Annotated in this window: 57 protein-coding genes, 1 tRNA gene, 3 pseudogenes and 1 riboswitch (1 of these 62 cut by a window edge); of the genes and pseudogenes, 33 read left to right on the top strand and 28 right to left on the bottom strand. The window is 62.0% G+C overall.

Features of this window, described 5'->3' with window-relative positions; genetic code table 11:
- Positions 1–2,040: the 5' portion of an Rne/Rng family ribonuclease gene (locus tag AC0L14_RS28510; RefSeq protein WP_473751481.1), read on the bottom strand. Its footprint begins 906 nt before the window's first position; only the first 2,040 of its 2,946 coding nucleotides appear in the window; its start codon is at positions 2,038–2,040; the stop codon falls past the left edge of the window.
- Positions 2,041–2,712: 672 nt separating this feature from the next.
- On the opposite strand from AC0L14_RS28510, the gene AC0L14_RS28505 reads away from it, so the two are divergent.
- From AC0L14_RS28505 to AC0L14_RS28480, 6 genes are all read left to right on the top strand, one after another.
- Entirely contained in the window at positions 2,713–3,993 is a 1,281-nt protein-coding gene (locus AC0L14_RS28505; protein WP_473751480.1) for an N-acetylmuramoyl-L-alanine amidase, read from the top strand.
- 209 nt (positions 3,994–4,202) lie between these two features.
- Entirely contained in the window at positions 4,203–6,659 is a 2,457-nt protein-coding gene (locus AC0L14_RS28500) for a penicillin-binding protein 1A (protein WP_473751479.1), read from the top strand.
- A gap of 142 nt (positions 6,660–6,801) precedes the next feature.
- Positions 6,802–7,933 (top strand): peptide chain release factor 2 gene (gene prfB / locus AC0L14_RS28495; protein ID WP_143744589.1). Its coding sequence is split into 2 segments (ribosomal slippage): positions 6,802–6,867 and positions 6,869–7,933, totalling 1,131 coding nucleotides; the frame shifts between segments, so codons are not numbered across the junction.
- 443 nt (positions 7,934–8,376) lie between these two features.
- Positions 8,377–8,760, top strand: a complete 384-nt coding sequence (locus AC0L14_RS28490; protein WP_473751478.1) for a hypothetical protein — start codon at positions 8,377–8,379, stop codon at positions 8,758–8,760.
- Positions 8,761–8,970: 210 nt separating this feature from the next.
- Positions 8,971–9,339 carry a GFA family protein gene (locus tag AC0L14_RS28485; RefSeq protein WP_473751477.1) on the top strand — a complete coding sequence of 123 codons (369 nt, stop codon included), beginning with the start codon at positions 8,971–8,973 and terminating at the stop codon, positions 9,337–9,339.
- 279 nt (positions 9,340–9,618) lie between these two features.
- Positions 9,619–10,269: a YiaD family glycine zipper/OmpA-like lipoprotein gene (locus AC0L14_RS28480; protein ID WP_095492037.1), complete on the top strand. Its 651-nt coding sequence runs from the start codon at positions 9,619–9,621 to the stop codon at positions 10,267–10,269.
- Positions 10,270–10,389: 120 nt separating this feature from the next.
- On the opposite strand, the gene AC0L14_RS28475 is transcribed toward AC0L14_RS28480, so the two are convergent.
- On the bottom strand, positions 10,390–10,662 hold the full coding sequence (locus tag AC0L14_RS28475; protein WP_123151027.1) for a DUF2798 domain-containing protein: 273 nt from the start codon (positions 10,660–10,662) through the stop codon (positions 10,390–10,392).
- Positions 10,663–10,707: 45 nt separating this feature from the next.
- Entirely contained in the window at positions 10,708–11,589 is an 882-nt protein-coding gene (locus AC0L14_RS28470; RefSeq protein WP_473751476.1) for an NmrA/HSCARG family protein, read from the bottom strand.
- Positions 11,590–11,717: 128 nt separating this feature from the next.
- Between AC0L14_RS28470 and AC0L14_RS28465 the strand changes: the two genes are divergently transcribed.
- Positions 11,718–12,611, top strand: a complete 894-nt coding sequence (locus tag AC0L14_RS28465; RefSeq protein ID WP_473751475.1) for a LysR family transcriptional regulator — start codon at positions 11,718–11,720, stop codon at positions 12,609–12,611.
- Between the two features lie 220 nt (positions 12,612–12,831).
- Here the strand turns inward: AC0L14_RS28465 and AC0L14_RS28460 are convergent.
- The 5 genes and pseudogenes from AC0L14_RS28460 to AC0L14_RS28440 all read right to left on the bottom strand — a co-directional run.
- A pseudogene (locus tag AC0L14_RS28460) lies at positions 12,832–13,209 on the bottom strand (DEAD/DEAH box helicase); the annotation flags it as partial.
- Positions 13,210–13,234: 25 nt separating this feature from the next.
- Positions 13,235–14,683: pseudogene (locus AC0L14_RS28455) on the bottom strand (cobaltochelatase subunit CobN); the annotation flags it as partial.
- An 18-nt stretch (positions 14,684–14,701) separates the two neighbouring features.
- On the bottom strand, positions 14,702–15,739 hold the full coding sequence (cobW, locus tag AC0L14_RS28450) for a cobalamin biosynthesis protein CobW (RefSeq protein ID WP_473751474.1): 1,038 nt from the start codon (positions 15,737–15,739) through the stop codon (positions 14,702–14,704).
- Positions 15,736–16,170, bottom strand: coding sequence for a DUF1636 family protein (locus AC0L14_RS28445; RefSeq protein WP_473751473.1), 435 nt, complete (start codon positions 16,168–16,170; stop codon positions 15,736–15,738). Before AC0L14_RS28445 ends, cobW begins: the two co-directional genes overlap by 4 nt.
- A gap of 38 nt (positions 16,171–16,208) precedes the next feature.
- Positions 16,209–16,412: riboswitch (cobalamin riboswitch) on the bottom strand.
- 71 nt (positions 16,413–16,483) lie between these two features.
- The gene (locus AC0L14_RS28440) at positions 16,484–17,683 is read right to left on the bottom strand and encodes a winged helix-turn-helix domain-containing protein (RefSeq protein ID WP_473751472.1); all 1,200 of its coding nucleotides are present in this window, start codon (positions 17,681–17,683) and stop codon (positions 16,484–16,486) included.
- Between the two features lie 335 nt (positions 17,684–18,018).
- Here AC0L14_RS28440 and AC0L14_RS28435 point away from each other — a divergent pair, with 335 nt between their 5' ends.
- The 24 genes from AC0L14_RS28435 to AC0L14_RS28320 all read left to right on the top strand — a co-directional run bounded on the left by AC0L14_RS28435 (position 18,019) and on the right by AC0L14_RS28320 (position 42,364).
- Entirely contained in the window at positions 18,019–18,384 is a 366-nt protein-coding gene (locus tag AC0L14_RS28435) for an NADH-quinone oxidoreductase subunit A (protein WP_023798850.1), read from the top strand.
- Complete coding sequence (locus tag AC0L14_RS28430; RefSeq protein WP_023798851.1) at positions 18,375–18,956, top strand: NuoB/complex I 20 kDa subunit family protein; 582 nt, start codon at positions 18,375–18,377, stop codon at positions 18,954–18,956. The genes AC0L14_RS28435 and AC0L14_RS28430 overlap by 10 nt, the downstream gene beginning before the upstream one ends.
- 5 nt (positions 18,957–18,961) lie before the next feature.
- Positions 18,962–19,561, top strand: a complete 600-nt coding sequence (locus AC0L14_RS28425) for an NADH-quinone oxidoreductase subunit C (RefSeq protein ID WP_473751471.1) — start codon at positions 18,962–18,964, stop codon at positions 19,559–19,561.
- A 32-nt stretch (positions 19,562–19,593) separates the two neighbouring features.
- On the top strand, positions 19,594–19,971 hold the full coding sequence (locus tag AC0L14_RS28420; protein ID WP_473751470.1) for a four helix bundle protein: 378 nt from the start codon (positions 19,594–19,596) through the stop codon (positions 19,969–19,971).
- Between the two features lie 65 nt (positions 19,972–20,036).
- The gene (locus tag AC0L14_RS28415) at positions 20,037–21,227 is read left to right on the top strand and encodes an NADH-quinone oxidoreductase subunit D (RefSeq protein WP_473485346.1); all 1,191 of its coding nucleotides are present in this window, start codon (positions 20,037–20,039) and stop codon (positions 21,225–21,227) included.
- A 439-nt stretch (positions 21,228–21,666) separates the two neighbouring features.
- Positions 21,667–22,992 (top strand): NADH-quinone oxidoreductase subunit E, encoded by a 1,326-nt coding sequence (locus AC0L14_RS28410; protein WP_473485347.1) that lies wholly within the window; start codon positions 21,667–21,669, stop codon positions 22,990–22,992.
- Positions 22,993–23,002: 10 nt separating this feature from the next.
- Positions 23,003–24,307: an NADH-quinone oxidoreductase subunit NuoF gene (nuoF, locus tag AC0L14_RS28405; protein WP_473485348.1), complete on the top strand. Its 1,305-nt coding sequence runs from the start codon at positions 23,003–23,005 to the stop codon at positions 24,305–24,307.
- A gap of 106 nt (positions 24,308–24,413) precedes the next feature.
- Positions 24,414–25,109: an NADH-ubiquinone dehydrogenase gene (locus AC0L14_RS28400; RefSeq protein ID WP_473485349.1), complete on the top strand. Its 696-nt coding sequence runs from the start codon at positions 24,414–24,416 to the stop codon at positions 25,107–25,109.
- Positions 25,110–25,183: 74 nt separating this feature from the next.
- Positions 25,184–27,265: an NADH-quinone oxidoreductase subunit NuoG gene (gene nuoG / locus AC0L14_RS28395; protein ID WP_473485350.1), complete on the top strand. Its 2,082-nt coding sequence runs from the start codon at positions 25,184–25,186 to the stop codon at positions 27,263–27,265.
- 2 nt (positions 27,266–27,267) lie between these two features.
- The gene (gene nuoH, locus AC0L14_RS28390) at positions 27,268–28,311 is read left to right on the top strand and encodes an NADH-quinone oxidoreductase subunit NuoH (protein WP_473485351.1); all 1,044 of its coding nucleotides are present in this window, start codon (positions 27,268–27,270) and stop codon (positions 28,309–28,311) included.
- Entirely contained in the window at positions 28,311–28,802 is a 492-nt protein-coding gene (gene nuoI, locus AC0L14_RS28385) for an NADH-quinone oxidoreductase subunit NuoI (RefSeq protein ID WP_023798861.1), read from the top strand. The genes nuoH and nuoI overlap by 1 nt, the downstream gene beginning before the upstream one ends.
- Positions 28,803–29,035: 233 nt before the next feature.
- The gene (locus tag AC0L14_RS28380) at positions 29,036–29,656 is read left to right on the top strand and encodes an NADH-quinone oxidoreductase subunit J (protein WP_473485353.1); all 621 of its coding nucleotides are present in this window, start codon (positions 29,036–29,038) and stop codon (positions 29,654–29,656) included.
- 2 nt (positions 29,657–29,658) lie between these two features.
- On the top strand, positions 29,659–29,919 hold the full coding sequence (locus AC0L14_RS28375; protein ID WP_123151865.1) for a hypothetical protein: 261 nt from the start codon (positions 29,659–29,661) through the stop codon (positions 29,917–29,919).
- A 7-nt stretch (positions 29,920–29,926) separates the two neighbouring features.
- Positions 29,927–30,235: an NADH-quinone oxidoreductase subunit NuoK gene (nuoK, locus tag AC0L14_RS28370; RefSeq protein WP_123151864.1), complete on the top strand. Its 309-nt coding sequence runs from the start codon at positions 29,927–29,929 to the stop codon at positions 30,233–30,235.
- An 11-nt stretch (positions 30,236–30,246) separates the two neighbouring features.
- Entirely contained in the window at positions 30,247–32,220 is a 1,974-nt protein-coding gene (gene nuoL, locus AC0L14_RS28365; RefSeq protein ID WP_473751469.1) for an NADH-quinone oxidoreductase subunit L, read from the top strand.
- Positions 32,220–33,716 carry an NADH-quinone oxidoreductase subunit M gene (locus AC0L14_RS28360; RefSeq protein ID WP_473485355.1) on the top strand — a complete coding sequence of 499 codons (1,497 nt, stop codon included), beginning with the start codon at positions 32,220–32,222 and terminating at the stop codon, positions 33,714–33,716. The genes nuoL and AC0L14_RS28360 overlap by 1 nt, the downstream gene beginning before the upstream one ends.
- Before the next feature lie 19 nt (positions 33,717–33,735).
- Complete coding sequence (gene nuoN / locus AC0L14_RS28355) at positions 33,736–35,172, top strand: NADH-quinone oxidoreductase subunit NuoN (protein WP_095494639.1); 1,437 nt, start codon at positions 33,736–33,738, stop codon at positions 35,170–35,172.
- A 4-nt stretch (positions 35,173–35,176) separates the two neighbouring features.
- Positions 35,177–35,998, top strand: a complete 822-nt coding sequence (locus AC0L14_RS28350) for a biotin--[acetyl-CoA-carboxylase] ligase (protein WP_473751468.1) — start codon at positions 35,177–35,179, stop codon at positions 35,996–35,998.
- A 79-nt stretch (positions 35,999–36,077) separates the two neighbouring features.
- A complete protein-coding gene (locus AC0L14_RS28345; RefSeq protein WP_473751467.1) occupies positions 36,078–37,748 on the top strand; it encodes a ribonuclease J in 1,671 nt (556 codons plus the stop codon).
- A gap of 97 nt (positions 37,749–37,845) precedes the next feature.
- A complete protein-coding gene (gene mce, locus AC0L14_RS28340) occupies positions 37,846–38,250 on the top strand; it encodes a methylmalonyl-CoA epimerase (RefSeq protein ID WP_095494636.1) in 405 nt (134 codons plus the stop codon).
- Positions 38,247–38,531: a DUF1467 family protein gene (locus AC0L14_RS28335; RefSeq protein ID WP_473751466.1), complete on the top strand. Its 285-nt coding sequence runs from the start codon at positions 38,247–38,249 to the stop codon at positions 38,529–38,531. Before mce ends, AC0L14_RS28335 begins: the two co-directional genes overlap by 4 nt.
- A 544-nt stretch (positions 38,532–39,075) precedes the next feature.
- The gene (gene proS, locus AC0L14_RS28330; RefSeq protein WP_123152087.1) at positions 39,076–40,404 is read left to right on the top strand and encodes a proline--tRNA ligase; all 1,329 of its coding nucleotides are present in this window, start codon (positions 39,076–39,078) and stop codon (positions 40,402–40,404) included.
- Positions 40,401–41,684 carry a lipoprotein-releasing ABC transporter permease subunit gene (locus AC0L14_RS28325; RefSeq protein ID WP_473751464.1) on the top strand — a complete coding sequence of 428 codons (1,284 nt, stop codon included), beginning with the start codon at positions 40,401–40,403 and terminating at the stop codon, positions 41,682–41,684. Before proS ends, AC0L14_RS28325 begins: the two co-directional genes overlap by 4 nt.
- On the top strand, positions 41,681–42,364 hold the full coding sequence (locus AC0L14_RS28320; RefSeq protein WP_174654574.1) for an ABC transporter ATP-binding protein: 684 nt from the start codon (positions 41,681–41,683) through the stop codon (positions 42,362–42,364). Before AC0L14_RS28325 ends, AC0L14_RS28320 begins: the two co-directional genes overlap by 4 nt.
- A 510-nt stretch (positions 42,365–42,874) precedes the next feature.
- Here AC0L14_RS28320 and lipB read toward each other — a convergent pair.
- Positions 42,875–43,618 carry a lipoyl(octanoyl) transferase LipB gene (gene lipB / locus AC0L14_RS28315; protein ID WP_473485358.1) on the bottom strand — a complete coding sequence of 248 codons (744 nt, stop codon included), beginning with the start codon at positions 43,616–43,618 and terminating at the stop codon, positions 42,875–42,877.
- A 179-nt stretch (positions 43,619–43,797) separates the two neighbouring features.
- On the opposite strand from lipB, the gene AC0L14_RS28310 reads away from it, so the two are divergent.
- Together AC0L14_RS28310 and AC0L14_RS28305 are read left to right on the top strand one after the other, a co-directional pair.
- A tRNA-Leu gene (locus tag AC0L14_RS28310) sits at positions 43,798–43,882 on the top strand.
- Positions 43,883–44,028: 146 nt separating this feature from the next.
- Positions 44,029–45,390: a DUF6538 domain-containing protein gene (locus AC0L14_RS28305; protein ID WP_473751463.1), complete on the top strand. Its 1,362-nt coding sequence runs from the start codon at positions 44,029–44,031 to the stop codon at positions 45,388–45,390.
- Here the strand turns inward: AC0L14_RS28305 and AC0L14_RS28300 are convergent.
- The 19 genes and pseudogenes from AC0L14_RS28300 to AC0L14_RS28210 form a co-directional block, all read right to left on the bottom strand.
- Positions 45,350–45,586: a hypothetical protein gene (locus AC0L14_RS28300; RefSeq protein WP_287158985.1), complete on the bottom strand. Its 237-nt coding sequence runs from the start codon at positions 45,584–45,586 to the stop codon at positions 45,350–45,352. The two genes, AC0L14_RS28305 and AC0L14_RS28300, sit on opposite strands and share 41 nt — an antisense overlap.
- Positions 45,587–45,863: 277 nt before the next feature.
- Positions 45,864–46,787: a DUF7666 domain-containing protein gene (locus AC0L14_RS28295; protein WP_473751461.1), complete on the bottom strand. Its 924-nt coding sequence runs from the start codon at positions 46,785–46,787 to the stop codon at positions 45,864–45,866.
- Positions 46,784–47,191, bottom strand: coding sequence for a DUF4326 domain-containing protein (locus AC0L14_RS28290; RefSeq protein ID WP_473751460.1), 408 nt, complete (start codon positions 47,189–47,191; stop codon positions 46,784–46,786). Before AC0L14_RS28290 ends, AC0L14_RS28295 begins: the two co-directional genes overlap by 4 nt.
- Positions 47,188–47,643, bottom strand: coding sequence for an ASCH domain-containing protein (locus AC0L14_RS28285; protein ID WP_473751459.1), 456 nt, complete (start codon positions 47,641–47,643; stop codon positions 47,188–47,190). The genes AC0L14_RS28290 and AC0L14_RS28285 overlap by 4 nt, the downstream gene beginning before the upstream one ends.
- Entirely contained in the window at positions 47,640–47,846 is a 207-nt protein-coding gene (locus AC0L14_RS28280) for a hypothetical protein (protein ID WP_473751458.1), read from the bottom strand. The genes AC0L14_RS28285 and AC0L14_RS28280 overlap by 4 nt, the downstream gene beginning before the upstream one ends.
- A complete protein-coding gene (locus AC0L14_RS28275) occupies positions 47,846–48,559 on the bottom strand; it encodes a hypothetical protein (protein ID WP_473751457.1) in 714 nt (237 codons plus the stop codon). Before AC0L14_RS28275 ends, AC0L14_RS28280 begins: the two co-directional genes overlap by 1 nt.
- 37 nt (positions 48,560–48,596) lie before the next feature.
- Positions 48,597–48,959: a hypothetical protein gene (locus tag AC0L14_RS28270; RefSeq protein WP_473751456.1), complete on the bottom strand. Its 363-nt coding sequence runs from the start codon at positions 48,957–48,959 to the stop codon at positions 48,597–48,599.
- Complete coding sequence (locus tag AC0L14_RS28265; RefSeq protein ID WP_473751455.1) at positions 48,959–49,939, bottom strand: phage Gp37/Gp68 family protein; 981 nt, start codon at positions 49,937–49,939, stop codon at positions 48,959–48,961. Before AC0L14_RS28265 ends, AC0L14_RS28270 begins: the two co-directional genes overlap by 1 nt.
- A complete protein-coding gene (locus AC0L14_RS28260; RefSeq protein ID WP_473751454.1) occupies positions 49,932–50,735 on the bottom strand; it encodes a hypothetical protein in 804 nt (267 codons plus the stop codon). The genes AC0L14_RS28265 and AC0L14_RS28260 overlap by 8 nt, the downstream gene beginning before the upstream one ends.
- Complete coding sequence (locus AC0L14_RS28255) at positions 50,732–51,265, bottom strand: hypothetical protein (protein ID WP_473751453.1); 534 nt, start codon at positions 51,263–51,265, stop codon at positions 50,732–50,734. Before AC0L14_RS28255 ends, AC0L14_RS28260 begins: the two co-directional genes overlap by 4 nt.
- A gap of 44 nt (positions 51,266–51,309) precedes the next feature.
- Positions 51,310–51,828: a hypothetical protein gene (locus AC0L14_RS28250; RefSeq protein ID WP_473751452.1), complete on the bottom strand. Its 519-nt coding sequence runs from the start codon at positions 51,826–51,828 to the stop codon at positions 51,310–51,312.
- Complete coding sequence (locus AC0L14_RS28245) at positions 51,825–52,076, bottom strand: hypothetical protein (protein ID WP_473751450.1); 252 nt, start codon at positions 52,074–52,076, stop codon at positions 51,825–51,827. Before AC0L14_RS28245 ends, AC0L14_RS28250 begins: the two co-directional genes overlap by 4 nt.
- Before the next feature lie 2 nt (positions 52,077–52,078).
- Positions 52,079–52,330, bottom strand: coding sequence for a hypothetical protein (locus tag AC0L14_RS28240; protein ID WP_473751449.1), 252 nt, complete (start codon positions 52,328–52,330; stop codon positions 52,079–52,081).
- Complete coding sequence (locus tag AC0L14_RS28235; RefSeq protein ID WP_473751448.1) at positions 52,327–52,635, bottom strand: hypothetical protein; 309 nt, start codon at positions 52,633–52,635, stop codon at positions 52,327–52,329. The genes AC0L14_RS28240 and AC0L14_RS28235 overlap by 4 nt, the downstream gene beginning before the upstream one ends.
- Positions 52,636–52,831: 196 nt before the next feature.
- Entirely contained in the window at positions 52,832–52,984 is a 153-nt protein-coding gene (locus AC0L14_RS28230; RefSeq protein WP_473751447.1) for a hypothetical protein, read from the bottom strand.
- Positions 52,981–53,226, bottom strand: coding sequence for a hypothetical protein (locus AC0L14_RS28225; protein ID WP_473751446.1), 246 nt, complete (start codon positions 53,224–53,226; stop codon positions 52,981–52,983). The genes AC0L14_RS28230 and AC0L14_RS28225 overlap by 4 nt, the downstream gene beginning before the upstream one ends.
- Positions 53,223–53,822, bottom strand: coding sequence for a hypothetical protein (locus AC0L14_RS28220; RefSeq protein WP_473751445.1), 600 nt, complete (start codon positions 53,820–53,822; stop codon positions 53,223–53,225). Before AC0L14_RS28220 ends, AC0L14_RS28225 begins: the two co-directional genes overlap by 4 nt.
- Positions 53,823–53,911: 89 nt before the next feature.
- Complete coding sequence (locus tag AC0L14_RS28215) at positions 53,912–54,184, bottom strand: hypothetical protein (RefSeq protein WP_473751444.1); 273 nt, start codon at positions 54,182–54,184, stop codon at positions 53,912–53,914.
- 365 nt (positions 54,185–54,549) lie between these two features.
- Positions 54,550–55,183 (bottom strand): annotated as a pseudogene (locus AC0L14_RS28210) (hypothetical protein); the annotation flags it as partial.

Genomic DNA, 55,183 nt, shown 5'->3' with positions numbered 1-55,183 from the left:
GCGGAAGATCGCATAGTGCTGGGCGCCGACCGTGTCGTCGGCTTCGACGGTGATGGTCAGGCCGAAGCGGCTTTCGAGCTCCACCAGCGTGCCGCGCTTGTGGTTGAGCACATAGAGTGCGGTCGCCGCCGGCGTCCGTACCGTGATGTGGCTGCGCGAATCCTTGAGCAGGAATTCCTCGATCGCCCGCACCACCATCAGCGCGACAGACGAATCGGACCGCACATGGCCGGTGCCGCCGCAATGCGGGCAAGGCTTCATCGTCGATTCCAGCACGCTGGCACGGATGCGCTGGCGCGACATCTCCATCAGGCCGAAATGCGAGATGCGGCCGACCTGGATGCGGGCGCGATCGTTCTTGAGGTGATCCTTCAGCCGCTTTTCGACGGAGCGGTTGTTGCGGTTCTCCTCCATGTCGATGAAGTCGATGACGATCAGGCCGGCAAGATCGCGCAGCCTCAACTGCCGTGCGACTTCCTCGGCCGCTTCCAGATTGGTGTGAAGCGCCGTGTCCTCGATCGAGTGCTCCTTGGTGGAGCGGCCCGAATTGACGTCGATGGCGACCAGAGCTTCGGTCTGGTTGATGATGATGTAGCCGCCGCTCTTTAGGGTCACCTGCGGCTGCAGCATGCGGTCGAGCTGCGCCTCGATGCCATTGCGTACGAATATCGGCGTCGTGTCGCGGAACGGCTGCACGACCTTGGCGTGGCTCGGCATCAGCATGCGCATGAAGTCCTTGGCCTCGCGATAGCCCTCTTCGCCGGAAACCAGGATCTCGTCGATGTCCTTGTTGTACAGATCGCGTACCGAGCGCTTGATCAGGCTGCCTTCCTCGTAGACCAGGGCAGGGGCCGTGGACTGCAGCGTCAGATTGCGGACGTTTTCCCAAAGCCGCATCAGATATTCGTAGTCGCGCTTGATCTCGGCCTTGGTGCGGCTTTCGCCGGCTGTGCGCAGGATGACGCCCATGCCCTGCGGCACTTCGAGATCGGCGACGACCTCCTTCAGCCGCTTGCGGTCCTGCGCGTTGGTGATCTTGCGCGAGATGCCGCCGCCACGCGCCGTGTTCGGCATCAGCACCGAATAGCGGCCGGCAAGCGACAGGTAGGTGGTGAGCGCTGCGCCCTTGTTGCCGCGCTCTTCCTTCACGACCTGCACCAGAAGGATCTGCCGGCGCTTGATCACTTCCTGGATCTTGTACTGGCGGCGCACCGGCTTGCGGCGGTTGCGCGCTTCTTCCAGCGCATCCTCGGCGCCGACCGATTCGACCTCATGGTCATCCAGATGCGATGACTGCACCTCTTCCAGCATGCCGCGATCATTGTCGGTGGACGTGGCTTCGCCGGCCGCCTCAGCCTGCGGCACGGCTTCGGAAATCACATCCGATTCGATGCTGGCGGCGATGGAATTGGGACCGCCTTCGGAAGGCTCAGTCTCGTCATGGCTCGTCTCATTATGACTCGCCTCGCTATGACTGGCGACATCCTCGCGATGTTCCGAAGTATCGGACGGCGTGTCGACATTTTCGGAAACGGCATCGACGTTCTCCGCGACCGCATCCTCGCCGTGTTCGCCGCCCTCATTGGAACGGCTGTCGTTGGACTCGACAGAATCGTCCGAATCGGCCGCACCTGCATCACGCTTGTGCTCGCCTCGGTCGCGGCTCTTGCCGCCGCGCCTGCGTCCGCGCCGGCCGCGATCACGGTTCTGGCGATCGTCGCCTTCGCCGTCCTCATCGTCCTCGTCTTCAGCCTCCTGCGCTTCCGCGCGCAGCAGCGCCTGACGGTCGGCGACCGGAATCTGGTAGTAGTCGGGATGAATTTCACTGAAGGCAAGGAAACCGTGACGGTTGCCGCCATATTCGACAAAGGCTGCCTGAAGGGAGGGTTCGACGCGGGTTACGCGGGCGAGGTAGATGTTTCCTTTGAGCTGCTTCTTGTCCTGGGATTCAAAGTCGAATTCTTCAATACGGTTACCGCGAACGACGACAACACGTGTTTCCTCCGGGTGGGAGGCGTCTATCAGCATTTTGTTGGGCATTATTTCGTTTCCCCCCGGCAGCCGTCAGCCGCAGCTTGCGGGGCAAGGCCCGCCGCTGTGAGTGTGGATGAACATGGGTGCCGGGCAATTGAATGTCCGCCGGCCGCTGCCTGAGCGCCATGGCGGTGCCGCCCGCAGCCATAATGGCGCGGTTTGCTGCGGACCTTTCCATGATTGCGCTTGAAGCCATCGTAACCAGCAGAACCTTTTTGAACCAAAGCCCGGGAAAACCGGACCAGCTTGTTTGCTCATACAGAGCCGGCACGGGACAATCCCGGCCGTTTTCCTCACGCAGGCATTTCCCCCGCCACGGGCTCACACCTGCGAAATTCGTCGCGATCACTTGATGCCTTTTTCGCCTGAAACGAAAGGAGCCGTCGTTCATCTCACCTGTAGCAGGAAGCTGCGGAGAAGGACGGTTCCAGGATTGCAGTGATCCACCATCGCTTTTATGATTTGGCGGGTTGGATGGCAACCCCGATTTCCGATGCCGGCAAAAAGCAGTTCCGCAACGGAAGCACGGCTTTAAGCGTTGCGTGAAAAGGCTTGGTTAACCTTCTCTGGATACCAATTGTTAATAGAGTTCGCGGCTAACCGGCACTTCGACAGACGCCGGCACTCCGACAAACAAGATTGGGCGCCTGGCGCCAAACCGGAGCGACTGGAATAAAGATGGCACTGGCAGTCTTCACGGACAGGGATAGTCGTGCCGGAGGCACTTTCTTCAACGCCGCCTACTTCCGCGCTGCTTGCCTGCTGTTGCTGGTTGCCGCTTGCCTGGCTTTTATTTCGCCGGTTTCCCTTGCTGCCGAGGCGCCGCTCGCCGTGACGAGCTACAAAATGGCCGGTGACGCCACCAAGATGCGCATCGTCATGAATTTCAACCGCGAGCCCGACGTCAAATGGTTCCTGCTGCGCGGCCCCCATCGTCTGGTCGTCGATCTGCCAAGCACGAAATTCGCCATCAATGCCAAGGATGTGAAGGCGCGCGGCCTGGTCAAGGGCGTGCGCTATGGCGATCTCGGCGAAGGGGTATCGCGGCTGATCCTCACCGGCAAGGGCCCGTTCGCCGTCGACAGGGTCGACGTGCTCAGGAATGATGACGGCAACGGCTACCGCATCGCCATCGACATGTCGGCGGCGTCCGCGCGGGAGTTCGACGCCGCTCTTGCCAATCAGGCGCTGACCACCGGCTCGACGGTGTCCGCCGACAAGGGCGGCAGGGTCGGCACCGGGCCGGTCTCCAATCCAGGCCATCGCTTCACCGTCGTCATCGATCCAGGCCATGGCGGCATCGACGGCGGCGCCGAGGGCTTGAACGGCACGGTCGAGAAGAACGTCACGCTCGCCTTCGCCACCGAATTGCGCGACAGACTTGCCGCGGTCGGCAAATATGACGTTTTCCTGACGCGCGAGACGGACCAATTCCTGCGGCTGGACGACCGCGTGCGCATTGCCCGCCAGCATGAGGCCGATCTGCTCATTTCGATCCACGCCGACACGATCAGGGTCAAGGGCCTTCGCGGCGCAACCGTCTACACCGTTTCCGACAAGGCTTCCGATCCCGAAGCGCAGGCGCTCGCCGACCGTGAGAACCTTTCCGACCAATTCGCCGGCATGGAAATCAAGGACGACAACAAGGAAGTGACCGACATTCTGATCGACCTGATTCGCCGCGAGACGCACGGTTTCTCGATGCGTTTTGCCCAAACTTTGGTCGGCCAGCTTTCCACCAGCGTCGGCCTCATCAACAATCCGCAGCGTTCGGCCAGCTTCAAGGTGTTGAAGGCGCCGGATGTCCCCTCCGTGCTGGTCGAACTCGGCTATCTGTCAAACGCCAAGGACGAGGCGCAACTGCTCAGCGCCGATTGGCGCGGCAAGGCGGCCCAGAGCATAACCAATGCCATCGCCCTGTTCGCCTCAGCCCGGGCCGGAGCCGGAACCGGAGGCTGAGACCCCCGCCGTGGTACAACCAGAGGCAGCGTTGCACGACGACAACACCCTGCACTTATTTCCGCCATTCGAAGCCGAAATTGCGTGCTGCCGCATTTTGCCCACATGGTGGCGACATGGGTTTTCGATTACCGGTCGGGATCGTCTCGAAAGCTTGCGCGAAAGGCGGCTTCGTTTAGGGGATTCCCGAACCAAGGACTGGAGCGGGCATGATTCGTCTCATTGGCTATTTTTTCGGCATCGGCACGGCGCTGGCCCTTTTGGTCGCGGCGGGCGTGGCGATCTATATCAGCCACTTGTCGAAGGATCTGCCCGACTACGAGGTCCTGGCCAAGTATGAACCGCCGGTGACGACCCGCATCCATGCGTCTGACGGTGCGCTGATGGCCGAATATGCGCGCGAGCGGCGCCTGTATTTGCCGATCCAGGCGGTGCCGGATCGTGTCAAGGCGGCCTTCCTGTCTGCCGAGGACAAGAATTTCTATAATCATCCCGGCATCGATATGACCGGCCTTGGCCGCGCTGTGATGGTCAATCTGCAGAATTTCGGCTCTGGCAAGCGCCAGGTCGGCGCCTCGACGATCACACAGCAGGTGGCGAAAAACTTCCTGTTGTCCTCGGACCAGACCTACGAGCGCAAGATCAAGGAGATGATCCTCGCCTTCCGCATCGAGCAGGCCTATTCGAAGGACCGCATTCTCGAGCTCTACCTTAACGAGATTTTCTTCGGGCTCGGCGCTTATGGCGTCGCCGGCGCAGCGCTCACTTATTTCGACAAGGCGGTGAATGAACTCACCGTGGCGGAGGCGGCCTATCTGGCGGCTTTGCCGAAGGGCCCCTCCAACTATCACCCCTTCAAATATGCCGACCGCGCCATCGAGCGCCGCAACTGGGTGATCGACCAGATGGTCGGCAACGGCTACGTCACGCAAGAGGAAGGCGCCAAGGCCAAGGCCGAGCCGCTCGGCGTCAAGCCACGCCGCTCCGGCACCTATCTGTTCGCCGGCGAATACTTCACCGAGGAAGTGCGTCGCCAGATCAGCGCGCGCTACGGCGAGAATGCGCTCTACGAGGGCGGCCTGTCCGTCCGTACGACGCTCGATCCCAAGATGCAGCTCATCGCCCGCAAAGCAATGCAGAACGGCCTGATGAAGTTCGATACGCTGCGCGGCTATCGCGGGCCGGTGAAGACCATCAGCCTATCCGGCGACTGGGGCGTGCCTTTGAGCGAAGTCAAGGGACTTGACGACGTGCCCGAATGGTCGCTCGCCGTCGTGCTCGACAGTTCGGAGAGCGGCCTGTCCATCGGCCTTCGGCCGACCCGGCAGATCTCGGGCGAACTCGTCAAGGATCGCATCGAAGGCACCGTCAGCCGCGAGGACATGAGCTTTGCCATGCGTCATGTGGTCGGCGGCAAGACCGTCAAGGCCAAGTCGCCTGCGGATGTGCTGAAGCCTGGCGACGTCATCTTCGTGCAGAAGAAAGAGGGAACGGATGGGGCCTATATCCTGCGCCAGGCCCCCGAAGTGGAAGGCGGCATGATCGCCATGGATCCGCATACCGGCCGCGTTCTGGCCATGGTCGGCGGGTTCTCCTACTCGCAATCCGAATTCAACCGTGCCACGCAGGCCATGCGGCAGCCGGGTTCGTCGTTCAAGCCGATCGTCTATTCGGCCGCCCTCGACAATGGCTATACGCCGGCTTCGGTGATCATGGACGGCCCGATCACCATCAAGAGCGGCAACACGACCTGGACGCCGAAGAACTACGACGGAAGGACAGCTGGGCCGGCGACCTTGCGGTCCGGCATCGAGAGGTCGCGCAATCTGATGACTGTGCGCCTGGCCAACGACATGGGCATGAAGCTGGTCGCGGAATATGCCGAGCGCTTCGGCGTCTATGACCGCCTGGCGCCGTATCTGCCGATGGCGCTGGGTTCGGGCGAGACCACCGTGATGCGCATGGTGTCGGCTTATTCGATCATGGCCAACGGCGGCAAGTCGATCAAGCCGACGCTGATCGACCGCATCCAGGATCGCTACGGCAAGACGGTGTACAGGCAGGACGAACGCGGCTGCGAAAATTGCAACGCCGCCGAATGGCAGAACCAGCCTGAGCCGGAACTGGTCGACAATTCCGAGCAGGTGCTCGATCCAATGACCGCCTATCAGATCACCTCGATGATGGAGGGCGTCGTCGAGCGCGGTACCGGCGCCACCGTCGCCGAACTCGGCCGCCACATCGCCGGCAAGACCGGTACGACAAACGACGAGAAGGATACCTGGTTCATCGGCTACACGCCCAATCTCGTTGTCGGCCTTTATATGGGCTACGATCAGCCGAAAGGTCTTGGCAAGGGCGCGACCGGCGGCGGTCTTGCAGCGCCGATCTTCAAGGACTTCATGCGCGTGGCGCTGGACGGCACGCCCAATGTCGATTTCCAGGTTCCCGAAGGCATGAAGCTGATCGCCATCAATCGCAAGACCGGCATGGCTGCCAACCCAGACGACGCTGGCGCCTTTATCGAAGCCTTCAAGCCGGGCACCGGTCCCGCCGACAGCTATTGGGTAATCGGCATGGGTGCTGACGGCTCCAACGCCTCCGGCGGCGCGCTGTCGCCACAGGCCAACCAAGCCATCCAGTCCGGCGGCGGCGGGCTCTATTGACATAGGACATGGCGTTCTGGGCCGGCTTTCGAGCCGGCCCATTTCGCTTTACAGGCGGCGGTGCGGTCCCTATGTATCGCGCCAACCCAAGCTCTGTTTAAGCAACGGGGCACCATTTCAGCACGGGACAGAACAGCCAGCCATGCGCGCGGAAACGCAGAACATTGTCGACGAGATCAGGCAGGCGATAACCCTGCTGAGGAGGCATCTTTGACTGGGATCAAGCCATAAAGCGGCTTGAATACCTGAATGTGCGTGCCGAGGATTCGAGCCTCTGGAACGAGCCGCTGGAGGCGCAGAAGCTGATGCGTGAGCGCCAGGGCCTCGAGGAAGGCATCGCCGCGGTCAAAGGCCTCACCCAGGCGCTGGAAGACAATATCGGCCTGATCGAGCTTGGCGAGGAAGAGGGCGACGAGAGCGTCGTCGCCGAGGCGGAAGCGGCGATACGCTCGATGCGCGGCGAAGCAAAGGCCCGCCAGATCGAGACGCTGCTTTCGGGCGAGGCGGACGCCAACGACAGTTACCTCGAAATCCATGCCGGCGCCGGCGGCACCGAAAGCCAGGACTGGGCCTCGATGCTTCTGCGCATGTACACGCGTTGGGCCGAGCGGCGCCGTTTCAAGGTCGAGGTGCTGGAAGTACATGACGGCGAAGAGGCCGGCATCAAGTCCGCCACGCTGCTGATCAAGGGCCACAATGCCTATGGTTGGCTGAAGACGGAATCCGGCGTTCACCGTCTCGTGCGTATTTCGCCCTATGACAGCAATGCGCGCCGCCACACGTCCTTCGCCAGCGTCTGGGTCTATCCCGTGATCGACGATACGATCGAGATCGACGTTTCCGAATCCGATGTCCGCATCGACACCTATCGTTCGTCCGGATCGGGCGGCCAGCACGTCAACACCACCGATTCGGCGGTCCGCATCACCCATCTCGCCACCGGCATCGCGGTCGCTTGTCAGGCCGAGCGCTCCCAGCACAAGAACAAGGCGAAGGCCTGGGAGATGCTGCGCTCGCGGCTCTACGAGGAAGAGCTGAAGAAGCGCGAGGCGGTGGCCAACGCCACCGAAGCGTCGAAGAGCGATATCGGCTGGGGCCACCAGATCCGCTCCTACGTTCTGCAGCCCTATCAGCTGGTCAAGGATCTGCGCACCGGCGTCGAGAGCACAAGCCCGTCGAGCGTGCTGGACGGCGACCTCGACGATTTCATGGAGGCCTCGCTGTCGCAGCGCATCGAGGGCGGCGCCGGCGAAGTGGTCGCCGATATCGACTGAAGCTCCTAGCACCAAAGCAGCAGGAACATCACGCTAGAGTAACAGGCTCTCACGCTAATTGAGCGGTCGCTTTATGGCTTTGTTTCTTCATCGAATTTTCCAGAACAACTTCTACCTCCGGGTTAGATGTTGCAGGCCTGCCGGCGCTTGGCCTGGAACCACTGCGAGCTGAATCCCGTTATCTGCGGTCCCATTTGCCGGGGTTGATGAAGTCACTGTCGTCAACCCCGGCAGGCTGGTTCCGGCTGCAGATGTCGGCGCTCGGTTTGCACAGCAATTTCTTGCGCCAACAAAGGAATCAGCCCAGCATCCGAAGGCTGGGGGAAAAAGCATTTATGGCCGGACGCGGCGTATCTGCGACCTGACGAGCCGGCCACTGGGAAGATACGTTCCAAGAACGGGCAAGCGAAACGCTTGATAACTCGGTGATAGGAATTGCGCCCATGCCTGCTTTCACACCCCGACCGGCCTCAGCCGTCAAAACGGCGCGCCGCCTCCTGAATTCAATCACTGCGGTGGTGGCTCTGACGGCCATCATTGTATTTGCAGCGCCCGCTTTGGCGCACGACGCCACGCCGACTGCGGCGAGGCCGCAAGGCTGGAGTTACCCATTCTCCTGTTGTTCCGGCTATGATTGCCGCGCGGTCTCGCAGACGTCGATCAGCGAGCGTCCGGAGGGCTATGTCATCAAGGGGACAGGCGAGGTCGTGTCCTACAGCGATGGACGGATCAAGAATTCGCCCGATGGCGAATATCACTGGTGCTCGGTCGCCGGCGCCAATGATGGAAAGACCATCTGCCTGTTCGTGCCACCGTCGTCGTTTTAATGTATGTCGCCCAAAAGCTTGCCCCAAGGGCCTGAGCCAGAGCCTGACCCGATGGTGCGCAGCGGTTTTGGGATAATGACATGCATCAAAAAGATTGAAGCGCGCCACGCGTCCGACGCAGGCAAGCGAGTCTGCTGATAGACGGTTGTCAGGAGTGTCTCTTTATGTTGCCTTGCCGCGCGGGCGGCAGGCAATCGTGAGGAGGCGTTCATGACCATAAAGGCAAGCTGCCACTGCAGGGCGACGACGTTCGAAGTTTCGCAAGCGCCGCTAGCCGTGACGCAATGCACCTGCTCCTTCTGCTCGAAACGCGGCTCGTTGTGGGCCTATTACACCCCGTCGCAATTCAAGCTCACCAGCCCACTCAAGAATGTCTCCTTCTACCGGTGGGGGTCGAAAACGATCAAACACGGTTTCTGCGCCACCTGCGGCTGCGGCACCTTCACCGAAACGCCGGACTGGTCGACCGGCACGCCGGATTTCGACCATCCGAAAATCAGCGTTAATTCGCGCCTGTTCGACGATTTCGACCTCGATCAGGTCGAGGTCGTCGTCATCGACGGCAAGAATCTCTGGTAGCCGATAATCTCTGGTAGCCGATCAGAATTGCGCAATACCGCAGCCGTGCAATTGACCGGGAAAAGCCATAGCCAGCCGCTTTTCCCGTTCCATTTTTCGCCGCATTTCATGTTACAAGCATTAGAGCGACGTGCGTCCACCTGGACGCACAAAGTACGCTCTAAGACTTTGAATCTATGCATCGCTCTTTCCGAAAATCGATGATTTTCGGGCCGATGCAACGGAAGGGCTGATGCGGCGCGCCACCGGTGGGACCGCGGACTGGAGAGGGACTACCCAATGAGAAAGACTGTGCTCGTCGTCGTGGCGACGGCTGTGCTCGTGAGTGCCTGCACTACAACCGATCCGTATACCGGAGAGCAGAAGGTTTCCAACACTGCGGCCGGCGCCGGCATCGGCGCGCTGGCGGGTGCGGGGCTCGGCCTGCTTGCCGGCGGCAACGATCGCCGTAATGCGCTGATCGGCGCTGGCGTCGGCGCGCTCGCCGGCGGCGCCATCGGCGCCACGATGGACCAGAACGAGGCCGAACTGCGCCGGCAGCTTCAGGGCTCCGGCGTCAGCGTCACCCGCACCGGCGACCAGATCATCCTCAACATGCCGTCCGACATCACCTTCAACGTTGACCAGGACGCGGTGAAGCCCGGCTTCTATCAAGTGCTGAATTCGGTCGCACTTGTGCTGAACAAGTTCCGGCAGACCACGGTCGACGTGTTCGGCCACACCGACTCGACCGGTGGCGACGAACACAATTTCGACCTGTCGCAGCGCCGCGCGCTGGCGGTCGCCAACTATCTGTCCGGGCAGGGCGTCGATTCCCGCCGCTTCGCCGTCACCGGCTTCGGCAAGACGCGTCCGATCGCTTCCAATGCGACGGCCGCCGGCCGTGCCCAGAACCGCCGCGTCGAGATCCAGCTTTCACCGCTCACCTGAGCAAGACAGACAAGAAGACCGCATTGCACATGAGAACGGCCCCGCAAGGGGCCGTTCTTGTTTGCTTTTTGCTGGAGTGACGAGCGTCGGCGCCCATCGCTTCGGTTTCATATCATAGTGTCAGGGGCGTGCCGGCTGATCGACAATTGCCGCAACGATCCGGCGCACGATCGGAAGGACAATCAGCAGGCTCGGAAACGCAACAAGCCATGATACGCCCCATGCGTATGACCAGGTCGCTACAAAACCGTTCGTCCAACCCGTGCCGATCGCCGTCGAAACCGCCGAGATGATGCAGGTCATGAGGATTGAAAGAACGAACGGCATTACCACTGCACTGTAGGAAGGCGGCAGTTTTCTCAGCTTCAACGTTTTTTGCGGTGATGCATGCATGGAAATCTCCAATCAGAAAATGTGCGTACGTGCTCGTGAGCGCGATCAGGCGATCTGCGCCGTTTGCAGGGCCAGTTCTCGGATAAAGCTTCGTAGCGACCGCGGCTCGCGGCCCAAGGCGGCGCGCAATGTCAGACTGTTTCCGCCGAGGCCGTACTTGGCGTAGTGGACATGGACTCTAGCCAGCAGCTGCAACTGGCGGTCATCGTAAGGAAGGCGGGCATTCGCTGCCCACTCACCGAAGGTCGGCTCGCCGGCAGAGATCGGGCGCCCAAGTTCCTCACTTATCATTGAAGCGATCTCTTCCCGGCTATGCATACCAGCGCACAGCTCCAGGGTGGCATAGGACAACCGCGCTTCGGTCAATGCGATCGCTGCCACTTCGGCGACATCGCGGTAATCGACGCGCGCCAGCTTTGCTGTCTTTGGAAACGGTTCCGAGAAAACGCCATCCCTAACGATGGACGGCCAGGCTGCTGCGATATTCTGCATAAAATTGGCGGGATGCAGAATGGTGTATTCCATATTCGTCGAGTAGAGAGCATCTTCGACCGGCACCTTGCTCGCGTGATTTTTGAGCCTCGTATTGGTCGGCTGGATCACCGACGAGAAGACGAATTTTCGAACGCCTGCTCGTGCTGCAGCCTCAACCATGGCAACACCCATGGCTGCTTCATCGGGGGCAAAGGCCGGTCCGATGTGAAAGACGCCCTCGACACCCTCGACGACATCTTCGAGGCTCTGCGGGTCGCGCAAATTGCCGGTCACCACTTCGGATGCCCCGAGCCTTCGGGCCTTTTCGGCGCTCGCGGGCTCGCGAATGAGTGCTCGAACAGTGGCATTGCGGCGGACAAGTTCAGGCACGACCAATCCGGCAAATCGGCCTGTTGCGCCCACGACCAGGACGGTTGGATTGGGTGCTCGCATGACAACTCCCTTCGATGAAACCTGCCCTTTCGGGATTTTCTTCCAGGGAAATAAAAGGTCGCAAACAGCGTTACAATTATTTGGCTTTGCGATAGTCTCTCTCGATTTTCGAGAGAAATGGAGAAGCCATGAGCCGAATAGATGATTTTGAAGCTTTCATGGCAGTCGTCGAGCATGGAAGTTTGACAGCCGCCGCACGTCGGCTGAACCGCTCGCTCCAATCGATCAGCCGGTCTTTGGCGACGCTGGAGGAATCCGTCGGGGTCGAGCTTGTGCAGAGGACGACGCGCCGTTCGACTCCAAGCGAAGCCGGAGCGGCGTTTTTCCACCGCATCAAACCCGCCATCGACGAAATTAACGACGCAAGATTTCAGGCCGCCAACCAACGATCGGAGCCATCAGGCATCCTGCGCGTGAGCGCGCCAGTTCTGTTCGGGCCGGATTTCGTTGTACCTGTCATCGCCGACTACATGCAGATGTATCCTCGGGTCGAGGTTGACCTCCAGCTCTCCGATGGATTTGTTGATCTTGGTGCCGAGGGCCTCGATCTGGCAATACGGATCGGCAATCTGCCGGATTCCAGCTTGCGAGCCAGACGCCTAGGCGCGTTGCGGCGCGTCGTGTTCGGCTCGCCTTCCTACTTTGAACGCCGTGGCCGACCAACGCATCCTTTTGAACTGAGCAAGCACAATTGCATTGTTCGAACCTCCGACCAGCGTCCAGGTGAATGGATGTTTCAGATTGAGGGGAAACCTCGGGCGGTGAAAGTGGCTGGCAGTTTTCGATCCAATTTGATGGCACCGATCTACGCCGCCGCAGTTCGCGGATTGGGTTTGGGTTACTCGCCCCTCTGGCAGATAAGGCATTCGGTGGACGATGGCCGCCTAGAGGTGGTTTTAAGCGAATTCGAGCCGGCGCCGGTGCCGATGCACGCCGTGTGGCTGGAAGGCAGATCATCGTCAGCCAAAGTTCGCGCGTTTCTGGATATGTTGCCGTCCCGTCCGGAATTCAAAAACCTGTAGCCACCGGATCAAACGAGACGACAGAGCGCGGTCGACCGCTCGTAGCCATAGACTTCGGCGAGACGCGCCCGATTGCTTCCAACGCGGCGGCGGTCGACCCGCCTAGAACCGGCACGCCGAGATCCAGCTTTCGCGCCACACCTGAGCAAAGCAAATATCGGACATGAAAACGGCCCCGCAAAGGGCCATTTTTGTTTGGATTTGAGAATTTCTGCTGTGATCAGACCTTGGCGACGATGCGCATGAAAGCGGGCATGTCGTCGCCGAATCCGACGGTCGCATCATTGTCTTCCTGGCGATGGCGGGCAGGGCGATTGCCGTCGCGCTGCGGCCTGGTGTCGCCGCGTTCCGGCGCACGCTGTTCGTTGCGATCGGGCGAAGCCTTGCGTTCGGGCGAAGCTTGGCGCCCGGTGTTTTCCGAGCGGATCGCTTCTTTGTGCGCGCGCCGCTCCCCGGCTTCGGCGACCGCGGCCACCACTGGCTGTTCCTCGCGCGCCGCATCCGGTGTTGCAGCTTCGCTTTGCCTGGCGTGGCGTTCGCGTGGCTTGCGTTCGCCCCTGTCCTTGCGGTCACCGTCCTTGCGGCCGGGGGGGGGGGGGGGGGGGGGGGCCCCGCCGGGGGGGGGGGGCCCCCCCCGCCCCCCCCCCCCCGGGGGGGGGTGGCAAAGAGGGCAGGACAGAGGGGGGCGCTTCGCGCAAACCTGTCTCATGTTCTGCATTGCCCCACGCGGCCGTCACGGTAGCCATTGCCGCTGTCGGCAATTCCGTCGAAAGTTCGACATAGTCCCCTAGTGCCAGTCCACCTTCGCTGCGCTCCAGCATCTCCAGCAATTCGCGCGGCGTTTGCGGAATCCCTTCAACGGCGTAGCCCTGCTCGCTCAGGTCGTGCAGCATCGCCAGCACGCTGGACGGCACGTCGAGGCCGACGGCGTAGCCGGTGCGGCCGGGCGCGCTTGGATAGTCGGGGATCAGGATGGCCAGCTTGCGCTCCGCGCGCGGCGTCCGCTGCAGGCGGATGAAGGCTTGGACACGGTTCGCCACCTGCGCGACGCGGTCCGGCTCCGGCCGGTTGGAGAACGCGCGGAAAGCCAATGCGGGATCGACCTCGCTTTCGCCCTTGAAGGAAATGGCGCCGGCAAGGATGCGGCCGTCGAGTTCGGGCAGGACGACATGCATGGCGAGGTCGGCGGGCGCCAGGCCGCGCTGATTGTTTTGCCAGATGTCACGGCGTGTTGTCGCGACGATGACCTGGAATACCGGCACGCCGGCGCGGTCGAACAGGGTTTCGACGCCGGGCTCAGCACCGGAGGCGAAGGCCGTCGCGGTGATGACGGCGGCAGGGTTTAGCGCGGCAAGCGCAGTCTCGACAAAGGCCAGCGATGCCGGGTCCTTGAGGCTGGACACGAAAATGGGGACAGGGATGATGCCGCGCTGCCCGAGCGCTTCGAACAATGCGTCGATCGGCGCGACATCGGCGGCGAGCAGCATCGAACGGTAGAAGAGAATGGGGACGACGTCCCCCCGTCCCGGCTCATAATAGCCCGCCTTCGGCACGACAACCGGCTCCACGACCGCCGTGTCCTGTCCTGCCAGCCGCGCCAGCTGATTCACCAGCGCCGTCATATTCTCCGGGCCGCCCTCGCGAAAATAATCGAGCAGGCCGTTGAGCTCTTCGCGCGGCAGCGTCGAGCATTCGATCAGCCGGAGATCCTCGTCGCGGCATTCGCCGGGCAGCAGCGCCAGTTTTATGCCGCGTGCGCGGGCGGTCGAGGCGAGTTGGTCGCAGCCGTAGCGCCACCAGTCGTAGCCGCCGAGGATGCGAACCAAAATAACCCTGGCGTGCCGGGCGACGCTGTCGATCCAGAGATCGACGGACATCGGATGGCGCAGGTCGCGTAGAGCCGCCAGCCGCATCGACGGCAGGCGATGCGCGTCCGCCTTCCACGCCGCTGCCAGCCCGGCCAGATCGCTGTCGGTGAAAGACAGCGCCACGACATCGGCAGGCGTCTGCCTGAGATCAACAGGCTCGGCGAGATCGTCGAGCGAGGCGGATGTTGTGGTGAGGATGTGCATCGCGGCTCGTGCCTGAGGTCAGCCGGCGAGGATACGCTCGATTGCCGGCCGGTTCAGCCCCTTCAGGCCGATGATGACGAGGCGCGAGCGGCGATCGTCTTCAGCGGTCCAGGCGCGGTCGTAGTAGTGATTGACGCGCGGACCGACCGCCTGCAGCAACAGCCGCATCGGCTTGCCGCCGACTTCGACGAAACCCTTGACGCGCAGCACGTTTTCTTCCTCGGCCGCCGTGGCGACGCGCAACGCCAGCTCATCGGGATGGGCGATCGACGGAATGTCGATGACGAACGAGTCAAAATCGTCATGCTCGTGGTCGAGTTCGTCGTCGTGGTGAGTCTTGCGGTTCTCGATATCGTCCTCGACGGCAAGGCCGAGGCCGAGCAGCACAGACGGATCGACCTTACCCTGCGAGGTCGGCACGATCTTGACGGCGCGCGCGGTGTGCTCGCCGATGATGGCATTGGCACGGGCCGAGCCGGCGGCGTCCATCAGGTCGGTCTTCGACAATATAATCAGGTCGGCACAAGCGAGCTGGTCCTCGAACACCTCCTCGACCGGATCGTCATGGTCGAGCGTCTCGTCCCGCGCGCGCTGTGCCTGCAGGGCGTCCATGTCGTTGGCGACGCGGCCATCAGCCAGCGCCGGTCCGTCGACCACGGCAATGACGCTGTCGACCGTCACCCGGCTCTTGACCGTCGGCCACTGGAAGGCCTGGACCAGCGGCTTGGGCAGAGCCAGCCCGGAGGTTTCGATCAGGATATAGTCGACCTTCGGCGATAGCGACAGGATCCGGTCGAGCGCTGGGACGAAATCATCGGCGACGGTGCAGCAGATGCAGCCATTGGCCAGCTCGACGATGTTTTCCTCAGGACAGGTGTCGATGCCGCATCCCTTGAGGATCTCGCCGTCGATGCCGATGTCGCCGAACTCGTTGACGATGATGGCCAGCCGCTTGCCCCCGGCGTTTTCGAGCAGATGGCGGATCAGCGTCGTCTTGCCGGCGCCGAGAAAGCCGGTGACGACGGTGCAGGGCACGCGGGAGAGCGAGGCGGTCATATCTGATCCTTCAAAAGGTCGAGGGGAGGTATGCGGGCGACGAGGCCGCGCTTCAGGCAATCGGGGCGGCCGCGCCATGGAATGAGGCCGTCAGTCGAGGTGGCGAAGAGTTTTGCGCCAGCGACGAGATCGGCGCCGCTGGTCGCGGTCAGGTCGCCAAAGACATAGCTCCAGCAGCCGTCGCGCAGGATCGCGGCGCTCAGCCGGCGCTTGCAATTGCCGAGGCATTCGACGGTGCGGATATGGATATTTTCGCCTGATACAGCGCGGCGCGTGTCTTCGGCAAGCAGCTCGCCGGCGCGGGGATCGGCGTCGGAGCCGGTCTCGTCGCGACAGGAGGCGCAGACGATGACGGTGATGCCGGCCAGGGAGTCGTCCCCGCCGGACAATACGCCCGCTGTCTCAGCCGGAAAACTGCTGTCGCGTTCCAAATCAGGCTCCTTGCCCGGAAAACCCGCCAGGCGATCGGATTCTATTGTCCTAGACGGCAGGTCTCCTGGCTCGCGGGTCATCGCCTTGGTGCCGCCTTCCCGGGATTTTCCCAGTGGTTATCGGCCTTGGCTCGTCGCTTACAGTTGCGGGGACAGCCGCGGATTTGAAATCGAGATTTCGCACCGCATTCCCTCTTGGCTCCTCCCTTTGCCGAGAGGAGACCGTCTGAACCGGATTTAGGCTTGTGGAGGCAGTCGTGTCAACGCATGGTTCCGACACGGCGAGGAAACGCTTCAGCGCCGACATCGGCAATTACGAAACCGCGACATCCGCCAGCGCGTGGCCCAAATCCCCCGCAGGCGTCACTTCGATGCGCTCCAGGCCGAGCCAGCCTTGCATCAGCTTCAGTTCCTCGAACAGCTTGGCAGCGGTTTGCGGCGGGGCGCCGGCCTCGGCATAGGCGGCATGGACGCGCAGCACGCTGGCGGGGCGGTCGGCCTTGAGGTCGATGCGCGCCACAATCCTTTCGCCGAGCAGGAACGGCAGCACATAATAGCCGTATTGGCGCTTTTCGGCAGGGGTGTAGATCTCGATGCGATAGCGGAAGTCGAACAGTCTTTCCGTGCGCGCTCGCTCGAAGACGACGGGATCGAACGGGGCGAGCAACGCGCGCGCCTCGATCTTGCGCGGAAAACGGGCGTCCTTTTGAAGATAGGCAGGCTTGTCCCAGCCTTCGACGCGAACCGGCAAAAGATCACCGGCGTCGACCAGTTCTTCGATGCGACCCTTGATGTCGGCGGGAGAGAGGCGGAAATAGTCGCGCAGGTCGCCCGCTGTCGCGACGCCGTGGGCGCGGGCGGAGATGCGCAGCAATTCGCGGTGCGCATCCTCCGGGGAGGGCACCGGCAAAGCAAGTACTGCCGGCGGTAGCACGCGCTCCGGCAGATCGTAAAGCCGCTCGAAGCCACGACGCGACGCCGTGGTGATACGGCCGGCCCAGAACAGCCATTCGAAAGCGTGCTTGGCGTCGCTCCAGCCCCACCAGCCGCCGTTTCCCTTCTGGCCTTCGAGGGCGGATGCGGCGACCGGTCCTCGTTCGACGACCTCGCGATAAATGTCTTCAATGTAGGCGGCGCGTTCGCGGCCCCACTTGGCCAGTCCGTTATACATTTCCTCGCCACGTTCGGCCCGCTCCATGCGCCAGCGCATCAGCGGATAGGTTTCGACCGGCAGAAAGGAGGCCTCATGCGCCCAATATTCGAAGACCGTGCGCTTGCGCGTCACGGCGGCGTTGTCGAGCAGGGCAAGCGGGTAGGGGCCAAGCCGCGAATAAAGCGGCATATAGTGGGCACGCACCACCGCGCTGACGGAATCGATCTGCAGCAGGCCGGTCCGGCCAAGCACACGGGCCAGATGGCGGCGATTGGGCGTGCTGTTAGGGCGAGGATCGGCAAACCCCTGTGCGGCAAGCGCGACGCGCCGGGCCATGGCGAGCGAGATTTTTTCCTTCATGCAGACGGCACTCTGTTGGCGTTCTACCAAAGATGGGAGCGATGATTCCGCGTCATGCTAGCAGGGTTTTGGCGGCATCTATGTCAGGAGAGAAAACTGGAGTAAAAAGTGAAGGAAATCAAACAGGAGCGGATCGGACCAGTTTATCCGGATATGCCGTCGAGCACCGTGTTTTGAACAAGGTTTGACTTGCTTCGCCGAAAGCCCTGCGCTAACCCTCGCCGCGTTGCAGCATAGAGCCCCCTAAAACGGTTCAGTGGTTAAACTGTCACGCTTCCGCAAGTGGGTCCGGTGCTGTAATCAGAGTGGATTGGCCGCCAACGGAAAGCTGCAGCATGAACGCATTGTTGAGTTCGTACCTGCCCATCGTCCTGTTCATCGGCGTGGCGCTGGTCGTCGGCCTGGCGCTGCTTGCCGCACCCTTCCTGGTGGCCTACCGCAACCCAGATCCGGAAAAGCTTTCCGCCTATGAATGCGGCTTCAACTCGTTCGATGACGCCCGCATGAAGTTCGACATCCGTTTCTACCTGGTGTCGATCCTGTTCATCATCTTCGATCTGGAGGTGGCCTTCCTGTTTCCGTGGGCAGTGTCTTTCAGCCAGATCGGCATGCTCGGTTTCTGGTCGATGATGGTGTTTTTGGCGGTGCTGACGATCGGCTTTGCCTATGAATGGAAGAAAGGAGCGCTGGAATGGGATTGAGCGACAATTCCGGCACGCTCGTCGCGCCGAAGCCAAAAGGCATTCTCGACCCCAGCACCGGAAAGCCGGTGGGGGCGAATGATCCCTTCTTCCTCGAGATCAACGACGAGCTTGCCGACAAGGGCTTTCTCGTCACCTCGACCGAGGCGCTGATCACCTGGGCTCGCAGCGGCTCGCTGATGTTTATGACCTTCGGTCTTGCCTGCTGCGCGGTCGAGATGATCCATACCTCGATGCCGCGCTATGACTCGGAGAGGTTCGGTGTCGCGCCGCGCGCGTCGCCGCGCCAGTCGGACATCATGATCGTCGCCGGCACGCTGACCAACAAGATGGCGCCGGCGCTGCGCAAGGTTTATGACCAGATGCCGGAGCCGCGCTACGTCATCTCGATGGGCTCCTGCGCCAATGGCGGCGGCTATTACCACTATTCCTATTCGGTGGTGCGCGGCTGTGACCGCGTCGTGCCGGTCGACATCTACGTGCCCGGCTGTCCGCCGAGCGCGGAAGCGCTGCTCTACGGCATCCTTCTGCTGCAAAAGAAGATCCGCCGCACCGGCACGATCGAGCGGTGAGCGGGATGATGAGCCTGAATGAACTCTCGACCTATCTCGGCGAGAAGCTGAGCGGCCGGATCGGCGATGCAGTGTTTGCCTATGGCGAACTCACCATCTCGGTCGAGCCGCAGGATCTGATCGAGGTGGTGAGCTTCCTGCGCGACGATCCAAAATGCCAGTTCATCTCGATCATCGACGTCTGCGGCGCCGATTATCCATCGCGGGCCAAGCGATTCGACGTTGTCTATCACCTGCTGTCGCCGAAGCAGAATGTTCGCATCCGGCTCAAGGTGCAGGCGGACGAAGAGACTGTGGTGCCATCGATCACCAGTGTGTTTCCGGGCGCCGACTGGTTCGAACGCGAAACCTACGATCTCTATGGCGTGCTGTTTTCGGGTCATCCCGATCTCAGGCGGATTCTGACCGATTACGGCTTCGAGGGTCATCCGCTGCGCAAGGATTTCCCGCTGACCGGTTTCGTCGAGGTGCGCTACGACGACGAGGCCAAGCGGGTCATCTACGAGCCGGTCGAGCTCAAGCAGGAATTCCGCAATTTCGATTTTCTCAGCCCTTGGGAGGGGACGGATTACGTCCTTCCGGGGGATGAGAAGGCGAAACAGTGAGTAGGGAAGTAGTGAGTAGTCAGTAGGAAGGAATGGAAAAAAGGATCGAATCTTATCGCGACCTAATGGTGTGGCAATCGGCGATGGTGCTTGCAGAAGATTGTTATCGCCTCACCAAAATTTTTCCGAAAGAGGAGATCTATGGAATGACCTCCCAGATGCGCCGCTCGGCGGTATCTATCGCCGCCAATATCGCCGAAGGGTACGGTCGTGAGAATAGAGGTTCATTCGTTCAGTTTCTGCGCATGGCGCAGGGTTCGTTGAAGGAACTGGAAACGCACATACTGCTGGCATGCCGGGTCGGCTTGCTGGAAAGAAACAATGAGATTGAACTGCTGCTCCGATGCGAAGAGATAGGTAAAATGATGCGATCTCTCATCAGAACGGTGCAGGCAAAGCAGGCGGAATAAGTAGGCATTGAGCTTGATGATCACTACTCACTACTCACTACTGACTCTTCGCCAGAGGCGCCAGAATGGCTGAAACCTCCGTCCGTAATTTTAACATCAACTTTGGACCTCAACACCCTGCAGCGCATGGTGTTTTGAGGCTGGTTCTTGAGTTGGACGGCGAAGTCGTCGATCGCGTCGATCCGCATATCGGACTGTTGCATCGCGGCACTGAAAAGCTGATCGAAGCCAAAACCTATCTGCAGGCCGTGCCCTATCTCGACCGGCTCGACTATTGCGCGCCGATGAACCAGGAGCATGCCTTTGCGCTGGCCGCAGAGCGGCTGCTCGGTATCGAGGTGCCGAAGCGCGGCCAGCTGATCCGCGTGCTCTATTGCGAGATCGGCCGCATCATGTCGCACATCCTCAATGTGACGACGCAGGCGATGGATGTCGGCGCGCTGACGCCGCCGCTGTGGGGCTTCGTCGAGCGCGAAAAACTCATGGTATTCTATGAGCGGGCCAGTGGCTCGCGCATGCATGCAGCCTATTTTCGGCCCGGCGGCGTCCACCAGGACCTGCCGCAGCAGCTGGTCGAGGATATCGGCAACTGGATCGATCCGTTCCTGAAATCGCTCGACGACCTCGACGCACTGCTGACCGGCAACCGCATCTTCAAGCAGCGCAATGTCGATATCGGCATCGTCTCGCTGGCCGACGCCTGGGCCTGGGGCTTTTCGGGCGTCATGGTGCGCGGCTCCGGCGTCGCCTGGGATCTGCGCAAGTCGCAGCCTTACGAATGCTATGCCGAGATGGATTTCGACATTCCAATCGGCAAGAACGGCGACTGCTTCGACCGTTACCTCGTGCGCATGGAAGAGATGCGCCAGTCGGCGAAAATCATGCGCCAGTGCGTCGACCTGCTGCTCGGCAAGGAAGGCACGGGGCCGGTGTCAAACCTCGACGGCAAGGTGGTGCCGCCAAAGCGCGCGGCGATGAAGCGCTCGATGGAAGCGCTGATCCATCACTTCAAGCTCTACACTGAGGGCTACCGCGTGCCGGCCGGCGAGGTCTATGCGGCGGTTGAAGCGCCGAAGGGCGAGTTCGGCGTCTACCTGGTCTCGGACGGCACCAACAAACCCTATCGCTGCAAGCTGCGGGCGCCGGGCTTCGCGCATCTGCAGGCCATGGACTTTTTGTGCCGCGGCCACATGCTGGCCGACGTCACCGCCGTTCTCGGCTCCCTCGACATCGTGTTCGGGGAGGTCGATCGGTGATTCGCCTTCTGAGCCCAATGTTAATCTTCACTGCTGTCGCATGGCACCCTGCATATGCATTCGAGTGCGGGGCGTCTATCGATGCTTCCGATCTCGTGAAGCAGCACTTCAAGCGGAGCTACGTCACGCTTGGCATGCAAGAAAGTGCGACAGCTGAATCTGCCGATGTCGATGCTTTCTATTTCAAGAGAGATACGTGCGAGTGTAGCGTCGCAGCGCCGGATGGCGCGAGTTTCTCTAAGGCGGAAGTATCAGCAGCCGCTTCCGGCAAAGCAGGGCTCGTGCGGCTAGTCGCTCGATTGACTGGCAAGTCCGGCGTTTGCCCGCCTGTCATGACAAATTCGCCGACTTTCCACTGTTTCGACGGTACGGCGAAACTTTGTAAGGAGGCTGCAGCAAGATGACGAACCTATACGTGTTTGGTGAGGTCGATCGCTAGATGTCAGTCCGCCGTCTCGCAGAAGCCAGCCTCCAGCCAGCCGCCTTCGCCTTCAACCGGGCGAATGCGGCAGCGGCGAAGCAATGGATCAAGAAATATCCGAAGGGCCGCGAGCAGTCGGCGATCATCCCCTTGCTGATGCTGGCGCAGGAGCAGGAAGGCTGGGTGACCAAGGCGGCGATCGAGACGATCTCCGACATGCTCGGCATGCCCTATATCCGTGGACTCGAAGTCGCGACCTTCTACACGCAGTACCAGCTCAATCCGGTCGGCACCCGCGCGCATATCCAGGTCTGCGGCACCACGCCCTGCATGCTGCGCGGCTCGGAAGCGCTGATGGATGTATGCCGCTCGAAGATCCATCACGACCAGTTCCACACCAACGACAAGGGCACGCTGTCGTGGGAGGAGGTCGAATGCCTTGGCGCCTGCGTCAACGCGCCGATGGTGATGATTTTCAAGGACACGTTCGAGGATTTGACCCCGGAGCGGCTTGCCGAGATCATCGATCTCTATGACGCCGGCAAGGGCGCCTCGGTGAAGCCGGGGCCGCAGAACGGCCGCATCACCTCCGAGCCGATCACCGGCCTGACGACACTGAAGAGCGAAAAGGCGATCCTGAAGACGACCCGCGACAGGGAAGCCAAGGCAGCCGCCAAGGCCGCCAGGGAGGCAGCACCAGCGGCAATTGTCGCGACGCCAGCCGCTCCGGCCGTACAGGCACCGGCTGCCCCCGTTGCGCCGTCGAAAGCCAGCAAGCCGAAGACCGATGCGCCCGAAACCAGCCCGGCGCTGGAGACGCCTTCTCCGGCAAAGGTCGCACCAGAGACGGAAAAGGCGGCGAGCGTCAGAGCACCGCGGCATTCGGCCGCCAATGCCAACAAGGCCGCGCCGGAAGTCGAAAAGGTTTTGAAACAGCGCAGCGGTCCGATAGTCAAGGCTGAGCCAGCGGCTGCTTTCAAGGCGCCGGAAGCCAAGGGCACGCAGCTCGGCGCTGCCGGTAAGACGGCCGCCGCGAAGACGACCAATGCCAAGCCTTCGCTCGAGGACAAGAACCGTCCGGCCGGCATCGCAAGGCCGGCACTGGTCGACGATCTCAAGCTGATCTCGGGGGTCGGCCCGAGAACCGAAGGCGTCCTGCATTCGCTTGGCATTTTCACTTATGCGCAAGTCGCGTCCTGGAAGAAGGCCGAGCGCGAGTGGGTCGATGGCTACCTCAGCTTCCACGGCCGCATCGAGCGCGATGACTGGGTCAAGCAGGCCAAGGCGCTGGCCAAGGGCGGGGTCGCCGAATATATCCGCGTCTTTGGCAAGAAACCGGTCTGAGGGACGAACAATGCTTCAGGACAGAGACCGCATCTTCAACAACATCTACGGCCGCTTCGACAAGTCGTTGGCCGGTGCGATGGCGCGCGGTGCCTGGGACAACACGCCCGGCATCATCGCCAAGGGGCGCGACTGGATCGTCAACGAGATGAAAGCCTCAGGCTTGCGCGGCCGCGGCGGCGCCGGCTTTCCGACCGGGCTGAAATGGTCGTTCATGCCCAAGCAGAGCGACGGCCGGCCGAGCTATCTCGTCGTCAACGCCGACGAATCCGAGCCCGGCACCTGCAAAGACCGCGACATATTGCGCCACGATCCGCATACGCTGGTCGAGGGCTGCCTGATTGCCGGCTTCGCCATGGGCGCGATCGCCGCCTACATCTATGTGCGCGGCGAGTTCATCCGCGAGCGCGAGGCGCTGCAGCGCGCCATCGACGAGGCCTATGAGGCCAAGCTGATCGGCAAGAACAACACGTCCGGCTACGATTTCGACATCTACGTGCACCATGGCGCCGGCGCCTATATCTGCGGCGAGGAAACGGCGCTGCTCGAAAGCCTCGAAGGCAAGAAGGGCCAGCCGCGGCTGAAGCCGCCATTTCCGGCCAATGTCGGCCTGTATGGCTGCCCGACGACGGTCAACAATGTCGAGTCGATCGCCGTGGCGCCGACCATTTTGCGCCGCGGCGCTGCCTGGTTCTCGTCCATCGGCCGGCCCAACAATGTCGGCACCAAGCTGTTCTGCATCTCCGGCCACGTCAACAATCCGTGCACCGTCGAAGAAGCGATGTCGATCCCCTTCCGCGAGCTGATCGAGACGCATTGCGGCGGCATTCGCGGCGGCTGGGACAATCTGCTGGCGGTCATTCCGGGCGGCGCCTCGGTGCCGCTGGTGCCGGCGGAGCAGATCATCGACGCGCCGATGGATTTCGATGCGCTGCGCGACCTGAAATCGGGCCTCGGCACGGCGGCTGTCATCGTCATGGACAAATCGACCGACATCGTGAAGGCGATTGCCCGGCTTTCCTACTTCTACAAGCACGAGAGCTGCGGCCAGTGCACGCCGTGCCGCGAAGGCACCGGCTGGATGTGGCGGGTGATGGAGCGGCTGGTGCGCGGCGAGGCGCAGAAGCGTGAGATCGACATGCTGCTCGACGTCACCAAACAGGTCGAAGGCCACACGATCTGCGCGCTGGGCGATGCGGCGGCGTGGCCGATCCAGGGCCTGATGCGGCATTTCCGTGGCGAGGTCGAGCGACGTATCGACGAGTTTTCGCGCAATGCGCACCGCGCAGAGCCGGTGATGGTGGCGGCGGAATAGAGACGAATTCGAAATACGGGCGAATGCCCGATTGGAATGCGGGCGCATGCCCGATTTGATGGAATAGGCCGGGGTATACGGAAGAAACGACCAGGAGAGACCACCTATGTCGCTGAATTCGAGACTCAATCATTTGATGCCAGATTTGGACCCGTTCGAAAAAATGAACCAGGACCTGACCAGGATGATGCCGAAGGAGATGGCCAGCGCCGTCAATCTCCTGGCGCACCCTGTCGCGGGTGCGGCAGCGATGTCGGCGCTCGGCATCGGGCTTGCCAATCATGCCTTCGGGGTATGGATGGGCGTGCTCTCGGGCGCCGCCGAGGCCTCGCAGCGCATGTTCCAGCCGGTGGTCGACGATTTCGATGCCAGGGTCGAACGCTTTTCGGCGGCAGGGACAAGCTCCTCGACCAAGGCGCGGGCGGCGACGAAAACCCTGATCGCCGAGGCGCAGTCCTTCGCCAAGAACGTGAATGACATAGCGGCGAACAGCATGGATGGTGCACGAAACGTAACGGATGTGGATGCGGCCGCCGCTCCGGCCCGGTTGATGCCCGAGGATTTCAAGCGGCCCAAGGCTATGGATCGTCCGGAAAATCCGGCCGACCTCAAGGCGATATCGGGCATCGGCCCGAAGCTGGAAGAGGTGCTGAACGGCTTGGGCATCTGGACATACGGCCAGATCGCGGCATGGACGCCGGAAGAGATCGCCTGGGTCGACGATTATCTGTCGTTCAAGGGCCGCGTCGGCCGCGACGACTGGCTTGGCCAGGCGGCGGTGCTGGCCGCGGCCAAACATTGAATTCAATGCCGGGCGCGGTTTCGGTTGCGCCCGGAAAGAAAGATTGCGGAATGTCCGCAGGGGTTTGAGACGACATGGCAAAGCTCAAGGTCGACGGGAAAGAGATTACTGTACCCGACCACTACACGCTGCTGCAGGCAGCCGAGGACGCCGGCGCGGAAGTGCCGCGCTTCTGCTTCCATGAGCGGCTGTCGATCGCCGGCAATTGCCGCATGTGCCTGATCGAGGTGAAAGGCGGGCCACCCAAGCCGCAGGCGTCCTGTGCCATGGGCGTGCGCGATCTGCGCCCGGGACCGAATGGCGAAACGCCGGAAATCTTCACCAACACGCCGATGGTCAAGAAGGCCAGGGAAGGTGTGATGGAATTCCTGCTGATCAACCATCCGCTGGATTGCCCGATCTGCGACCAGGGCGGCGAGTGCGACCTGCAGGACCAGGCGATGGCGTTCGGCGTCGATTCCTCGCGCTATCACGAGAACAAGCGGGCGGTCGAAGACAAATATATCGGGCCGCTGGTCAAGACGATCATGAACCGCTGCATCCATTGCACGCGCTGCGTCCGCTTCACCACCGAAATCGCCGGCATTTCAGAGCTCGGCCTGATCGGCCGCGGCGAGGACGCCGAGATCACCACCTATCTCGAAAGCGCGATGACCTCGGAACTGCAGGGTAACGTCATCGACCTTTGCCCGGTCGGTGCGCTGACCTCCAAACCATACGCCTTCCAGGCGCGGCCGTGGGAACTGACCAAGACCGAATCCATCGACGTGATGGACGCCGTCGGCTCGGCGATCCGCGTCGATTCCAGAGGCCGCGAGGTAATGCGCATCCTGCCGCGTACCAACGAGGCGGTGAACGAGGAGTGGATTTCCGACAAGACCCGCTTCATCTGGGACGGCTTGCGCACCCAGCGCCTCGACCGGCCATACGTACGCAAGAACGGCAAGCTGGCCCCGGCAAGCTGGGCCGAGGCTTTCTCCGCGATCAAGGAAGCGGTGTCGAGTACCGCACCCGACAAGATCGGCGCCATATCAGGCGATCTTACCGCCGTCGAGGAGATCTATGCGCTGAAGCTGCTGATGGCGTCGCTCGGCTCGAAGAACACCGACTGCCGCCAGGATGGTGCCGCGCTCGATCCGTCGCTCGGCCGGGCAAGCTATATCTTCAACCCCACCATCGAGGGCATCGAGCAGGCGGACGCGGTGCTGATCATCGGCGCCAATCCGCGCTTCGAGGCGTCCTTGCTCAACGCCCGCATCCGCAAGCGCTGGCGGGTCGGCAACCTGCCGGTCGGCGTCATCGGCGATGTCGGCGATACGCGCTACGACTATGAACAACTCGGCGCCGGAACGGAATCGCTGAAGGATCTGGCCGACGGCAATGGCAAATTCTTCCAGGTGCTGAAGAAGGCGACGCATCCGCTTGTTATCGTCGGTCAGGGCGCGCTGTCGCGCTCCGACGGCGCGGCCGTGCTCGGCCAGGCGGCGAAGCTTAGCCTGGCCGTCAATGCCGCGAGAGCCGACTGGAACGGCTTTGCCGTGCTGCACACTGCGGCGGGGCGTGTCGGCGGTCTTGATGTCGGCTTCGTGCCGGGCGAGGGCGGCAAGAACGTCGCCGGCATGCTGGGCGACATGGACGTGCTGTTCCTGCTCGGCGCCGACGAGATCGCCATGGCCAAGACCGGCGGCGCCTTCGTCGTCTATATCGGCACGCATGGCGACCACGGCGCGCACCGCGCCGACGTCATCCTGCCGGGCGCCGCCTATACCGAAAAGTCGGGCACCTACGTCAACACCGAGGGCCGCGTGCAGCAGACCAACCGTGCCGGCTTCGCGCCGGGCGATGCGCGCGAGGACTGGGCGATCCTGCGGGCGCTGTCGGATGTGCTGGGCAAGAAGCTGTCGTTCGATTCACTGCCGCAGCTTCGCGCAAAACTCTATGGCGAATACCCGCATCTCGCCCGCATCGACCAGGTCGCGGCCGGCAACGCTGACGATATCGCCAGGGTGGCGAAGCTCGGCGGGCGGCTGAACAAGGGCAACTTCACCTCGCCGGTCAAGGATTTCTACCTGACCAACCCGATCGCGCGGGCTTCCGCTGTGATGGCGGAATGCTCGGCGCTGGCGAAAAACGGCTTCAGGCAGGCGGCGGAATAAGCATGGACACCTTCTTCTCCTTCTACGTGCTGCCGGCGCTGGCCATCCTGCTGAAGTCGGTCGTGCTGATCGTCGTGCTGTTGATCTTCGTCGCCTACATCCTGTACGCGGACCGCAAGATCTGGGCGGCGGTGCAGTTGCGCCGCGGTCCGAACGTCGTCGGCCCATGGGGCACGCTGCAGGCTTTCGCCGACCTTCTGAAGTTTGTGTTCAAGGAACCAGTGATCCCATCCGGCGCCAACAAGGGCGTTTTTCTCCTGGCGCCGCTGGTGTCGGCGGTTCTGGCGATCTCGGCCTGGGCGGTGATCCCGGTCGATGAGGGCTGGGCGATCGCCAACGTCAATGTCGGCATCCTCTATGTCTTCGCCATCTCCTCGCTCGAGGTCTATGGCGTGATCATGGGCGGCTGGGCGTCCAACTCGAAATACCCGTTCCTCGGCGCGCTGCGCTCGGCGGCGCAGATGGTATCCTACGAAGTCTCGATCGGTTTCGTCATCGTCACCGTGCTGCTTTGCGTCGGCTCGCTCAACCTGTCCGATATCGTGCTGTCGCAGCAGGACGGGCTGGGCACACGGATCGGCCTGCCCAACACCTTCCTCGACTGGCATTGGCTGTCGCTGTTCCCGATGTTCGTCATCTTCTTCATCTCGGCGCTGGCCGAGACGAACCGCCCGCCTTTTGACCTTGTGGAAGCCGAATCGGAACTCGTCGCCGGCCATATGGTCGAATATTCGTCGACGCCGTTCCTGCTGTTCTTCCTCGGCGAATATGTCGCCATCGTGCTGATGTGCGCGCTGGCCACCATCCTGTTCCTCGGCGGCTGGCTGCCGCCCTTCGACTTCGCTCCCTTCACCTGGGTGCCGGGCCTGATCTGGTTCGTCCTCAAGGTCTGCCTGGTGTTCTTCATGATCTCGATGGTGAAGGCCTTCGTGCCGCGCTACCGCTACGACCAGCTGATGCGGCTCGGCTGGAAGGTCTTCCTGCCGATCTCGCTGGCGATGGTGGTGATTGTCGCCGCGTTCCTCAAGATCACAGGGTTTGCGTGATGTCTGCTCTAGCCCAAGCCGCAAAGTCGCTGCTCCTGCAGGATTTCGTCAGCGCCTTCTTCCTGTCGATGCGCCAGTTCTTCGCGCCGAAGGAGACGATCAACTATCCGCACGAGAAGGGGCCGACCAGCCCGCGCTTTCGCGGCGAGCATGCACTGCGCCGCTATCCGAACGGCGAGGAACGCTGCATCGCCTGCAAACTGTGCGAGGCGATCTGCCCGGCGCAGGCGATCACAATCGAGGCCGGCCCGCGCCGCAACGACGGCACCCGCCGCACGGTGCGCTACGATATCGATATGGTGAAGTGCATCTATTGCGGCTTCTGCCAGGAGGCCTGCCCGGTCGACGCCATCGTCGAGGGGCCGAATTTCGAATTCGCGACCGAGACGCGCGAGGAACTGTATTACGACAAGGACAAGCTGCTGGCCAATGGCGACCGCTGGGAGCGCGAACTGGCGCGCAACATCTCGCTGGATGCGCCGTACCGCTGACATTTGACGCATGGACGAGGCGAAGGGCCTCGTTCAGAGGATGATCCCGAAAAGTTGCAGACTTTTCGGACAAGATCATCCTCCGGAATTGAAAGTGTCGCATGTTTCTTTTCGATCGGGTCTTTGAACCCGATCGAAACATGCGATAGGAACACGCAACTTGCCGACCGGAGGCGGTGGCAAAAATCGAACAGGACGAACGTCCTGTTCGGACAGGAACCCCGGGGGAACCCATGCTGAACGGACTAGAGGCGGCCTTTTTCTACCTCTTCGCCTTTGTCGCGGTGGCGTCGGCGTTCATGGTCATTTCGGCGCGCAATCCCGTGCATTCGGTGCTGTTCCTGATCCTGACCTTCTTCAATGCCGCGGGCCTGTTCATGCTGACCGGCGCTGAGTTCCTGGCGATGATCCTGCTCGTCGTCTATGTCGGCGCGGTTATGGTGCTGTTCCTGTTCGTCGTCATGATGCTGGACGTCGATTTCGCCGAAATGAAGGAAGGCGCCTTGCAATACGCGCCGATCGGCGCGCTGGTCGGGCTGATCCTGGCGGCTGAGCTGATCGTCGTGCTCGGCGGCTATACGTTCGCGCCGCAACTGGCCGCGACGGTTTCGAAACCCATTCCGGACCTTGCCGCGCGCTCGAACACGGCAGCGCTCGGCGACATCCTCTATACGGACTACCTCTACTATTTCCAGATCGCAGGCCTTGTGCTGCTGGTCGCCATGATCGGAGCCATCGTGCTGACGCTGCGCCACAAGCCGGGCGTCAAGCGGCAGTCGATATCAGCCCAGGTCGGCCGCACGCCGGCAACGGGAATGGAAATCCGCAAGGTCAAGACGGGCGAAGGAATCTGACAATGTTCGACCGTTTGAAGAAAAAATACTGGGGGGAGGAGATTTACTCCAAGTCAGTTGCTTCCGCCAAAAAGGCGTCGGTATTTGTCTGGAATCGCGATGGGAAATTGACGCTTAACATCAGGAGCCAGGACTTTTCCTACGTGCAGGCACCAGGTCGGAATGATGCAACAGTCACCTTCGAGGCTTCTGCAATAAACAGTCTGTTGGACGCCATCGTATCTGCGCGTTCAATCATTCAACAAACGCCGGGAAAGGTTTGATTTGGCCATGGTCGTCGGCATCGCACATTTTCTGACCGTATCGGCGATCCTATTCACGCTCGGCGTGTTCGGCATTTTTCTCAACCGCCGGAACATCATCGTCATCCTGATGTCTATCGAGCTGATCCTGCTCGCGGTCAACATCAATTTCGTCGCCTTCTCGGCAGCACTCGGCGATCTCGTCGGACAGGTGTTCGCGCTGTTCGTGCTGACGGTCGCGGCGGCTGAAGCGGCGATCGGCCTCGCCATTCTCGTCGTCTTCTTCCGCAACCGCGGTTCGATCGCGGTCGAAGACGTGAACATGATGAAGGGTTGACGGAAACCACCATGTATCAGGCCATCGTCTTCCTTCCTCTGCTCGGCTTCCTGATCGTCGGCCTGTTCGGCACGTCGCTCGGCGCCAAGGCGTCCGAATACATCACCTCCGGCTTGCTGGTGATATCAGCCGTGCTGTCGTGGGTCGCCCTCTTCGCCGTCGGTTTCGGCGAGGGCGAGGTGTTCACTGTGCCGGTGCTGCGCTGGATCCAGTCGGGCGGGTTAGAGGCCGCATGGGCGCTCAGGATCGACACGCTGACCGCGGTGATGCTGGTTGTCGTCAACACGGTCTCGGCGCTGGTCCATATTTACTCGATCGGCTATATGCATCACGACCCGAACCGGCCGCGCTTCTTCGCCTATCTGTCGCTGTTCACCTTCGCCATGCTGATGCTGGTGACGGCCGACAACCTCGTGCAGATGTACTTCGGCTGGGAAGGCGTCGGCCTCGCCTCCTATCTCTTGATCGGCTTCTGGTACAAGAAGCCATCGGCCAATGCCGCCGCGATCAAGGCCTTCGTGGTCAACCGCGTCGGCGATTTCGGCTTCGCGCTCGGCATCTTCGGTGTGTTCGTGCTGTTCGGCTCGGTCAATCTCGGCACCATCTTTGCCAATGCGGCGACGTTCGTTCCGGCCGAAGGTGCCCCAGAGGGCGCTGCCGTATTGACCTTCCTCGGCTATGCGCTCGACAAGCAGGCTGCGATGACCGTTGTCTGCCTGCTTTTGTTCATGGGCGCCATGGGCAAGTCGGCCCAGGTGCCGCTGCACACCTGGCTGCCGGACGCCATGGAAGGCCCGACGCCGGTCTCGGCGCTCATCCATGCCGCCACCATGGTGACGGCCGGCGTGTTCATGCTGGCGCGGCTGTCGCCGCTGTTCGAACTGTCGCATTCAGCGCTGATCGTGGTCACCTTCATCGGCGCCTTCACCGCCTTCTTCGCGGCGACCGTCGGCCTCGTCCAGAACGACATCAAGCGCGTCATCGCCTATTCGACCTGCTCGCAGCTCGGCTACATGTTCGTGGCGCTCGGCGTCGGCGCCTATGGGGCGGCGATCTTCCATCTGTTTACGCATGCCTTCTTCAAGGCGCTGCTGTTCCTCGGCTCGGGCTCGGTGATCCACGCCGTCTCCGACGAACAGGACATGCGCAAGATGGGGGGCCTTCGGACGCTCATTCCGAAGACCTACTGGATGATGGTGATCGGCACGCTGGCGCTGACCGGTGTCGGCATTCCGGTGACGGTCATCGGCACCGCCGGCTTCTTCTCCAAGGATGCGATCATCGAAAGCGCCTTTGCCGCGCATAATCCGGTTGCCGGCCTTGCCTTCGTGCTGCTGGTCGTCGCCGCCTGCTTCACCAGCTTCTATTCCTGGCGGCTGATCTTCATGACCTTCCACGGCCAGCCGCGGGCGAGCCACGAGGTGATGCACCATGTCCATGAATCGCCGCCGGTCATGCTGGTGCCGCTGTTCATCCTGGCGGCGGGCTCGCTGTTCGCCGGCCTGATCTTCCATGGCGCCTTCATCGGCGAGGGCTATGCCGAGTTCTGGAAGGCGTCGCTGTTCACGCTGCCGGAAAACCATATTCTGCACGACATCCACGAAGTGCCGTTATGGGTGAAGCTGGCGCCGTTCATCGCCATGCTGATCGGCTTTGCGATTGCCTGGCAATTCTACATCCGCGCGCCGGAAATGCCGAAGAATTTGGCGGCGCAGCATCGCGGGCTCTACGCCTTCCTGCTCAACAAGTGGTATTTCGACGAACTCTACGACCTCCTGTTCGTGCGGCCGGCAAAACGCCTCGGCCACTTCCTGTGGAAGACCGGTGACGGCACCGTCATCGACGGACTTGGTCCGGACGGCGTTTCGGCGCGCGTCGTCGACGTCACCAACCGGGTCGTCAAGCTGCAGACCGGCTACCTCTATCACTATGCCTTCGCCATGCTGATCGGCGTTGCCGCACTCGTCACCTGGATGATGCTCTGATGAAGATCCTCTCGCTGGTCACCTTCCTGCCGCTGGTTGGTGTGCTGCTCATCCTGTTCGTGCGTGACGACAGCGAAAATGCCCGCCGCAACATCCGCGCCATCGCGTTGTGGACGACGAGCATCACCTTCATCATCTCGCTGTTCATCTGGACCGGCTTCGACAATTCGGAGCCTGGCTTCCAGTTCGTCGAGAAGTTTGCCTGGCTGGATTCCGGCATCTCCTACCATATGGGCGTCGACGGCATCTCCATGCTGTTCGTCATCCTGACCACCTTCCTGATGCCGCTCTGCATCCTGGCTTCGTGGGAATCGATCGAGCAACGCGTCAAGGCCTACATGATCGCCTTCCTGCTGCTGGAGACGCTGATGATCGGCGTGTTCTGCGCGCTCGACATCGTTTTGTTCTATGTCTTCTTCGAAGCCGGCCTGATCCCGATGTTCATCATCATCGGCGTGTGGGGCGGCAAGCGGCGCGTCTATGCCTCGTTCAAGTTCTTCCTCTACACGCTGGCCGGCTCGGTGCTGATGCTGCTCGCCATCATGGCGATGTTCTTCCAGTCCGGCACCACCGACATTCCGACGCTTCTGACGCACAACTTCCCGGCCACCATGCAGACCTGGCTATGGCTCGCCTTCTTTGCCTCCTTTGCCGTGAAGATGCCGATGTGGCCTGTGCACACTTGGCTGCCGGACGCGCATGTCGAGGCGCCGACGGCCGGGTCGGTGATCCTGGCCGCCATCCTGCTCAAGATGGGCGGATACGGCTTCCTGCGCTTTTCGCTGCCGATGTTTCCGATCGCCTCGGAGATGTTCGCGCCGCTGGTCTTCGCGCTGTCCGTGGTCGCCATCATCTACACCTCGCTGGTGGCGCTGATGCAGGAGGACATGAAAAAGCTGATCGCCTATTCGTCGGTCGCCCATATGGGCTTCGTCACCATGGGCATCTTCGCGATGAACCAGGAAGGCGTCCAGGGGGCGATCTTCCAGATGCTGTCGCACGGCCTCGTCTCCGGCGCGCTATTCCTCTGCGTCGGCGTCATCTACGACCGCTTGCACACGCGCGACATCGACGCCTATGGCGGGCTGGTCAACAACATGCCGAAATACGCCACCGTGTTCATGATCTTCACCATGGCCAATGTCGGCCTGCCCGGCACCAGCGGCTTCGTCGGCGAGTTCCTGACCATGCTCGGCGTGTTCCGGGTCAACACCTGGGTGGCGTTCTTCGCCGCCACCGGCGTCATCCTGTCGGCCGCCTATGCGCTCTGGCTCTATCGCCGGGTGATCTTCGGCGCGCTGACCAAGGACAGCCTGAAAGGCCTGCTCGACCTGTCGGCGCGCGAGAAGGTGATCATCTACCCGCTGGCCGCGCTGGTCATCTTCTTCGGCGTCTACCCGGCGCCGGTCTTCGACGCGACGGCCGAATCGGTCAAGGCGCTCGTCACCAATGTCACCGCATCCATCGACACCGCGCAGACCGCGGCGGCTAACTGACTGAGAGGTTTTGCGAACCATGACGCCGGACCTTCTCTCCAGCCTGTCGCTGTCGACACCAGAGCTGATCCTCGCCGTCGGCGCCTTGGCGCTGCTGATGCTCGGCGCCTATTCGCGCGCCAACACCACCACCACGGTGAGCGGCCTTGCCGTCGCCTTCCTGGTGGTTGCCGGCGTCTGGACGATCGTTTCCACCGGGCAGGGCAACGCTTACGGCGAAGCCTTCGTCCAGGATCCCTTCGCCCGTTTCATGAAGGTGCTGGCGCTGATCGGGTCGGCGGTGACGCTGGTTATGTCGATGCGCTTCGCCAAGGCGGAGCATTTCGACAAGTTCGAATATCCGGTGCTGATCCTGCTGTGCACGCTCGGCATGATGCTGATGATCTCGGCCAACGGCATGATCGGGCTTTATCTCGGCCTCGAATTGCAGTCGCTGGCGATCTACGTGCTGGCGGCGATCAACCGGGACAATCTGCGTTCGACCGAGGCGGGTTTGAAATACTTTGTCCTCGGCGCGCTGTCGTCGGGCATGCTGCTTTACGGCATCAGTCTCGTCTACGGCTACACCGGCAACACCGGGTTCCAGGAAATCGCCACGGCGCTGGGCGGCGGCGAGCGACAGCTTGGCCTCGTCTTCGGCCTGGTCTTCGTGCTGGCCGGTCTCGCCTTCAAGATATCGGCGGTGCCGTTCCACATGTGGACGCCCGACGTCTATGAAGGCGCGCCGACGCCGGTGACGGCCTTTCTCGCCGCGGCGCCGAAGATGGCGGCGATGGCGCTGATCGTGCGCGTCACCATGGGCGCGTTCAAGCCGATCGCCGCCGACTGGCAGCAGATCATCGTCTTCATCTCGATCGCGTCGATGGTGCTCGGCGCCTTCGCGGCCATCGGTCAGACCAATATCAAGCGGCTGATGGCCTATTCCTCCATCGGCCATATGGGCTACGCGCTGGTCGGCCTCGCCGCCAACAGCCAGGCCGGCGTGCGCGGCGTCGCTATCTACATGCTGATCTATCTGGTGATGACGCTCGGCACCTTCGCCTTCATCCTCGCCATGCGGCGCAAGGAAGGCAATGTCGAGCAGATCAGCGATCTCGCCGGCCTGTCGTCGACCAATCCGATCATGGCGACGATCCTCACCATCCTGATGTTCTCGCTGGCCGGCATCCCGCCGCTGGCCGGCTTCTGGGGGAAGTGGTACGTGTTCCTCGCCGCCATCAACGCCAACCTCTACGCGCTGGCGATCATCGGCGTGCTGGCCTCGGTGGTGGGCGCCTATTATTATCTGCGCATCATCAAGATCATGTGGTTCGATGAACCGGTCGGCGGCTTCGTGCCGATGGCGACCGAGCTTCGCGTCGTGCTCGGCGTCTGCGGCGCCTTCGTGCTGTTCTATGTGCTGATCGGCGGGCCGATCGGCACCTATGCCGAAGCCGCCGCCAAGACATTTTTCTGACGGGATGGCATTTCGGCTGGCTCCAACAGCGGCCTCGGAAGGATTCCGGCTCGAGGCACATGACACGGTCGGCTCCACCAATGCGCTGGCGCTGGACCATGCGCGGGCGGGGGATCCGGGCAAGCTCTGGGTCGTTTCAAAAAAACAGGAAAGCGGGCGTGGCCGGCGAGGCCGGGTCTGGGCGACGCCCGAGGGCAATCTGGCGGCGACACTGCTGGTGGTCACCAATGCCGAACTTCGTTTGGCCGCGACGCTCGGCTTCGTCGCCGGCCTGGCGCTGGCCGATGCGCTCGACGCCGTCGTGCCGAAAGGCCGGATCGCAATCGGCCTCGACGGCGGCAGCGATGGAAGAAACCGTTTCGAGCTGAAATGGCCAAACGATGTGCTCGCCTCCGGCGCCAAGCTTGCCGGCATCCTTCTGGAATCGGCGATACTCGAAGGCGATCGCTTCGCGGTGGCTGTGGGCATCGGTGTCAATGTTGTGGCTTATCCCAAAGATTTGCCTTATCCGGCGACATCGCTCAGCGCGCTGGGCGCTGCTTGCGATGCCGAGACGTTGTTTCTGGCGCTGTCGGATGCCTGGAGCGAGAATGCGCGGCTGTGGAATGATGGGCGCGGGCTTTCCGCCGTCAGGCGGCGCTGGCTGGCGCGCGCGGCAGGGCTTGGCGGGCAGGTTGCTGTCAGAATTGACGGTAATGTGGTGCGCGGCACGTTCGAGACCATTGACGAGGACTGCCGTTTCGTGATCCGCGACGATGAGGGTTCGGTTCTGACGATCGCCGCCGGCGACGTGCATTTCGGTGCGGTCGCGTCGGCCCAGGTTTGACGGGCCCAGATTAGACGGACCGGTTTTGACGGGCCCCGTTTGGAAGGGCTTGGCTTGACCGGCCAGGAAAGGAAAGATCATGGCGACAGCGGAAAACGCCGAACTCGTCTTCGTGCCGCTCGGCGGCGTCGGCGAGATCGGCATGAACTTCGCCCTCTATGGCTACGGCCCGGCCAATGCGCGCGAATGGATCGTCGTCGATGTCGGTGTCACCTTTCCCGATGCCAGCCTGCCCGGCGTCGACCTGGTGCTGCCAGACACGCGCTTCATCGAGGAGAACATCGCCAATCTGCGCGGCATCGTCATCACGCACGCGCATGAGGACCATTACGGCGCGCTGCTCGACACATGGCCGAAGCTCAAGGCGCCGGTCTGGATGACGCCGTTCGGCGCTGGATTGCTGGAAGCCAAGCGGCAGGGCGTGCAAGGTGCACCGAAAATCCCGGTGACGATCTACCGCGCCGGCGAAAAATTCAGCATCGGCCCGTTCGAGATCGAGGCCATCCCGGTCGCGCATTCGATCCCCGAACCGATGTCGCTGGCGATCACCTCGCCGGCCGGCACCGTCATCCATACCGGCGACTGGAAGATCGATCCGGCGCCGACGATCGGGCCGATGACCGACGAGGCCCGCTTCCGCGCCTATGGCGACAACGGCGTGCTGGCGCTGATCTGCGATTCCACAAATGCGCTGCGGGAAGGGGAGTCGCCATCGGAAGTGGCGGTGGGCGAGGGCCTCAAGGGCGTCATCCAGAGCGCCAAGGGCCGGGTCGCGGTCACCACTTTTTCCTCCAATGTCGGGCGTATCGTCTCCATTGCCAAGGCGGCACGCGATGCCGGCCGCCAGTGCCTGGTGCTCGGCCGCTCGCTGAAGCGCGTCATCGATGTTGCCGGCGAGCTCGGCTATATGGACGGGCTGCCCGAATTCATCGCCGAGGAGGACTTTGGCTTCATCCCGCGCGAAAACCTCGTCATCATCTGCACCGGCAGCCAGGGCGAGCCGCTTGCGGCCTTGGCAAAACTGTCGCGCGACGAGATGAAATCGGTGTCGCTGACGGCAGGGGACACGGTGGTGTTTTCCTCGCGCACCATCCCCGGCAACGAGAAGGGGATTCTCGAGATCAAGAACCGGCTGATCGATCTCGGCATCAAGATCATCGAGGACGACGATGCGCTGGTGCATGTCTCCGGACATCCGCGTCGCAGCGAATTGCGCAAGATGTATCAATGGGTGCGCCCGCAGATCGGCGTGCCGGTGCATGGCGAGGCGGCGCATCTGGTGGCGCAGGGGTCGCTGATGTCGGTGTCCGGCATCGGCCAGGTGGCGCAGGTCCGCGACGGCGACATGCTGCGGCTCTATCCCGGTACGGCGACGATCATCGACCAGGTGCCGTTCGGCCGCATCTACAAGGACGGCAGGCTGATCGGCACCGACCAGGCGATGGGCATTCGCGACCGGCGCAAGCTGTCCTTTGCCGGCCATGTCGCGGTCAATGTCGTGCTCGACGACAGGTATGAGCTCGCCGGCGATCCCGATCTGGTCGCCATCGGCGTCGCCGAGGCCGATGCCCGCGGCGAGAGCCTGGAAGACCTGATGATCGATGCGGCAATCGGCGCCGTGGACTCCATCCCCCGTCAGCGCCGAAGAGATCTCGACCTCGTGCAGGAGGCAGTGCGCCGCGCCGTCCGCGGCGCCGCCAATGAAGCCTGGGGCAAGAAGCCGCTGGTGACGGTGTTCGTCACAAGGTAAGGGAATAGGGGAGTAGGGCAGTACGGCAGTAGGGGGAGAAAGGAGTTTTTCCCTACTCCCATACTGCCCTATTGCCTTACTGCCCTGAGGAAAACCTATGCTCGGACGCCTGAACCATGTCGCGCTTGCCGTGCCGGATCTGGCCGCGGCGACAGCGGCCTATCGCGATACGCTCGGCGCTCGGGTGAGCGCGCCGCAGGCGCTGCCGGAGCATGGCGTGACGGTGGTGTTCGTCGATGTCGGCAACACCAAGATCGAATTGCTGGAGCCGCTCGGCGAGGATTCGCCGATCGCGGCATTCCTTGAGAAGAACCCCTCGGGCGGCATGCATCATGTCTGCTACGAGGTCGACGACATTCTTGCCGCGCGTGATCACCTCAAGGCCAGCGGCGCCCGCGTCCTTGGCGACGCCGACCCGAAGATCGGCGCGCATGGCAAGCCGGTGCTGTTCCTGCATCCCAAGGATTTCTTCGGCACGCTGGTCGAACTGGAGCAAGCATGAGCTGGGTTTCGTTTCTCGCCCTGTTCTTCATCACATGGTGGGTAGTGCTGTTCGCCATCCTGCCGTTCAGTCTGAGGACGCAGGACGAGGATGAGGACGTGACGCTGGGCACGGTACCCAGCGCGCCGCGCGGACCCCATATGCTGCGCGCCGTGCTGCGGACGACGATTGTCACGATGGTTCTTCTTGGCATCTTCTATGGCATTACGAGGGGGCTCGGCCTCGGCATCGACGACATCCTGCACATCGTGCCGGATTTCAGCCAGAGCCCCGAAAATTAGACCGCCGGGCACGGCTGGCCACATCCTGCATGTGAGCACCAATCCGGGCTGGAAGCCGATGCAGGTTCCGAACCCGCTGTGCTGGCGCTAGGTAAAGTGGTTTAGCAAGTTGTCGTGCTAACCAAGTGATTGCACAAAAAAAATGCAAGGCACGAGGCCTTGCAATTTAAACGCGTCCGATCTGTTTCCGGTGTCCGGCGGCAGCGAGTAACCGCGCCTAGATCGCATCCTCCCAAGACTTTGACCGCGTAGGAGGGCAGATTTCTTTCCGCCCTCTCGGTTATCGGGGCACATTAGACCAAGGCGGGTGAAAATGTCACGCAGAATTTTGCCCGGAAATAAGCAATCTCGTGCTGCAGTGCACAATAGTATGGCAGGCGTTGCTTGCGAAACGACCAGCAAGGCGGATGCGGCACTGCGGACCCTTTGCGGCGTCCCGAGGGGCGGGTTTCCATTCCGTCATGAAATGGCTATGAAGCCGGGGCAAGCAAGCCTGCGCTGCGCCGATTCCGGTGCGGCAATCCTCTCTCTCACGGACCAGTCCATGCGTTTGTCGCGCTATTTCCTGCCTATCCTCAAAGAAAATCCGCGCGAGGCCGAAATCGTCTCGCACCGGCTGATGCTGCGCGCCGGCATGATCCGCCAGCAGGGGCAAGGCAGTTTTTCCTGGCTGCCGCTCGGAAAAAGGGTGCTGGACAAGGTCTGCCGCATCGTTCGCGAGGAGCAGGACCGGGCCGGCGCGCTCGAGATCCTGATGCCGACCATCCAGTCCGCCGAGCTGTGGCGCGAAAGCGGCCGCTATGACGACTACGGCAAGGAGATGCTGCGCATCAAGGACCGGCAAGACCGGGACATGCTCTATGGACCGACCAACGAGGAGATGGTCACCGAGATTTTCCGCGCCTATGTGAAGTCCTATAAGGATCTGCCGCTCAATCTCTATCACATCCAGTGGAAATTCCGCGACGAGGTGCGGCCGCGCTTCGGCGTCATGCGTTCGCGCGAGTTCCTGATGAAGGACGCCTATTCCTTCGATCTCGATTTCGAAGGCGCCAAGGCGGCCTATAACAGGATGTTCGTGTCCTATCTCAGGACGTTCACGCGCATGGGGCTGCAGGCAATCCCGATGCGTGCCGACACCGGGCCGATCGGCGGCGACCTCAGCCACGAATTCATCATCCTGGCCGACACCGGCGAGAGCCAGGTCTATTGCCATCGCGACTATCTCGCGCTTGATGTGCCGGGGGCGGACACGGACTTCTCCAACGATGCCGCGATCGGCGATATCGTCAAGACATGGACGACGCCCTATGCCGCGACCGATGAGATGCACGACGAGGCGGCGTGGGAGAAGGTTGCGACAAGCGACCGGGTCTCGGCGCGCGGCATCGAGGTCGGCCACATCTTCCATTTCGGCGACAAATATTCGAAGCCGATGGGTGCCAAGGTGACCGGGCCCGACGGCAAGGATCATTTTGCCTCCGGGGGGTCCTACGGCATCGGTCCGACGCGGCTGGTCGCGGCGATCATCGAGGCCAGCCATGACGACAATGGCATCATCTGGCCGGAGGCGGTGGCGCCTTTCGACATCGGCCTGATCAACATGAAGGCCGGCGACGCCGACTGCGACCGCGTCTGCGACGAACTCCATGCGGCGTTTGTCGCCGTCGGCAAGGACGTGCTCTACGACGACACCGACCAGCGGCCGGGCGGCAAGTTCGCCACCGCCGACCTGATCGGCCTGCCGTGGCAGGTGATCGTCGGGCCACGCGGCGTGGCGGCCGGCGAGGTCGAGATCAAGAATCGCAGGACCGGCGAGCGTGAGACGCTGCCGATCGTGGACATGAAGAAACGCTTCGGTTTTGCCGGATGAGCGAAGCCGCAGCGAAACCCCCGGCCGCCGGAGCTTTTTCCGTTTTCGAACGCATGGTCGCATGGCGCTATCTGCGCTCGCGCCGCAAGGAGACGGTGATCTCCGTCATCGCATCGATCTCCTTCCTCGGCATCATGCTGGGCGTCGCCACGCTGATCGTCGTGATGGCTGTCATGAACGGGTTTCGCGCCGAGCTCCTGACGCGCATCCTCGGCGTCAACGGCCATCTGATCGTGCAGCCGCTCGACTTGCCGCTGGAGGACTATGCGCAGGTTGCCGGCCGCATCAACGGCGTGCCCGGCGTCCAATACGCCATTCCGCTGATCGACGGGCAGGTCCTGGCGCAAGGCAATATCGGCGGCGGATCAGGGGCGCTGGTGCGCGGCATACGCGGCGAAGATCTGGGCAAGATTTCAATCGTCGCCAGCAATATCAAGCAGGGCTCGATCGCCGGGTTCGACACAGGCGAGGGCGTCGCCATCGGCAGCCGCATGGCCGACAATCTCGGTCTTGTGCTCGGCGACACCATCACGCTTATCGCGCCCGACGGCGATGTGACGCCGCTCGGCACGACACCGCGCATGAAAGGCTATCCGGTCACGGCGATCTTCGAGGTCGGCATGTCAGAATATGACAGCTCCATCGTCTACATGCCGTTTTCGGAAGCGCAGCTCTATTTCAACATGGATGGCCGGGCTCAGGCGATCGAGATTTATGTCGACAATCCCGACAATGTCGATGCGCTGAAGCCGAAGGTCGAGGAGGCGTCGCAGCGGCCGATCACCATGGTCGACTGGCGAGAACGCAACAGGACTTTCTTCGATGCGCTGCAAGTGGAGCGCAATGTCATGTTCATGATCCTGACGCTGATCGTGCTGGTGGCGGCGCTCAACATCATCTCGGGCCTGATCATGCTGGTGAAGGACAAGGGCCACGACATCGCCATCCTGCGCACCATGGGCGCCACGCGCGGCGCGATCCTGCGTATCTTCCTGATGACGGGCGCGGCGATCGGCGTGGTGGGCACCATCGCCGGGGTGCTGCTGGGCGTTGTAATCTGCCTGAACGTCGAGCGAATCCGCCAGTTCTTCTCCTGGCTGGCCGGCGAGAGGCTGTTCAATCCCGAGCTCTATTTCCTGAGCCAGCTGCCTGCCCGCATGGACGCCAGCGAGACGATCTCGGTGATCCTGATGGCTCTGGTGCTGTCGTTCCTGGCGACGCTGTTTCCGGCATGGCGCGCGGCCAGGCTCGATCCGGTCGAAGCGCTGAGGTACGAATGATGGCCGAGGCCATTATCGAGCTGAAGAGCGTCGAGCGGCACTATGTCCAGGGGCCGCGCAAGCTGACCATCCTCAACGGTGCCGATTTTTCGCTGAAGCGCGGCGAGATCGTGGCGCTGGTGGCGCCTTCGGGTACCGGCAAATCGACGCTGTTGCACACCGCCGGACTGCTGGAGCGGCCCGACGCCGGCGACGTGATTCTGGCAGGCCGCGCCTGCGGGCGGCTTTCCGACGACGAGCGCACGGCGATCCGCCGCAACGATGTCGGCTTCGTCTATCAGTTCCATCACCTGCTGCCGGAGTTCACGGCGCTGGAAAACATCATGATGCCGCAGCTGATAAAAGGGCTGACGCGCAAGGAGGCTGCCGAGCGTTCGGCGCAACTGCTCGACTACATGCAGATCGGCAAGCGGGCGCAGCACCGGCCGTCCGAACTGTCCGGCGGCGAGCAGCAGCGCGTCGCCATCGCCCGCGCCGTCGCCAATGCGCCGCTGGTGCTGCTTGCCGACGAGCCGACCGGCAACCTCGACCCGGTCACCGCCTCCTATGTGTTCGAGGCATTGGGAGCGCTGGTCCGGCAATCGGGGCTGGCGGCGCTGATCGCCACCCACAATCACGAGCTTGCCTCGCGCATGGACCGTCGAGTCACGCTGGCCGACGGCAAGGTTGTTCCGCTTTAGGGTGTATCGATATTCAGGTGATGCCGGCCTGCGAACGTCGGTTTCCTGCGCTTCCGGTGCTCACGTACTTAAGTACGCTCCGCTCCGGTTCTCGGAAGCCACCATTCTGGTCGCTTCGCGCCCGTCTTCGACTCCGGCGCGGCCTGACCTGACTCTCGACACACCTAACGGGCTGATCACCAGCGGCCGCGTTTTCCCGCACGCAGCCAGCGCGGAAACGGCGGAGATCCGCCTCTCAACCTTTCCTTAACCCTGCCGAACTGAGCGCCCGAATTTCGCGACACGCTCTGATTGCGGTCGTTGACATTCGAACAAAATCAGAACAAAATACGAACATACTGAAAACAGGAGAGAGTTATGACCGGTCTTGTTCAGGATGTCGTGTCACTGGTGTGCATGAGCACGTTTCTCATTTCCATGGCGATCTGGATCGGAGCGATGTGACGCAGCGCGCCCCGTTCTTCACGGGGTGAGGGCGGCGTCGGAGCTCGGTGGTTCAGCGCCGCTTTGTCAGCCGATCTTGCGGGCCAACTCGACAAGCAAAGGTGCCGCGGGTCCGAAGACATCCTCGAAGGCGGATTTTAGCGCGAGGTCGAGATCGGCCATCGTTATGGGAAGACCGAGATCGACGAGACTGGTGATGCCGTGATCCTGTACGCCGCACGGCACGATGCCGCTGAAGTGGGCGAGATCCGGCTCGACATTGATGGCGATACCGTGAAAGCTCACCCAGCGCCTCAGCCTGATGCCGATGGCGGCGATCTTGTCCTCGGCGAGCGATCCGTCGGCCAGGGGCGGGCGATCCGGCCGCACCACCCAGACGCCGACGCGATCCTCGCGCCGTTCGCCACGCACGTTGAAGGCGGCGAGCGTGCCGATGATCCATTGTTCAAGTGCGGCGACGAAGGCGCGGACGTCCTCGCGCCGCCGCTTCAGGTCGAGCATCACATAAGCGACCCGCTGGCCTGGCCCATGATAGGTGTATTCGCCGCCGCGCCCGGCCGCGAACACCGGGAAACGGTCCGGCTCGATCAGATCCTCGATGCGGGCGCTGGTGCCGGCGGTGTAGAGCGGCGGGTGCTCGACCAGCCAGACCATCTCGCCGGCGGCGCCGCTTCGGATCGCTTCGGCACGCGCCTCCATCACGGCAAGCGCATCCGGATAGGCGGTGAGGCCGGGTTCGATTCGCCATTCGACCGGCGCCGAACCGGGCAGGGGCAGGAACGACGTGGCGATCTGGCTGCGTTCTGTCATGGTGTATCTCGTGTCGCCCTTCATATGGCGGCAATCGGTTGAAACGTCCAGTTCCGAGCGCGTTCCAACCTTTGGAGGGTTATGCCGAATCCCGGGCAATTATTGCGCGACGCGCCCTTGTTTCGCCGGAAACGATTTGCTACACGCCGCGAGCCGGTTCGTTCCGGCTCCTACCACGTGCGGTCGTGGCGGAATTGGTAGACGCGCAGCGTTGAGGTCGCTGTGGGGCAACCCGTGGAAGTTCGAGTCTTCTCGACCGCACCATTACTTTTCCCGAAATCCTGCCTTACCGCCTTGTAATCGTTCACTAAAATCAAGTTCGATAAATCCGGACTTGCAAAATTCAACAGTTTTGTGCCACTAATCGCGCCACATACCAAGCCCCGACAGGCTTTTTTGTAGGTGCGTACATGGGTCGAAATCGAACCCGAACCGATCCCGACAGATACCTTACCAAGCGGCAAGGCAACTTCCACTACAAGCGCCGGGTGCCGGTCACGATCGCGCATCTCGACGAGCGCGCGCCGCATGTCCGCACCTCGCTGAAGACCGACGATCGCGGGCTCGCCAGGCGCAAGCGCGACCTGCTCGAGGCGGCTGACGACGCGCTGTGGGCGTCGCTGATCACCAAGGGTGTCACCGATCCAGCCCGGCGGCGCTACGAGGCCGCGGTCAAGCGCGTCGAGGCGCTCGACTTCACCTTTCATGGCGCCGGCTATTTTGAGCAGCCTGAAGCCTTTGACGACCTGGTCGACAGGCTGCGGCACGTGCTGGCGACCGGCCAGCAGGACCAGATCATGGAGCCGCTGCTCGGCGCCATCGAAGTGCCGAAGATGACAGTGTCGAAAGCCTTCGAACTCTATTGCGACGAGATCGTTGCGGACGAACTGGTGAACAAAAGCCAGGTGCAGAAGGACCAGTGGAAAAAGGTCAAGAAGCGGGCGATCAGCAACTTCATCAAGCTCGTCGAGGACAAGCCGATGGAAGAGATCACCATCGACGATGCCAAGAAAATCTATCGGCATTGGCTGGCACGCATCGCGCCGAAGGAAGGCAAGGCCACCGCCGGCGCATCGTCTGGAAACCGCGATCTCGGCAACATGCGGGTTCTCTATGAAGCATACTTCAAGCACATGGGTGACGCCCGCCGGATCAATCCGTTCGAAGGGCTCGGCTTCTCGCTTAAGAAAAAGCGATCGCGCCCGCCGATCCCGACCGACTGGATCCGCGACACCGTTATGAAGCCCGGCAACCTTGCCACGCTGAACGAAGAGGCGAGGGGCATCCTGTTGATTCTGATAGAAACCGGCGCGCGGCCGAGCGAGATCTGCAACCTCGAGCCGCACGCCATCAGGCTGTCGAACAAGGTGCCGCATCTGTCGATCGAGCCGCGCGAGGATCCGGACAACCCACGCGAGATCAAGACGGAATCGTCGCGCCGCCTTGTGCCGCTGGTCGGCGTTGCGCTTGAGGCCGCCCAGCGGCACAAGGCCGGCTTTCCGCTTTACCGCAATCGCGAAAATGATCTCTCGGCGACGCTGAATAAGTACTTGCGTAGCAACAGCTTGCTGCCGACCAAATCGCACACGGTCTACTCCTTCCGCCATTCGTTCGAGGACCGGATGAAGGAGGGCGGCCTCGACGACGAGTTGCGGCGCCTGTTGATGGGTCACACCGTCGACCGACCGAAATACGGGTCCGGCGGCTCGCTCGACTGGCGCCGGCGCGAGCTTATGAAGATAGTGCTGCCGTTCGATCCATCGATCGTGTGAGGCGCGCCTTGGCGGCGGCAAGGATTGCCGAGGCCTCAATGCGTTTTTCCCGTTCGCGCTCAAGGGCGCGCCAGATCGGCAGATAGAGCTCGGCCCGCTGCGGCCCGAGCTTGTCCATGCGCATGGCGACCAGATCGAGAAAGGTCTCGATCTCGTCCAGCGTCACCGGCTTGCGTTTGGTAGAGCGAGCGGTCATCGGGCATTCAACCTGGCAAAGTGATCAGGTGGCGGAGGCGGCGGAGCGCCTTCAGCCTTGGCGCGGGCTGCCCGTTCATGCCATCCGATCAAGTAGAGATCATCCTGCCGGGCATCGCGCCACCGTGTAGCTGTGAAGCTTGTCGGTATGCCTGGTTGCGGTCTCGCATGATAGCCTTGGTCATAGACCTCTTCGACCTGCAGAATCAGCTTCCCGAACCAGCCGTTGCGATACCTTGTCTCGCCAGTGATGCGATCCGAGCCCATGGGCGATGGCATCAGGCCACCTCGACCGGCTTGCCGTCGGCCATGCGGTAGAAGGTGTCGGCCTTGATACCGTCCCTGCCGACGATGCCGGCCCATGCGCTGAGAATTTCGCCATCGGTCGACCGCTCGACCAGGAACAGCGCGCAGCCGTCCTTGCCGCGCGCCTTGCCTTGGTAGCCCGATGCGGTGGCAGCGCCCTGCGTGCCCGATGCGGTGGCGGCGCCCTGCGTGCCCGATGCGGTGGCAGCGCCCTGCGTGCCCGATGCGGTGGCGGCGCCCTGGTATCCCGATGCGGTGGCAGCGCCCTGCCATCCAGATGCTGTGGCAGCGCCCTGCCATCCAGATGCTGTGGCAGCGCCCTGGTCGCCCGATGCGGTGGCAGCGCCTCGCCGCCCCGATGCGGTGGCAGCGCCCTGGTCGCCCGATGCGGTGGCAGCGCCCTGCCATCCAGATGCTGTGGCAGCGCCCTGCCATCCAGATGCTGTGGCAGCGCCCCCGTTCTTCGTTTCCTTGACGCCCTCGCCATTGCCGCTTGCAAACGGGCCGCTGATCCATTTGGCACGATCGAAGACATATTTGACCGCCGCCGCGACGAGCTCGGGCAAGTGGAACTCCGCCCTGATGGTGATTTCGGCGGCGGCGATTTTCGTGTCGCCACCTCTCTCGCGTGCGGTCTTGCCGCCCAACTCTACGACGGCATAGCGGCTGGTCGCCGGAGGATAATAGGCAAAGACATTCAGCGGATGCTCGCAGGCATGGAAGCCGCTGCCGCAGGCGACGACGTCGCCATCATGCTTGTAGCTCTTGCCAACCTCATACTGGAAACGCTTGCCGTCCGGCGTGCAGGCGAAGTCCTGGTTGAAGCCTTTGTAAGCGATGATCGTCGGCGCGGTCTCGACAATCGCTTCGGCAGTCTTCTTCGTGCGGGCCATCATTTCACCTCGTTATAGCGAGCGGCAAAGGCCACGCGCGATTTGACCTGGTCTGGATCGTTGGCGATGTTGAGAAGGACGTCAGCGTGGCAGGGCTTGCCGTCGAGCGCGCACCAGCATGCGAGGTTCTTGCCTGTCAGGGTGCCGATGTTGCGGAAGATGGCGAGGCGCGCCTTAGCCTGTTCCTGCGGCGACGGATCCGGGATCAGGCAGTCCCAGCAGCATGCCATCTGGCTGAAGAGCTGGACGACATAGGCGCGATCGTGCCTAGCGCTGACCTTGAACGGGTTACCGAAGATCGAAGGCCGCGCCACATTGACGGCGTCAAGGCCATTGAACGAACGGGAGTGCAGTTGAAGGTCGAAACCCTTGGCCCGCGAGAGACGGAGGCGAACTGGCTTGGTCATAGCAAGCTGCTCTGTTTTTGTGCGGCGACGGCCGTGGCACTGGCGAGATGCTCTCGCCACTTGAAGAAGCCGAGCGCGCCCTTGACCGGGATGAAATCAGCAAGCAGTTCGGGATTGCGCAGGACGAAGCCGTAGCGCCCGAAGAACCACGGACTGGCGCTGTCGGTTACGCAGCCGGCAATTTCCACCGTCCCGACGATGCCGCCACGGGGGAGGTCGTCGAACGCCGGCAGGGTCAGGCCGGGCGGGAAAGGATGCGAAAGGCTGATGTGGTGCACGGTAGCGAGGCAATCCTCGTACTCGTCACGCGTCATCCCCTTCGAGGCATGCAGACAGACCCGACCTCTGATCTTCGTCGGCCAGTCGCGGTTTTCGATGTCCTTGCCGCCATGGATGATGGCCCATGGCCATGGCTGGCGGACGGAGAGGGCAAGCTCTGGGAGCTCGATCACAGCAGCCTCCGCTGGGCTCTGGCAGGCCGCGCGCAATCCTGGCAGGTGTGCTGCCACTCTCCGGAGACCTTGGTGATGACAAAGCCTTCGCGGCGGGCGTCGGACACCATCACGTCGAATTCGTCGGACTGATAGGTCTTGGTCTGCGATGTGCCGCATTCGCAGACGATCTGCTGAAGGCCGTCGTGTTTCTCGATGGCCATCAAAAGTCGCCGATGCCGGTCGACGGCTCATATTCGTCGACGATGAATTTCGACCCGCAGCAGTAGGCTGCAAACACCATCCTCTGATAGGCGGGCAAGTAGCCCATTCGGACCGTGTTCTTGGCGTCCTTGCTGTCGATCGTGAGCGAGTAGATCTCGCCTGTCGGGGTCACGGAGAAGCGCATAGCACAGCTGTATTTGCGCTTGTCCGACTCCGGATCGAGCTCAATATGCATGTAGCCTTTCAAGCTCGAGCTCTCGCTCTCCTCGACAAGACAGGTGGCGTAGGTGCCGTAGCGGTCGTGCACGTCGATGGCGTCGATCATCGCCTGGACGACGTCGGTCAGCTTCAGCTCCTTCGGTGCCAGCGACAGGATCTCGTTCATCTCCTTGGCGAGACGTTCTGTCACCAGCGGCTGCAGGACCTCGTCCATCTTGGCGCGCAGCACGGCCATGACCATGTTGCCGTAGGCCGGGACATCAATGCGGTCGCCGATATCCAGCGCCGCGGCAACGGCCATTTGGATCTGCTTGCCAATGTCGCCATACGATTCCATCGACCGCTTCACGGCATCGGCGACGGATTCGCCGATCTTCTTCTCGACGAGGGCCCGAAGTGTGGTCTCGCTGGTCTGCTTGTGGACTTCCGCGACGATGAAGTCGGCTAGGTTTTCGGGTGTGGCGGGCTGGGGATTTGGGGCGAGCGCGTTCATGTGGTTTCTCTCTCAGTTGGACAAGGGGTTAGTGACTTCAGCTATTTTCGTTGCTGAAGTCGGCGTCATCGTCGTGATCGGGTGGAGCGAGGTAGCGGTAGGCCGACGCCGTCGGCCGGTTGATCCGCATCACATTGGCCTCGTCGGTCAGCGTGAATGAAAATATCGAGCTGCCGCCGTAGAAATGCGTCACCCAGCTTTCGACCGAGTAGGAGAACGGCTTGCCCTCGACGACGGGCTCGAGCACGAGCTTTGGCACATCGATGCGGAGCATCTTGGCGCCGAAGCGCTCGACCTCAGTTGCCTTGCCGGCATGGCTGCGGTGTCCGAAAACCTCGACCATCGCCCATTCGAAGGCGTCGGGCTCGACCGCTGGGGTTTCTGTTGCTGTGGCGTCCATCAGACTTCTCCATGCTTCGAGGATGATTTCCCTTCTGTCCGCGGCATGGCGTTGTGCTCGACAGCGTCGAGCAGCCGACCGGCGGCCTTCTTGCCGCCGCGCCACATGACAGCCATTTCAGGATCGGTGAGCCGCGAAGCGGGATAGCCTCCGTCCCATTCGCGCACGCGGCCATCCCGCAAAACCGTCGCTTGCTCGAACCGCCGTGGCTCGGCGAAGGTGCTCGGCGGTGCCCATGCACCCCACTGCTTGAAGAAGAACGGCACGCCGGCGGCTGCGCACTGGTCGCGGGTCGAACGCGCCCAGGCGGGGTGCATCGGCCGGGCGCTTGGCCCGCTCTCGCCGCCGACGATGATCCAGTGGATACCTGCAAGATCAATCTCGCCAAGATCACCTAACAGTGGTTCGGCGCTGACAAACCGGACTGCTGCCGGCGTCTCGCGCAATTCGGCGGTGCGTTCCAGCCATTCCGCACGCCGCTCGGCGGAGACGCCAAGCCAGACGTTGGGGAGAGGCCAGTCTCTCGTTGGGAAGGAGTTCGGTCCACGTGCGTTTCTCACATATTCCCGCATGCGCTTCGCGCGCTTGGTCAGCACCTGGAAGGTGTGCTGCGGGCTGAGCGCCATGACGGCGAAGACGCGGTCGATCCATTCGTCGGGCACGTCCTCGTGGAACAGGTCGCCCATCGAGTTGACGAAGATGCGCTTGGTGCTGCGCCAGGTCAGCGGCTGCCGCAGGATGTGCTCCGGCGCCATGGCCAGCTTGCCGGTCCATATGGCGTGGCCCTTCACCTTCTTCGTGGTGCCGGCATAGTGCGGCGCGCCGGTCTGGCCCTTGGCTTGGAGCGCCGCCGTCATCGCCTCGATGCGGGCGGCCATGCCCATGGCGTAGCAGTTGGTGCAGCCGGGCGAGAGGATGGAGCAGCCGACGACGGGATTCCACGTCGCATCGGTCCATTCGATGGCGGTTTTGTCAGCCATGTTCCGCTCCCAAGCCAAGGGCGGTGAGGGCGTCACGCTTGGCCAGAACCTGCTGAGACAGAACGGCGGCGATAGCAGCTGTGGCTTGGGCTAGACGCTTCTTCTGCGCCACATGCTGGTAAACTTCATCCGACGAGCTGAACTCCAGCGTCTCGCCGTCCGAATATTCGAGGCGGTATGTCGATTCGCCGTCGACCAGACGAATGAGCTCCATGCTGTAGCCAAGCTCTGCCGTCTCCAGCGCGGAGGCTACCGCCTCTACCATCGCCTCAACCGGCAGAGAGGCTTGCGGGGGATACAGGTCGCGGCGCTCCGTGGCGTACTTCTCGGGGTTGCGCTTTGCCAGAGCCTCCCATCCCGCACGGTCGCCAATCTCCGGGTCTTTCCAATCGGTGCGCGGCTCGCCTTTCTCAAGCGCCCGCCATTGCCAGGCCACCGGAGCGGGACGAATTTCATTAATGCCCTTTTCGCGACAGTCTTCGCAAAGATTGGGAGCTTGGAAGCCGTTCCCCTTGCAATAGTCGCAGCGCTGATCTTCAATAGCGTCGTCAACGTTCGACAGTTTCTTGAAGCGGGATGTGTCTTTCGGGAGCGCCTCGGCTTCCGCCTTGGCGGCGGCCTCGACCATGGCTTCCCAGATATATCGCAAGCGTTGTTTGCTTATCCCTGCGAACGCGTTCAACATCGCCTCAGTCGGCTCGCGCGGCACCAGCACCATATCCGGCCCCTCGGTTAGATAGCTGATGGCCGCCGCATGCTGTTCGGGCGTCCAGTTGTCATCTTCTGCGGCCCTCACGACGCGACCTCCGCCTTGGCTATGGCAGCGCGAGCAAGATCGAATTCATCGGTATCCCTGTCGGCAACCCTCACGACGGCTTTCAGCGCCGCCAGCAGTTCGGACGCAGCGGCGTCAGCCTCGCCAAACCGGTGAACCAGTCCGTTATGATCGCGGACTTCCTCTCCGCGCTTCACCGTCTCGGCGAGGTGTTGAAGCTCAAACTCGGCCGCCCGATAAGCCTCGGAAAGGTGCCCGACCATATTTGAGCGCACGGCGGCACGCTTCATTCCACCGAGCTTTCCAGCGGCGAGGAGTAGGGCGGCCACGGCTGAGGCTCTGCTACTTTCGACAGGCGAATGCGCGATCACCGATTCGATAATCGAGTTAAACTGCTCCTTGGACAGGCTGATCATGGCATATGCGCCGGCATCGCCGTCTTTCTCAGCAGATCGGATTGAAACTTCTATCGCGCCGGCCGCTTCGTTTATGGAAATGAAAGGCGGGTAGTGCCCGGCGCAGGCGGTGAAGGCTGCGATATTGCGGTCCATGGAGATGCTCCCTATTCAGGTTGTGGATGTTTCGTTGGTGGGGCTCACTTCATGTCCTCGTAATCGAGGAAGTACCCCTTGCCGCAGACATCGCAGCGGTAGCGCTCGCCCTCCATGCCGCCGCCGATTTCCTTCATGTTCAGGCAATCTTGATACGACGGATCAGCCAGTCCGCATGGGGAGGCCGCACCTACCGGCGACTGCCCGGTCACTGGTACGGCCTCCATCGCGTTACCCTGCGTCGCCCGGATTTTTGCACCGGCAGGGGGCTGCGAGTCGTTGCTTGCGGGGAGAGAGACTTGACCGGCGAGCGCGGCTTTTGCGTAGGCGAGACAGCACTCCCAGTCTGCGCTCTGGAAAAGGTTGTCTTCGCTGGTATCAGCCGCATGTTTGTCCCAATCGACAGGCCTGCCGCACATCACCTCGAAGATGCGTTGCGCCGCCTCCACCATATCCGGCACTGCCTGGGTGGCAGGGGCGGGCCGCTTCTGCGAACCATAGTTTTGCCCGGCAGGGGAGACGGCGAATACGAGCTTCTCGTCGCGTGGATTCGTCGCCATCATTGCCCCGCTATGTTCCTGGCGCCGGCAAAGCGCTCGATGGCGCTATGCAGGCTCTCCTCGCACAGACTGACAGCGGTGGCGGGCGCCAGCTCGTAGTGGCGATGCAGGATTTCCATCATGCCGAACTGGACGGATTCGAAGAGGACCATCAGCTCGGCGTAGGTTGCGCCTCTTTTGACGGCGGGGCCGATCACTTCGCGGACGAAGCGAGCGGAAAGGAGATTGTGAAGTTCGCTGGCCGCGCTCATCACTACGCCCATCCCGACAGGAACTTTTCGAGCGCGCCAACGACCTGATTGCGGTCGCCGTCCGGATCAGGCTCATCGGAAAGGATCTCGGCCGTCAGCTTGGCCGCGTCGCAAAGCTTCTCCAGCGGCTCGACATCGGGATGGAATTCCGAATTCAGCCATTCGCCCTCACGGGCATAGCGCAGCAACTCGGTCACCGCCTCGGCGGCCTGGTGTGCTGCGGCGAGTGCCAGTTCCTGCTTCGTTGTGCTCATGATAGATGGCCTTCCGCCTTTGCTCGCAGCATGCCGCCACGCGCCTCGATCTCCGTGTTTGCCGCCTCGATCTCCGCTCTTGCTGCCTCGTCAGCGGCCTGGATGAGCGCGAACGTGCGACCGATTCCGGCGACTTGAAATTCCATCTCGGATGCGGCTCTTTTCGCCTCGTTGCTACGGCCCCGCTTCAAGACAGCAAGGGCCTCAACCATCGAGTAGCGGGATCTTTCGAGCTCAGATTTGAGCCAGCCCGCCTGGGCCGAATGGTTCCGCAGCATCTCGATGAGCTCCGGGTCTGTCGTCATGGCAGCGCCTCCAGATCAGCCTTGGCGCATCGGACAATCGCGCTGATGTCGTGCGTGAGCGGGACCAGCCCTTCCAAAGCAAGCCTGGCATGGTCTTCGCCGCATGACGAAATGCCGCCTCGCGCATATCCCACGAGCATTTCGAACTCGCGTTCCTGACCGGGTGACAGGAAACATGGGCGCATTCCGTTGGTCGTCATGCCGGCACCCGTCTGTCAGGTATCGTGACGGGCCGATGCTCTAGGGCGTCGGCCTCTGGATACATCTTGCTGCGTGAGGCAAGGACCTTGCCGATGCCAATGGAGATCGGCAGCAAGGCGACAAGCCAGATGACCAGGACAGTCATCATGACGGCAGCCCCGCATAAACTAGGCCGGCGATGATCAGCGCGACGGCGACCAGCATGGCGGCGAGGAACCGACGAACGGCCGGCGATCGCGCCGGCAAGATGTCGATGCAGTCGCCGCACTGACAATCCGGCCAGCGCGCGCAGACCAGCTGCTGCCGGCCGTGCGGCGGCACGCTCACCCGCGAGAGTTTTGGCGGCGCCACCGGAACGAAGCGGCGTGGGATCTTGCTGAGCGCGTTCATGACGGCAGCGCCCAGCCGAGCACGGCGAAGGTGGAGACGAAGACAAGCGTCGAGGCGAAGGCGAGGCCGGCCGGCCCTTCACCGCCGATCGCCCGGAAGTTCATCATGCCGGAAAGAGCGGCGAGGATCTGCGACGGCTTCTGGCCGACGAGGATCTGGCGCGAAATCCATGTCTCAAGCCGGGGCTCTGTCGCCGCGGCTGCTATCAGCTGGTCGGCGGTGCTGCCGGCCTGGTCAAGCCAGACGATGGCCGACCGCAGTTGCGCATCCGAATAGGTTTCGCGCCAGTCCCGCGGCGCCTTGCCGTCGAGGCCTAGGCCTTCGCATTCGGATATCAGTTCCTGGCGCGGCGACAGCGGCTGGAACACGCCCGCGCCGCAGACAGCGCGCGCCCTGGCGAGGTCGCAGGCTTCGAGCGCATGGCGGTCAATTTCTTCGCGGGTGAAATCGGTGTGCTTGAACAGCACGTCCTTGGTGACGGCGGTGCCGTACATGCTGAGCTCGAGCACGCGATCGGCCATGCGCTCGACGATAGACCTGGCGAGGGCATGCGAGGTGGTAGAAAGGCAGCCGACGGGCTGCTGATGGGTGATCATGGACGCCTCCATCCGCTGGACTGCGGTGAGGCATATTCGCGAGAATCGCAAAAACAGTCAAGATCGAAAATCGCGATAATCGCAAAAGGTTATTTGCGTCGCGACTTTGCCGATCCCTTTGCCAGAATCTGAATGGCATTCGTGGTTGAAGCAACGAATTTTTCTTGATCCAGATAATCCAGACTGGCAAGCAGCGGTCGAAGAGCTTCCGCTAATCGAAGAGCGGGGTCTGGCTCGAACGTCCGTTCCAGCCTTTCGATGATCTCCCTGTTCAAGCTGTTACGGCCCCTGGCGGCCAGCAATTTCGCCTTGAGTTCCGGCGACAGTCTGAGATGGAAGCTTGGCGGATCGGGCAGAGACATGCGCACTTTATGGCCGAAGGAGGCTTGTGCGGAAATGGTTCCAGATCGCCAATAAAACTAATCGATTTGGTACTATCTATCCCCACTATTCACACCACAATATTACAGGTTGATATATTCCGTTAAGCATTCTCCAATGTCATCAATATCAGTGATCATACGGGCGGCTCTTCGAAGCGAAGTTGGCACAGCCGCAAAAGGAAATCGTTCCCTATTCTGGGGACCGCTCGGTGGGAATGCAAAAATGATTCAGTATTTGCCGCGTCACAAGATGCGAGGCGCGGAAGCGATCGAAAAACTGTTGGCGTCAAGCGCCTGGCCGCTGGACCCGGCAAGCCGTATCCAGCGGGATGCCGCGTCGATCGCTAGCGCGATGGCGTTGATTCATGGCGGGGAGTGGCGGGTGCAGATTGACCATCAGCTTGGCTACGTTCTTGTGAAACAGTGTTGAAGCTGATGTCCTTCAGGATCACGTCGTAAAGAAAGGCGACGTCCTTCTCTGATAGGCCTTCGATGCGCCGCAGCGTAGCCAAGATCTCTACCTCGCCACGGATCGGTGGCGGCTCGGTGGCGGGCTCGTCCTGGCTAAAGAACTCTCGCATCAACTTAATCTCGTGCGCATCGATCGCGCGTGTCTCCTTGTTGGGATCGGTGTTTGCCGACCTCGTAATGGCGTCGGGACGCACGCCAACGAACTCCGCAAGCTTTTTCTTCGTCCCATGTGGGCGCTTGGCAAGCTCCTGCTGTAGCCAGATGCGAAGGTCATGCTGCGGGTCACTCATGACACGATATTCGCGATCTGCGCAAATTTTCCTATCGCGAAGATCGCAAATTTTGCTTGACAGAAAATCGCGATAATCGCAAACATCGCGACCATGAGCGATACACATCTTGATCCGGCCAAGTCCATCATCGCCAAGATCGGCATCGAAAAGGTGTCCGAAATAACGGGAAAGCATGTCTCGCGGGTATATCGTTGGATGTACCCAAAAGAGCGGG

It is taken from the genome of Mesorhizobium sp. WSM4841, from assembly GCF_055811515.1.
Note: the sequence above shows the minus strand (reverse complement) of the source record. Positions and strands in the feature narration are given on the sequence as shown.

What these genes read in the sequence shown, in the direction of transcription:
- AC0L14_RS28505 (WP_473751480.1), top strand. Translation starts at nt 2,713, where the DNA reads ATGGCACTGGCAGTCTTCACGGACAGGGATAGTCGTGCCGGAGGCACT.
- AC0L14_RS28500 (WP_473751479.1), top strand. Translation starts at nt 4,203, where the DNA reads ATGATTCGTCTCATTGGCTATTTTTTCGGCATCGGCACGGCGCTGGCC.
- AC0L14_RS28490 (WP_473751478.1), top strand. Translation starts at nt 8,377, where the DNA reads ATGCCTGCTTTCACACCCCGACCGGCCTCAGCCGTCAAAACGGCGCGC.
- AC0L14_RS28485 (WP_473751477.1), top strand. Translation starts at nt 8,971, where the DNA reads ATGACCATAAAGGCAAGCTGCCACTGCAGGGCGACGACGTTCGAAGTT.
- AC0L14_RS28480 (WP_095492037.1), top strand. Translation starts at nt 9,619, where the DNA reads ATGAGAAAGACTGTGCTCGTCGTCGTGGCGACGGCTGTGCTCGTGAGT.
- AC0L14_RS28475 (WP_123151027.1), bottom strand. Translation starts at nt 10,662, where the DNA reads ATGCATGCATCACCGCAAAAAACGTTGAAGCTGAGAAAACTGCCGCCT.
- AC0L14_RS28470 (WP_473751476.1), bottom strand. Translation starts at nt 11,589, where the DNA reads ATGCGAGCACCCAATCCAACCGTCCTGGTCGTGGGCGCAACAGGCCGA.
- AC0L14_RS28465 (WP_473751475.1), top strand. Translation starts at nt 11,718, where the DNA reads ATGAGCCGAATAGATGATTTTGAAGCTTTCATGGCAGTCGTCGAGCAT.
- cobW (WP_473751474.1), bottom strand. Translation starts at nt 15,739, where the DNA reads ATGACCGCCTCGCTCTCCCGCGTGCCCTGCACCGTCGTCACCGGCTTT.
- AC0L14_RS28440 (WP_473751472.1), bottom strand. Translation starts at nt 17,683, where the DNA reads ATGAAGGAAAAAATCTCGCTCGCCATGGCCCGGCGCGTCGCGCTTGCC.
- AC0L14_RS28435 (WP_023798850.1), top strand. Translation starts at nt 18,019, where the DNA reads ATGAACGCATTGTTGAGTTCGTACCTGCCCATCGTCCTGTTCATCGGC.
- AC0L14_RS28430 (WP_023798851.1), top strand. Translation starts at nt 18,375, where the DNA reads ATGGGATTGAGCGACAATTCCGGCACGCTCGTCGCGCCGAAGCCAAAA.
- AC0L14_RS28425 (WP_473751471.1), top strand. Translation starts at nt 18,962, where the DNA reads ATGATGAGCCTGAATGAACTCTCGACCTATCTCGGCGAGAAGCTGAGC.
- AC0L14_RS28420 (WP_473751470.1), top strand. Translation starts at nt 19,594, where the DNA reads ATGGAAAAAAGGATCGAATCTTATCGCGACCTAATGGTGTGGCAATCG.
- AC0L14_RS28415 (WP_473485346.1), top strand. Translation starts at nt 20,037, where the DNA reads ATGGCTGAAACCTCCGTCCGTAATTTTAACATCAACTTTGGACCTCAA.
- AC0L14_RS28410 (WP_473485347.1), top strand. Translation starts at nt 21,667, where the DNA reads ATGTCAGTCCGCCGTCTCGCAGAAGCCAGCCTCCAGCCAGCCGCCTTC.
- nuoF (WP_473485348.1), top strand. Translation starts at nt 23,003, where the DNA reads ATGCTTCAGGACAGAGACCGCATCTTCAACAACATCTACGGCCGCTTC.
- AC0L14_RS28400 (WP_473485349.1), top strand. Translation starts at nt 24,414, where the DNA reads ATGTCGCTGAATTCGAGACTCAATCATTTGATGCCAGATTTGGACCCG.
- nuoG (WP_473485350.1), top strand. Translation starts at nt 25,184, where the DNA reads ATGGCAAAGCTCAAGGTCGACGGGAAAGAGATTACTGTACCCGACCAC.
- nuoH (WP_473485351.1), top strand. Translation starts at nt 27,268, where the DNA reads ATGGACACCTTCTTCTCCTTCTACGTGCTGCCGGCGCTGGCCATCCTG.
- nuoI (WP_023798861.1), top strand. Translation starts at nt 28,311, where the DNA reads ATGTCTGCTCTAGCCCAAGCCGCAAAGTCGCTGCTCCTGCAGGATTTC.
- AC0L14_RS28380 (WP_473485353.1), top strand. Translation starts at nt 29,036, where the DNA reads ATGCTGAACGGACTAGAGGCGGCCTTTTTCTACCTCTTCGCCTTTGTC.
- AC0L14_RS28375 (WP_123151865.1), top strand. Translation starts at nt 29,659, where the DNA reads ATGTTCGACCGTTTGAAGAAAAAATACTGGGGGGAGGAGATTTACTCC.
- nuoK (WP_123151864.1), top strand. Translation starts at nt 29,927, where the DNA reads ATGGTCGTCGGCATCGCACATTTTCTGACCGTATCGGCGATCCTATTC.
- nuoL (WP_473751469.1), top strand. Translation starts at nt 30,247, where the DNA reads ATGTATCAGGCCATCGTCTTCCTTCCTCTGCTCGGCTTCCTGATCGTC.
- AC0L14_RS28360 (WP_473485355.1), top strand. Translation starts at nt 32,220, where the DNA reads ATGAAGATCCTCTCGCTGGTCACCTTCCTGCCGCTGGTTGGTGTGCTG.
- nuoN (WP_095494639.1), top strand. Translation starts at nt 33,736, where the DNA reads ATGACGCCGGACCTTCTCTCCAGCCTGTCGCTGTCGACACCAGAGCTG.
- AC0L14_RS28350 (WP_473751468.1), top strand. Translation starts at nt 35,177, where the DNA reads ATGGCATTTCGGCTGGCTCCAACAGCGGCCTCGGAAGGATTCCGGCTC.
- AC0L14_RS28345 (WP_473751467.1), top strand. Translation starts at nt 36,078, where the DNA reads ATGGCGACAGCGGAAAACGCCGAACTCGTCTTCGTGCCGCTCGGCGGC.
- mce (WP_095494636.1), top strand. Translation starts at nt 37,846, where the DNA reads ATGCTCGGACGCCTGAACCATGTCGCGCTTGCCGTGCCGGATCTGGCC.
- AC0L14_RS28335 (WP_473751466.1), top strand. Translation starts at nt 38,247, where the DNA reads ATGAGCTGGGTTTCGTTTCTCGCCCTGTTCTTCATCACATGGTGGGTA.
- proS (WP_123152087.1), top strand. Translation starts at nt 39,076, where the DNA reads ATGCGTTTGTCGCGCTATTTCCTGCCTATCCTCAAAGAAAATCCGCGC.
- AC0L14_RS28325 (WP_473751464.1), top strand. Translation starts at nt 40,401, where the DNA reads ATGAGCGAAGCCGCAGCGAAACCCCCGGCCGCCGGAGCTTTTTCCGTT.
- AC0L14_RS28320 (WP_174654574.1), top strand. Translation starts at nt 41,681, where the DNA reads ATGATGGCCGAGGCCATTATCGAGCTGAAGAGCGTCGAGCGGCACTAT.
- lipB (WP_473485358.1), bottom strand. Translation starts at nt 43,618, where the DNA reads ATGACAGAACGCAGCCAGATCGCCACGTCGTTCCTGCCCCTGCCCGGT.
- AC0L14_RS28305 (WP_473751463.1), top strand. Translation starts at nt 44,029, where the DNA reads ATGGGTCGAAATCGAACCCGAACCGATCCCGACAGATACCTTACCAAG.
- AC0L14_RS28300 (WP_287158985.1), bottom strand. Translation starts at nt 45,586, where the DNA reads ATGACCGCTCGCTCTACCAAACGCAAGCCGGTGACGCTGGACGAGATC.
- AC0L14_RS28295 (WP_473751461.1), bottom strand. Translation starts at nt 46,787, where the DNA reads ATGATGGCCCGCACGAAGAAGACTGCCGAAGCGATTGTCGAGACCGCG.
- AC0L14_RS28290 (WP_473751460.1), bottom strand. Translation starts at nt 47,191, where the DNA reads ATGACCAAGCCAGTTCGCCTCCGTCTCTCGCGGGCCAAGGGTTTCGAC.
- AC0L14_RS28280 (WP_473751458.1), bottom strand. Translation starts at nt 47,846, where the DNA reads ATGGCCATCGAGAAACACGACGGCCTTCAGCAGATCGTCTGCGAATGC.
- AC0L14_RS28275 (WP_473751457.1), bottom strand. Translation starts at nt 48,559, where the DNA reads ATGAACGCGCTCGCCCCAAATCCCCAGCCCGCCACACCCGAAAACCTA.
- AC0L14_RS28270 (WP_473751456.1), bottom strand. Translation starts at nt 48,959, where the DNA reads ATGGACGCCACAGCAACAGAAACCCCAGCGGTCGAGCCCGACGCCTTC.
- AC0L14_RS28265 (WP_473751455.1), bottom strand. Translation starts at nt 49,939, where the DNA reads ATGGCTGACAAAACCGCCATCGAATGGACCGATGCGACGTGGAATCCC.
- AC0L14_RS28255 (WP_473751453.1), bottom strand. Translation starts at nt 51,265, where the DNA reads ATGGACCGCAATATCGCAGCCTTCACCGCCTGCGCCGGGCACTACCCG.
- AC0L14_RS28250 (WP_473751452.1), bottom strand. Translation starts at nt 51,828, where the DNA reads ATGATGGCGACGAATCCACGCGACGAGAAGCTCGTATTCGCCGTCTCC.
- AC0L14_RS28245 (WP_473751450.1), bottom strand. Translation starts at nt 52,076, where the DNA reads ATGAGCGCGGCCAGCGAACTTCACAATCTCCTTTCCGCTCGCTTCGTC.
- AC0L14_RS28240 (WP_473751449.1), bottom strand. Translation starts at nt 52,330, where the DNA reads ATGAGCACAACGAAGCAGGAACTGGCACTCGCCGCAGCACACCAGGCC.
- AC0L14_RS28235 (WP_473751448.1), bottom strand. Translation starts at nt 52,635, where the DNA reads ATGACGACAGACCCGGAGCTCATCGAGATGCTGCGGAACCATTCGGCC.
- AC0L14_RS28230 (WP_473751447.1), bottom strand. Translation starts at nt 52,984, where the DNA reads ATGATGACTGTCCTGGTCATCTGGCTTGTCGCCTTGCTGCCGATCTCC.
- AC0L14_RS28225 (WP_473751446.1), bottom strand. Translation starts at nt 53,226, where the DNA reads ATGAACGCGCTCAGCAAGATCCCACGCCGCTTCGTTCCGGTGGCGCCG.
- AC0L14_RS28220 (WP_473751445.1), bottom strand. Translation starts at nt 53,822, where the DNA reads ATGATCACCCATCAGCAGCCCGTCGGCTGCCTTTCTACCACCTCGCAT.
- AC0L14_RS28215 (WP_473751444.1), bottom strand. Translation starts at nt 54,184, where the DNA reads ATGTCTCTGCCCGATCCGCCAAGCTTCCATCTCAGACTGTCGCCGGAA.